43 protein-coding genes and 1 pseudogene (1 of these 44 only partly in view) are annotated in these 57,671 nt (G+C 72.8%); 13 read left to right on the top strand and 31 right to left on the bottom strand.

Annotation, left to right across the window (positions count from 1 at the left end; translation table 11 throughout):
* The 4 genes from Pta02_RS15105 to Pta02_RS15090 form a co-directional block, all read left to right on the top strand.
* Positions 1-717 carry the 3' portion of a dipeptidase gene (locus Pta02_RS15105; RefSeq protein WP_203875432.1) on the top strand. Its footprint begins 633 nt before the window's first position, so 717 of the gene's 1,350 nt are visible here — the last part of the coding sequence; its start codon lies beyond the left edge, outside the window; its stop codon occupies positions 715-717.
* 105 nt (positions 718-822) lie between these two features.
* Positions 823-1,770 carry an ATP-binding cassette domain-containing protein gene (locus tag Pta02_RS15100; protein WP_203875431.1) on the top strand — a complete coding sequence of 316 codons (948 nt, stop codon included), beginning with the start codon at positions 823-825 and terminating at the stop codon, positions 1,768-1,770.
* Positions 1,767-4,091 carry a YhgE/Pip domain-containing protein gene (locus Pta02_RS15095; RefSeq protein WP_203875430.1) on the top strand — a complete coding sequence of 775 codons (2,325 nt, stop codon included), beginning with the start codon at positions 1,767-1,769 and terminating at the stop codon, positions 4,089-4,091. The genes Pta02_RS15100 and Pta02_RS15095 overlap by 4 nt, the downstream gene beginning before the upstream one ends.
* Positions 4,092-4,111: 20 nt before the next feature.
* Complete coding sequence (locus Pta02_RS15090; RefSeq protein ID WP_373872377.1) at positions 4,112-4,687, top strand: TetR/AcrR family transcriptional regulator; 576 nt, start codon at positions 4,112-4,114, stop codon at positions 4,685-4,687.
* A 16-nt stretch (positions 4,688-4,703) separates the two neighbouring features.
* On the opposite strand, the gene Pta02_RS15085 is transcribed toward Pta02_RS15090, so the two are convergent.
* Complete coding sequence (locus tag Pta02_RS15085) at positions 4,704-5,228, bottom strand: cysteine dioxygenase family protein (protein ID WP_239130593.1); 525 nt, start codon at positions 5,226-5,228, stop codon at positions 4,704-4,706.
* A 74-nt stretch (positions 5,229-5,302) separates the two neighbouring features.
* Between Pta02_RS15085 and Pta02_RS15080 the strand changes: the two genes are divergently transcribed.
* From Pta02_RS15080 to Pta02_RS15070, 3 genes are all read left to right on the top strand, one after another.
* The gene (locus Pta02_RS15080; RefSeq protein WP_239130584.1) at positions 5,303-6,328 is read left to right on the top strand and encodes a LysR family transcriptional regulator; all 1,026 of its coding nucleotides are present in this window, start codon (positions 5,303-5,305) and stop codon (positions 6,326-6,328) included.
* Between the two features lie 35 nt (positions 6,329-6,363).
* Positions 6,364-7,008, top strand: a complete 645-nt coding sequence (locus tag Pta02_RS15075) for a LysE family translocator (protein WP_203875428.1) — start codon at positions 6,364-6,366, stop codon at positions 7,006-7,008.
* Between the two features lie 72 nt (positions 7,009-7,080).
* Complete coding sequence (locus Pta02_RS15070; protein WP_203875427.1) at positions 7,081-7,659, top strand: GNAT family N-acetyltransferase; 579 nt, start codon at positions 7,081-7,083, stop codon at positions 7,657-7,659.
* Between the two features lie 177 nt (positions 7,660-7,836).
* Here Pta02_RS15070 and Pta02_RS15065 read toward each other — a convergent pair whose 3' ends face one another.
* From Pta02_RS15065 to Pta02_RS15020, 10 genes are all read right to left on the bottom strand, one after another.
* Positions 7,837-8,139, bottom strand: coding sequence for a hypothetical protein (locus Pta02_RS15065; RefSeq protein WP_203875426.1), 303 nt, complete (start codon positions 8,137-8,139; stop codon positions 7,837-7,839).
* A 156-nt stretch (positions 8,140-8,295) separates the two neighbouring features.
* Positions 8,296-9,249 (bottom strand): aldose epimerase family protein, encoded by a 954-nt coding sequence (locus Pta02_RS15060; protein WP_203875425.1) that lies wholly within the window; start codon positions 9,247-9,249, stop codon positions 8,296-8,298.
* A 79-nt stretch (positions 9,250-9,328) separates the two neighbouring features.
* Positions 9,329-10,300, bottom strand: coding sequence for a LacI family DNA-binding transcriptional regulator (locus Pta02_RS15055; protein WP_203875424.1), 972 nt, complete (start codon positions 10,298-10,300; stop codon positions 9,329-9,331).
* Positions 10,301-10,641: 341 nt separating this feature from the next.
* The gene (locus tag Pta02_RS15050) at positions 10,642-12,819 is read right to left on the bottom strand and encodes a transglycosylase domain-containing protein (RefSeq protein WP_307837470.1); all 2,178 of its coding nucleotides are present in this window, start codon (positions 12,817-12,819) and stop codon (positions 10,642-10,644) included.
* A 274-nt stretch (positions 12,820-13,093) separates the two neighbouring features.
* The gene (locus Pta02_RS15045; protein ID WP_203875423.1) at positions 13,094-14,599 is read right to left on the bottom strand and encodes an aldehyde dehydrogenase (NADP(+)); all 1,506 of its coding nucleotides are present in this window, start codon (positions 14,597-14,599) and stop codon (positions 13,094-13,096) included.
* Between the two features lie 524 nt (positions 14,600-15,123).
* On the bottom strand, positions 15,124-16,710 hold the full coding sequence (locus Pta02_RS15040) for an acyl-CoA synthetase (RefSeq protein ID WP_203875422.1): 1,587 nt from the start codon (positions 16,708-16,710) through the stop codon (positions 15,124-15,126).
* Positions 16,711-16,734: 24 nt separating this feature from the next.
* The gene (locus Pta02_RS15035) at positions 16,735-17,883 is read right to left on the bottom strand and encodes a thiolase family protein (protein ID WP_203875421.1); all 1,149 of its coding nucleotides are present in this window, start codon (positions 17,881-17,883) and stop codon (positions 16,735-16,737) included.
* Between the two features lie 97 nt (positions 17,884-17,980).
* Complete coding sequence (locus Pta02_RS15030) at positions 17,981-19,000, bottom strand: thiolase family protein (protein ID WP_203875420.1); 1,020 nt, start codon at positions 18,998-19,000, stop codon at positions 17,981-17,983.
* Complete coding sequence (locus Pta02_RS15025) at positions 19,001-19,930, bottom strand: Zn-ribbon domain-containing OB-fold protein (RefSeq protein ID WP_203875419.1); 930 nt, start codon at positions 19,928-19,930, stop codon at positions 19,001-19,003.
* On the bottom strand, positions 19,914-21,464 hold the full coding sequence (locus Pta02_RS15020; protein ID WP_203875418.1) for an acyl-CoA synthetase: 1,551 nt from the start codon (positions 21,462-21,464) through the stop codon (positions 19,914-19,916). The genes Pta02_RS15025 and Pta02_RS15020 overlap by 17 nt, the downstream gene beginning before the upstream one ends.
* A 379-nt stretch (positions 21,465-21,843) precedes the next feature.
* Between Pta02_RS15020 and Pta02_RS15015 the strand changes: the two genes are divergently transcribed.
* From Pta02_RS15015 to Pta02_RS15000, 4 genes are all read left to right on the top strand, one after another.
* Entirely contained in the window at positions 21,844-23,310 is a 1,467-nt protein-coding gene (locus Pta02_RS15015) for a hypothetical protein (RefSeq protein ID WP_203875417.1), read from the top strand.
* A gap of 286 nt (positions 23,311-23,596) precedes the next feature.
* Positions 23,597-24,241: a class F sortase gene (locus Pta02_RS15010; protein ID WP_203875416.1), complete on the top strand. Its 645-nt coding sequence runs from the start codon at positions 23,597-23,599 to the stop codon at positions 24,239-24,241.
* Between the two features lie 68 nt (positions 24,242-24,309).
* A complete protein-coding gene (locus Pta02_RS15005; RefSeq protein ID WP_239130581.1) occupies positions 24,310-25,125 on the top strand; it encodes a crotonase/enoyl-CoA hydratase family protein in 816 nt (271 codons plus the stop codon).
* Positions 25,126-25,449: 324 nt separating this feature from the next.
* A complete protein-coding gene (locus tag Pta02_RS15000; protein WP_203875414.1) occupies positions 25,450-29,004 on the top strand; it encodes an NIDO-like domain-containing protein in 3,555 nt (1,184 codons plus the stop codon).
* Positions 29,005-29,160: 156 nt separating this feature from the next.
* Here the strand turns inward: Pta02_RS15000 and Pta02_RS14995 are convergent, their stop codons facing one another.
* The 12 genes from Pta02_RS14995 to Pta02_RS14940 form a co-directional block, all read right to left on the bottom strand.
* Positions 29,161-30,276, bottom strand: coding sequence for an NAD(P)H-dependent flavin oxidoreductase (locus Pta02_RS14995; RefSeq protein WP_203875413.1), 1,116 nt, complete (start codon positions 30,274-30,276; stop codon positions 29,161-29,163).
* A 114-nt stretch (positions 30,277-30,390) separates the two neighbouring features.
* A complete protein-coding gene (dprE2, locus tag Pta02_RS14990; protein ID WP_203875412.1) occupies positions 30,391-31,137 on the bottom strand; it encodes a decaprenylphospho-beta-D-erythro-pentofuranosid-2-ulose 2-reductase in 747 nt (248 codons plus the stop codon).
* Positions 31,138-31,233: 96 nt separating this feature from the next.
* Positions 31,234-32,565, bottom strand: coding sequence for an FAD-binding oxidoreductase (dprE1, locus tag Pta02_RS14985; RefSeq protein WP_203875411.1), 1,332 nt, complete (start codon positions 32,563-32,565; stop codon positions 31,234-31,236).
* Between the two features lie 22 nt (positions 32,566-32,587).
* Positions 32,588-33,499 carry a decaprenyl-phosphate phosphoribosyltransferase gene (locus Pta02_RS14980; protein ID WP_203875479.1) on the bottom strand — a complete coding sequence of 304 codons (912 nt, stop codon included), beginning with the start codon at positions 33,497-33,499 and terminating at the stop codon, positions 32,588-32,590.
* 14 nt (positions 33,500-33,513) lie between these two features.
* Positions 33,514-34,452 carry a cell envelope lipid trafficking protein PgfA gene (gene pgfA / locus Pta02_RS14975; protein WP_203875410.1) on the bottom strand — a complete coding sequence of 313 codons (939 nt, stop codon included), beginning with the start codon at positions 34,450-34,452 and terminating at the stop codon, positions 33,514-33,516.
* Positions 34,453-34,689: 237 nt separating this feature from the next.
* On the bottom strand, positions 34,690-36,045 hold the full coding sequence (gene egtE / locus Pta02_RS14970; protein WP_239130571.1) for an ergothioneine biosynthesis PLP-dependent enzyme EgtE: 1,356 nt from the start codon (positions 36,043-36,045) through the stop codon (positions 34,690-34,692).
* Positions 36,046-36,071: 26 nt separating this feature from the next.
* The gene (gene egtD / locus Pta02_RS14965; RefSeq protein WP_203875408.1) at positions 36,072-37,052 is read right to left on the bottom strand and encodes an L-histidine N(alpha)-methyltransferase; all 981 of its coding nucleotides are present in this window, start codon (positions 37,050-37,052) and stop codon (positions 36,072-36,074) included.
* Positions 37,053-37,149: 97 nt separating this feature from the next.
* Entirely contained in the window at positions 37,150-37,929 is a 780-nt protein-coding gene (gene egtC / locus Pta02_RS14960; protein ID WP_203875407.1) for an ergothioneine biosynthesis protein EgtC, read from the bottom strand.
* Entirely contained in the window at positions 37,929-39,230 is a 1,302-nt protein-coding gene (gene egtB, locus Pta02_RS14955; protein WP_203875406.1) for an ergothioneine biosynthesis protein EgtB, read from the bottom strand. Before egtB ends, egtC begins: the two co-directional genes overlap by 1 nt.
* Positions 39,227-40,450 (bottom strand): ergothioneine biosynthesis glutamate--cysteine ligase EgtA, encoded by a 1,224-nt coding sequence (gene egtA / locus Pta02_RS14950; protein WP_203875405.1) that lies wholly within the window; start codon positions 40,448-40,450, stop codon positions 39,227-39,229. The genes egtB and egtA overlap by 4 nt, the downstream gene beginning before the upstream one ends.
* Positions 40,451-40,691: 241 nt before the next feature.
* Positions 40,692-40,940, bottom strand: a complete 249-nt coding sequence (locus Pta02_RS14945; protein ID WP_203875404.1) for an anti-sigma factor family protein — start codon at positions 40,938-40,940, stop codon at positions 40,692-40,694.
* 41 nt (positions 40,941-40,981) lie between these two features.
* On the bottom strand, positions 40,982-41,635 hold the full coding sequence (locus Pta02_RS14940; protein ID WP_203875403.1) for an RNA polymerase sigma factor: 654 nt from the start codon (positions 41,633-41,635) through the stop codon (positions 40,982-40,984).
* Between the two features lie 223 nt (positions 41,636-41,858).
* On the opposite strand from Pta02_RS14940, the gene Pta02_RS14935 reads away from it, so the two are divergent.
* Both Pta02_RS14935 and Pta02_RS14930 read left to right on the top strand, forming a co-directional pair.
* Entirely contained in the window at positions 41,859-43,085 is a 1,227-nt protein-coding gene (locus tag Pta02_RS14935; RefSeq protein ID WP_203875402.1) for an acyltransferase family protein, read from the top strand.
* Between the two features lie 71 nt (positions 43,086-43,156).
* Complete coding sequence (locus tag Pta02_RS14930; protein ID WP_373872376.1) at positions 43,157-43,924, top strand: class I SAM-dependent methyltransferase; 768 nt, start codon at positions 43,157-43,159, stop codon at positions 43,922-43,924.
* A gap of 33 nt (positions 43,925-43,957) precedes the next feature.
* Here the strand turns inward: Pta02_RS14930 and pgfA (Pta02_RS41200) are convergent.
* From pgfA (Pta02_RS41200) to Pta02_RS14900, 8 genes and pseudogenes are all read right to left on the bottom strand, one after another.
* Positions 43,958-44,842 (bottom strand): annotated as a pseudogene (gene pgfA, locus Pta02_RS41200) (cell envelope lipid trafficking protein PgfA); the annotation flags it as partial.
* Positions 44,842-46,635, bottom strand: a complete 1,794-nt coding sequence (locus Pta02_RS14925) for a hypothetical protein (protein ID WP_203875401.1) — start codon at positions 46,633-46,635, stop codon at positions 44,842-44,844. The pseudogene pgfA (Pta02_RS41200) and the gene Pta02_RS14925, both read right to left, overlap by 1 nt.
* On the bottom strand, positions 46,626-50,747 hold the full coding sequence (locus tag Pta02_RS14920) for an alpha-(1->3)-arabinofuranosyltransferase (RefSeq protein WP_203875400.1): 4,122 nt from the start codon (positions 50,745-50,747) through the stop codon (positions 46,626-46,628). Before Pta02_RS14920 ends, Pta02_RS14925 begins: the two co-directional genes overlap by 10 nt.
* On the bottom strand, positions 50,744-52,054 hold the full coding sequence (locus Pta02_RS14915) for a glycosyltransferase family 4 protein (RefSeq protein ID WP_373872375.1): 1,311 nt from the start codon (positions 52,052-52,054) through the stop codon (positions 50,744-50,746). Before Pta02_RS14915 ends, Pta02_RS14920 begins: the two co-directional genes overlap by 4 nt.
* A gap of 135 nt (positions 52,055-52,189) precedes the next feature.
* Complete coding sequence (locus Pta02_RS41905; RefSeq protein ID WP_275423582.1) at positions 52,190-52,321, bottom strand: hypothetical protein; 132 nt, start codon at positions 52,319-52,321, stop codon at positions 52,190-52,192.
* A gap of 133 nt (positions 52,322-52,454) precedes the next feature.
* Positions 52,455-54,083 (bottom strand): MmpA family trehalose lipid delivery protein, encoded by a 1,629-nt coding sequence (locus tag Pta02_RS14910; RefSeq protein WP_203875399.1) that lies wholly within the window; start codon positions 54,081-54,083, stop codon positions 52,455-52,457.
* 132 nt (positions 54,084-54,215) lie between these two features.
* Positions 54,216-56,438, bottom strand: a complete 2,223-nt coding sequence (locus tag Pta02_RS14905; protein ID WP_203875398.1) for an acyl-CoA dehydrogenase family protein — start codon at positions 56,436-56,438, stop codon at positions 54,216-54,218.
* 54 nt (positions 56,439-56,492) lie between these two features.
* Complete coding sequence (locus tag Pta02_RS14900; RefSeq protein WP_203875397.1) at positions 56,493-57,587, bottom strand: hypothetical protein; 1,095 nt, start codon at positions 57,585-57,587, stop codon at positions 56,493-56,495.
* Between the last annotated feature and the right edge of the window lie 84 nt (positions 57,588-57,671).

The raw sequence follows: 57,671 nt of genomic DNA, 5'->3' as shown, positions 1-57,671 counted from the left end.
CTGCACAGCGGCTCGTTCGGCGGCGCCGCCCCGGACGCCCTGGCCGCGCTGATCCGCATGCTGGGCGCCCTGCACGACGACAACGGCGACATCCGCGTCCCGGGCCTGCCGCGCGGCACCTTCCTGGGCGTCGGGCCGTCGGAGGAGGAGTTCCGCGAGACGGCGGGCGTGCTGGACGGGGTCTCGCTGGTCGGCTCGGGCTCGCTGGCCGACCGTCTGTGGGCCTCCTACGCCATCACGGTCACCGGCCTGGACGTGCCGACCGTCTCCGGCGCGATCAACGCGGTCCAGGCGGTGGCCAGGGCCCGCGTCACGGTCCGGGTCCCTCCGGCGGGCGACCCGAAGACGACCGTGGAGGCCATCGTCGACTTCCTGCAGCAGGTCACCCCGTGGGGCGCCCAGGTGGGCTTCTCCGACTACACGCTCGGCTCGGGCTTCCTGTCCGACACCGGCGGCGCCGCCCGCTCCGCCCTCAACCGGGCCATGGAGCGCGCCTTCGGCCGCCCGCCGCGCGACGTCGGCGCCGGCGGCTCGATCCCGCTGGTCTCCACGTTCGTCAGGCAGTTCCCCGCGGCCGAGATCCTGCTCTTCGGCGCCGAGGACGACGGGGCCTCGATCCACGCGCCCAACGAGCGGGTCGTCATCGAGGAGCTGCGCCGTACGGCCGTCGCCGAGGCGATCTTCCTGCAGGAGTACGCCTCCGCGTTCGCCGGCTGACCGGAGCGGCCGGCCGGCCGGCCGTGAGGACGCCCCACCCCTTCGCGGGGTGGGGCTTTTTCTGTGCTAGTTTTTGTACTGACTGGTCAGTTCTAAGGAGGTCCGATGTCCGGAGGGGTCGCGGTGCACGCCGAGGGGTTGTCCCTGAGGGGCGGGCACGGCTGGGTCTACCGCGACGTCGGCCTCGACGCCGGGCCGGGGACCCTGACCGCCGTCGCCGGTCAGGCGGGCAGCGGCCGTACCGGCCTGCTGCTCACGCTGGCCGGGCGGATGCGGCCCACCGCGGGCGTCCTCACCGTCGCCGGGCACGCCAGGCCCGGGGCCGTCCGGCGGGTCGCCGCACTCGGCCCGGTCGAGGGGGTCAACGACCTGGACAGGGCGCTGACGGTCCGCGAGCACGTGCGGGAGCGGGCGCGGGGACTGTTCTGGAACACCGCCGCCTCCCGGCGGGCCGCGGCGGCGCTGGAGCGGGCGGGCCTCGACCTGTCCCCCGACGACCGCACGCTGATCCGCGACCTCGACCACGAGCGGCGGATGCGCCTGGGGATCGCGCTGGCCCTGCTCGACGGCCCCGGGCTGCTGGTCGTCGACAACCTCGACGCGGGACTGACGGCCGACCGGCGGGCGGCGCTGTGGACGACGCTGGAGGAGCTGGCCGGACAGGGGCTGACGGTGATCGCCTCCTGCACCGAGAGCCCGCTGGCCCGGACGCTGCAGCTGACCCCGCGGGAACCCGGCGATCCCGGTTGTCCCGCGGATCCGGACGGGTCGCAGGACCTCGGAGGGCTCGCGACCCTGGGGCTCCTCGAACCGGAAGATTCGCAGGAGCCGGAGAAGCGGGGAGAACCGGAGGACTCCCCGGATCCGAGGCAGGCGGGGGCCGCCTCGGATCCGGGGGACGACGACGAGGCCCGGGGTGACGAGCGGGCCGAACCGGGCGAGCCGACGGGCGACGGCGGCGGGCAGGCCGTACCGGGCGAGCCGGAGGACGACAGCGAAGAGGACGCCGCCTCCACCGGGCGGGCGGACGAGAGCCTGGAGGAAGACCGATGAGGCCGTTGCGGGCGGGGCGGCTGGAGCTGCGGCGGTTCACCCGGTCGCGGCTGACCCGGGCGGCGCTGGCGGGCGTGGTGATGCTGCCGCTGCTCTACGCGGGGCTGTACCTGTGGTCGTTCTGGGACCCGCAGGGGAACCTGGAGAACATCCCGGTGGCGCTCGTCGTGGAGGACCGCCCCGCCAGGGCGGACGACAAGACGATCGACGCGGGCCGTGACCTGGCCGAGGAGCTCCAGGACCGCGAGGTCTTCGCCTGGCACCGGGTCGACGCCCGCCAGGCCGCCGACGGCGTCCGGGACGGGAGCTTCTATCTCTCCCTGACCATCCCCGCCGACTTCAGCGCTCGCCTCGCCTCGCCCTCGGGCGAGGGCACGCCCACCCCAGCCGAGCTCGGCGTCACGGTGGACACCGGCCGCAGCTACATCATGGGCACGATCTCCGACGCGGTGTTCGCCGAGGTCAAGGAGGCCGCCGGCCGTACGGCGATCAAGGACTACTGGGACAGCGTCTTCGTCTCCTTCGGGGAGCTGCACGACGCCACCGCCAAGGCCGCCGACGGCGCGGACACGCTCTACGACGGCAACCGGAAGGCCCTCGACAGCACCGGCCGGCTGGGGGAGGGCGCGACGGCCCTGACCACCGGCCTCGGCCAGGCCAAGAGCGGCACCCACCGGCTCACCGCGGGGCTCGACAGCGCCACCGCCGCCACCGGCACGTTGTCCTCCGGTGCGGACAAGCTGGCCGAGGGCCTGGTGACCGCCGCGGACGGGTCCCGGAAGCTGGGCGAGGGGCTCGGCACCCTCTCCACGGGCGCCGAGAAGATCGCCGACGGCAACGCCCAGGCCTATGAGCAGGTCCACGCCCAGGTGCCGAAGATCAATCAGGCCGCCGACAAGTACGTCCCGCTCCTGCAGGAGAACGGCGGGCGGATCCAGGCGCTCGCGCGGGCCGTCGAGAGGGGCGCCGACCTGGTCGCCGAGGGCGCGGGCGCGCTGCCCGCCTCGCTCGGCCAGGAGGCCGGGCAGGCTCGGGGGCAGGCGGAGCGGCTGCTGGCCGTGCTGGACGCCGACCCCGAGGCCGATCCGGAGCTGCGCGCCGCCGCCGAGCGGCTCGTCCAGTCCACCACGCGGGTGTCCCACGGGCTGGAGAGCGCCTCCGCGGGAGGCGACGGCTCGGTCGTCGCCCGGCTCCAGCGGGACGCCCGGCGGATCTCGGAGGTCGCCGGCCGTACGGCGGAGCTCGCACCGGCCGCCGGCCGCCGGCTCGACGAGGCCAGAGACAAGATCAACCAGCTCGACACGGGACTCGCCGCCCTGGCCCAGGGCTCGGCGAAGCTGCAGGCGGGTCTCGGCGACGCCGTGACCGCCAACGACAAGATCACCTCAGGTGTCGTGAAGCTCGGCCAGGGCTCGGCCCGGCTCGCCGAGGGCATCACCAGGCTCGACGGCGGCATCACCAAGCTCAGCGACGGAGCCGCGCGGGTGGACAGCGGGGTCGGCAGGCTGCACGACGGGGCCGGAAGGCTCGACGACGGCCTCGACCGGCTCGGGGAGGGTCTCGGCAGGCTGGCCGACGGATCCCACGAGCTGAGCGAGAAGCTCGCCGACGGTGCCAAGGAGATCCCCGACTACGGCGAGGACGAGCGCGCGAGCCGTACCGGCATGATGAGCGAGCCGGTCACCCTGGCCAACCACGTCGTCAACGAGGTGCCCAACTACGGCACCGGGTTCGCGCCGTTCTTCGTGCCGCTGGCGCTCTGGGTCGGCGCGATGGTGACCTACATGGTCCTGCGCCCCCTCAACCCCCGGCTCCTGGCCGGTACGGCTCCCGCCTGGCGGATCGCCGTGGCCGGGTGGCTGCCCGGTCTCGCCCTGGGGTCGGCGCAGGTCGGCGTGCTGCTGGCGGTGCTGCGGTTCGGGCTCGGGCTGGAGGCCGCGCACTGGGCGGGGGTGGTCGGGGTCCTGTTGCTGACCGCGGCAGCCTTCCTGGCGATCGTGCAGGCGGTCAACGCCCTGCTCGGCGCGCCCGGCCGCGTCGCGGTGCTGGCGCTGCTGATGCTCCAGCTCACCTCGGCCGCCGGGACCTACCCGATCGAGACCTCGCCGGGGTTCTTCCAGACCATCTCGCCGTGGCTGCCGATGAGCTGGGTGGTCAGCGCGCTGCGACGGCTGATCAGCGGCGGCGACCTGACCGTGGCCTGGCAGACGTGCGGGGTGCTGGCCCTGTTCACCGTCCTGGGGCTGGCGCTGAGCGTCCACGCCGTCGACAAGGGACGGACCTGGTCGATGCGCCGCCTGCACCCCGAGCTCTCCCTGTGACTACCGTTTGCCATATGAAAGTGAGCGGCCGTCGGGCCGAGACGAGGCTCAGGCTGTTCACCGCGGCGGTGGAGCTGATCGCGGAGCAGGGCTACACCGCCACCACCGTGGACGCGATCGCCGAGCGGGCCGGGGTGGCCAAGGGCACCGTGTTCTACAACTTCGGCACCAAGGAGGCGCTCTTCACCGGCCTGCTCGAACACGGGGTCGGCCTGCTGTCCGGCGCCATGTCCGGGGCCGCGGCCGGGGAGACGGCGCTTGACGCCCTCGACTCGGTGGTCCTGGCGCAGCTGCGGTTCTTCGAGGAGTACGGCGCGTTCGCCCGGGTGCTGCTCGCCGAGATGTGGCACACCGCCTGGCAGGACGCGGTGGCCCGGCTCCGCCGCGAGGTGCTCGGCGTCTACGCGGACGTGCTGCGCCGGGCGGTGGCCGAGGGCGCGGTCCGCCGGGACCTGGACGTGGAGACCGCGGCGACCGCCGTGTTCGGCATGGTGCTGACCGTGGCGATCGAGCGCAAGGCGCTGCACCCCGGCCGCCCGATCGAACGGGTCCACGCCACCCTGGTCGACCTCCTGCACGGCCGGGTCGCCGGATGACGCTCGCGGGCGGCGGTCAGCGGATGGGCAGGTCGTAGGTACGGCGGACGCTGGAGGGCTCGACGCCGAGGTCGGCGCCGTAGACGTGCAGGGAGATCGCGGTGGTGTCGCCGATGTTGTGGACCTTGTGGATGTCCCCGGGCGGGGCGAACCCGCTGACGTCGCCCACGCGGTTGGCGACGTGGCCGATCTCGGTCAGGTGGTCGCCCTCGTCGCGGTAGAGCGTCTCGTACTCGACGCCCTGCAGCACGCCGAAGGCGCACCAGGCGATGTGGTCGTGGGGCCTGGTCCGCTGGCCGGGCCGCCAGACGACGGCGACGATCGAGAAGCCGGGCTCGGTGTGGAGGGTGTGCCTGACGTAGGTCTCCGGATCGCCGGCGCGCTCCCCGGCGGTGAGGATCTCGGGCGCGGGCAGCCGTTCACGCAGCAGGTCCGCGACCGCGAAGACCGTGGCCCGCGGCTCGCCTGACCGGCTCGTGAGCTCCCTGAGCCCTTCGACCAGTTCGGCCAGGCCGGGACGGGTGAGCGTCATGCTTGCCATGCTCCAAGCCTGCGCCGCCCGATACATGACGTCCAATGCCTATGATTCCGCTGAATCATAGATACCGTTGATGAATGCTGGACATCGTGCGTCTTCGCGTGCTGGCCGCCGTCGCCCGGCACGGCTCGGTCACCAAGGCCGCCAGGGAGCTGCACTACTCCCAGCCCTCGGTCAGCCACCACCTCGCCAAGCTCGAAGCCGAGACCGGGGCCAAACTGGTCCAGCGGGCGGGCCGGGGCATCCGGCTGACCGAGGCCGGGCGGATGCTCGCCGAGCGGGCCACCGAGATCGTCGGCCGCGTCGACTCGGCCACCGCCGAGCTCTCCGCCCACGTGGGCCTGCGCGCGGGCCGGGTCAGGCTGACCGCCTTCCCCTCGGCGGTCGGCACCTTCGTGCCCGCGGCCGCCGCCCTGCTCGCCCGCGAGCATCCCGGCCTGGAACTCGGCCTGACCGAGACCGAACCCCCGGAGGCCCTGCGCATGCTCCGCGCGGGCTACGTGGACGTGGCGGTCATCTTCCGCTACGACGACACCGCCCCGGAGGACAACGGCATCCGTCTCCTGCACCTCCTGGACGACCCCAGCTATCTGGTCACCCCGGGCCACCCCGATCGGGCCGGTCCATCCGGCGCGGCGCTCTCCCCGGAGGAGACCCTCCCGACCGGCGCGGCGCTCTCCCCGGTTGATCCCCGCCCGGCACCGGCCGGTGTGCTCCTCTCCCACCGCGACGACCGGTGGATCGCGGGCTGCGACCGCTGCCGCAGCCACCTGCTCGACCTGTGCGCCAAGGACGGCTTCGAGCCGGGCATCTCCTTCACCAGCGACGACATCGTGGCCGTCCAGGCCCTGGTCGCCGCCGGGATGGGGGTGACCGCCCTGCCCGGTCTGGCGCTGCAGGCCCACCGCCACGCCGGGGTCGACGTCGCCGAGATCCCCGGTTCGACCCGCCACATCTACGCCGCCACCTACGGCGAACCCCCCGACCCGCCCGCCACCACCGCCCTGCTGGCGGCCCTGACCTGCGTGGCGGCCGAGATGACCGCCTCCCGCCCGCCGCGCCGTACCGGAGAGCCGGCCGGGGCGAGGTGCCGGAAAATCTGAGGCGATCGAGGCGGGGGCGTGCCTACGATCCTGTCATGCCCGACCTCGCCACGCTCGCCGTCTTCTCCGCCGCGACCCTCGCCCTGATGATCGTTCCGGGGCCCGCCGTCGTCTACATCGTCACGCGCAGCGTCGCCCAGGGCAGGAGCGCCGGGCTGGTCTCCGTCCTCGGCATCCACCTCGGATCCATGGTCCACGTGGCCGCCGCCGCGCTCGGCGTCGGCGCCCTGCTCGCCGCCTCGGCGACCGCGTTCACGATCGTCAAGTATCTCGGCGCGGCCTACCTCATCTGGCTGGGCATACGGAAGCTGATGAGCCACCGCGACGGCGGGGAGGCCGTCGACCCGCCGGTCGCCACCAGGTCGCGCATGTTCTGGGAGGGGTTCGTCGTCAACGTGCTCAACCCCAAGACGGCGATCTTCTTCCTCGCGTTCCTCCCCCAGTTCACCGACCCGGCCGCGGGACCGATCGCCCCCCAGATCGTGCTGCTCGGCGTGATCTGGATCGCGCTCGGCCTGGTCAGCGACGGCGCCTACGCCCTGCTGTCCTCGGCCGTGGCCGGTCGCCTGCGCCGGTCCGTGCGCGCCCGCCGCCGGCTCGACCTCACCAGCGGCCTGGTCTATCTGGGCCTGGGCGCCGCCGCCGCGTTCACCGGTGAGAGCGCCGCCGCCAAGGCCTGAGCGCCCGCGCTACGGCGCCCGCCGTACGAGAGCCCGTCACAGAGAGCCCGTCCCGGGAGAAGGAGCCGAAGCGTGCACGTCTTCCTGGAGACCGAGCGCCTGGTGCTGCGCCGGTTCACCGAGGCCGACGAGGACCACCTGGTCGAGCTCGACGGCGACCCGGAGGTCATGCGCTTCATCAACGGCGGCAGGCCCACCCCGCGCGAGGAGATCCGCGAGGACTTCCTGCCGGCGTTCCTGGGCTACTACGAGCGCTTCGAGGGGTACGGCTTCTGGGCGGCCGTGGACAGGTCCACCGGGGAGTTCCTGGGCTGGTTCCACTTCCGTCCCCGGAAGGGCGACCCGCCCGACCAGCCCGAGCTGGGATACCGGCTGCGCCGCTCGGCCTGGGGACGGGGGTACGCCACCGAGGGGTCGCGGGCGCTGATCCGCAAGGGGTTCACCGAGCTGGGCGCGCGGCGGGTGGTCGCCTCGACCATGACCGTCAACGCCGGATCCCGGCGCGTGATGGAGAAGTCGGGTCTGCGCCTGGTCCGGACCTTCCACCAGGAATGGCCGGAGATCATCGAGGGCTCCGAGCACGGGGACGTCGAGTACGCCCTGGACAGGGAGTCCTGGGAGGCCCGGCAGGCCGGGGAGCGACCGGCCTGACCGTCCCGATCCTCCGGCGAGCCCGGAGTCGTCGGGCCCACCTCGATCCCCGGCGCCCTTCGCCGCGTGTGCCACGGCGGCGGGGGCAGGCGCAGCCGCCGTACGGCGCAGCGTGGGTGGGCGGCACCCGGCCCGTCCCGGACGTGCAACCACGGGCGGGCTCACCAGCCCCGCGGGTCAGGGGCGGGGGGAGGTCCTGGTCCAGCCCCTGCTCCAGCCGCGGCTGGAACGGCCGGTCGCGCCCTGGCACCTACGGCACACCTGGCGCACCTCCTCGGCCGCGCCGCCCGACTCGGGGAAGGTCTCCGGCCAGGACACGTGGTGGAACCTGCGCAGCTGCGACCGGCTCAGCGCCAGCCCGCACAGTGTCTGGTTCGTCCCCGGCCACCAGGCGTGCACCTCGCCGGCGGGCATCCGTACGCCCGTGTCGTCCACCCACTCGCCCGAGGCCGCGACCGAGGGCTCACCACGCGCGGGCATCCGTCCGTCCCCTCCTCCTGCGTCACGGCGTCCCGGATGCGGGACGCGCCGTCACCGGCTGTCTTCCCGCACCGCCGGGGTTCATTCGGCCGCCCCGGGTGCGGCCGGCCGGATCGGCCGGTCCGCGACCGGACCCGGGGACGCTCCCCGTGCCGCTCAGGCGAAGCGGTAGGCCGTGGTGGAGGTGTACTCCTCGCCGGGGCGCAGGACGGTGCCGGGGAAGTGGGGGTGGTTCGGGGAGTCGGGGAAGTGCTGGGTCTCCAGGCAGAAGCCGGAGTACTTGCCGTAGTCCGTGGCCACGCCGTCCAGCATGTGGCCGGTGTAGAACTGCACGCCCGGTTCGGTGGTGGTGACCCGCATGGTCAGGTCCCCGGCCGGGGAGGTGACCTCGATGTCGCCGCGCAGCACGTAGCAGTGGTCGTAGCCGCCGCCCAGCAGCGGGTCGTCGATCCGGTCCCCGATCCGCTGCGGCGCGTTGAGGTCGAACGGGGTGCCCGCCACGGGGGCCAGCTCACCGGTGGGGATCTTGGTGGAGTCGACGGGCAGATAGCTGTCGGCGTCGATCCGGATCACGTGGTCGAGGACGTCGCCGCCCCCGGCCAGGTTGAAGTACGAGTGGTTGGTGGGGTTCAGCACGGTCGGGGCGTCGGTGACCGCGCGGTAGTCGAGGGTCAGGGCGTCCTCGGTCAGCGTGTAGGTGAGCGTGGTGGTCAGCGTGCCCGGGTAGCCCTCCTCCCCGTCCGCGCTGACGTACTCGAGCGTCACGGCCGTGCCGGAGGCCTCGACGACCCGCCAGACCCGCGAGGAGAAGCCGCCCGGCCCGCCGTGCAGGCTGTTGGGCCCGTCGTTCACCGGCAACCGGTGCTCCACCCCGTCCAGGGTGAAGCGGCCGCGCGCGATGCGGTTGCCGTACCGCCCGACGACGGCGCCGAAGTAACGGCTGCGCGTCCGATAGTCCTCCAGCGTGGTGCAGCCGAGCACCACGTCGACCCCGGAGACCTCCAGTGACTGCAGGACCGCTCCGTAGCTCAGCACCGCGGCCCGCATCCGTCCCTTCTCCAGGACGTGCCTCTCGACGGGCTCTCCCGAGGGCATGGTTCCGAAGTTCACGCGTCCACCTCTTCCGCTGACGACGTCCGACCGATGATTCCCACCGCGTCCCCGCCGCCCGGCGGGGCGCCCGTGACGCTCACGCGCGCGCCTGTCCGGTGGACTCTCGCACGACCAGGCTGGTGGCCAGGGTGGCCAGGGTGGCGGCGCCGCCGTCGTCGACCGACTGCAGCAGCAGGTCCACGGCCATCCGCCCGGCGGCGGCCGTGGGCATCGCCACGGTGGTCAGTTTGGGCCGGTTCAGCCGTCCGGCCACGATGTCGTCGACTCCGACGACGCTGATGTCGGCGGGGACCTGGACGCCGCGCTCGTAGAGCCCCTCGATCAGCCCGATGGCGACCAGGTCGTTGTAGGCCAGGACGCCGGTCGCGCCGGAGGCGATCACCTCGGCGGCGACGGCGAGCCCGCCCTCCTCGGTGGGGGCGTTGGGGCCGATGATGACCAGGTCCACCCCGCCCGCCGCGGCGGCGGTCTCGTACATCTCCTTGCTCGTCCACGAGCCGCTCGGGCCGGACAGGAGGGCGATCCGGCGGTGGCCGAGCCCGGTCAGGTGGTCGATCGCGAGGCGGGCGCCGTACCGGACGTCCATCAGGACGGTGGGCATGCCCTTGACCCTGCGGTTGACGACGACGAACGGCACGTCGGCGTGCAGGCGCTCTATGGCGCGGTTGGACAACCGCGGGCTGCACAGCAGCACCCCGTCGACCTGCTTGGTGAGGGTCTGGATGAGCTCCTCCTCCACCAGCGGGTCCTCGTCGGTGTCGGCCACGAACACGTGGTAGTCGCGGGTCCTGGCGTGCGCCTGGGCCGCCTTGATCAGCGGGGGGAAGAACGGGTTGGAGATGTCGGCCACGATCAGCCCGAGGTTGTGCGTCCGGCCGGTGGTGAGCGCCCTGGCGGCCCGGTTGGGCCGGTAGCCGAGGTCCTCGGCCACGGCGAGCACCCGGGTTCGCGTCTCGGCGTTGACGAGGTGGGGCGCCGAGAAGGTCCGGGACACCGTGGAGACGTGCACCCCCGACGCCTGCGCCACGTCTCTGATCGTCGCTGCCACTGTGCTCCTTGTCCGCGTACTGCTGCACATTAGTGCAAGCGGTTGCATCATTGTCAACGCCGGATGCCCGGCTCCCCCGGGAGCTCATCCGATCCGCCGCTGTCGTCGCCACCTCGATATCCGCCCCGGAGGGCGGGCGAGGAGGCGGTGGACGGCGTCTTGCGTGGTGCGTCGGGGCGGCCGCGAGGTTTCGAGCAATCGGTTGCAGTGACGGTCCGGCGGTCCCTGCCCGGTGGCAGGGACCGCGGTACAGGGGATCCGCGGCTCGCCTTCGGCCCGATCCTAACCCCGGGCCTCTTCGGGAGTCCCGCCGCGGAGCGCCGTCCCGCCCGGCGCCGGCCTCACTCCCCGGACTCGTCGCCCCCGGACTCGTCGCCCCCGGCTCCGTCGTCCTCAGGCCCGTCGCCCTCGGTGTCCCCCGTCCCGGTCTCGTCCGGGACGGAGGGCGGCGCAGGCCGGCAGCCCTCGCCGCAGCCGCCGAACCTGGCCTGGTTGATCGGGGTGAAGGGCGTCGGCTCGACGTTCCTCAGGGCCGCGATCATGGTGTCCTTCCAGATCGGGCCAGGGATGCTCGCGCCGAAGACCGAGCCGTAGTACTGCCCGCCGATCGTGACGCCGACCAGCTTGTGGTTCTGCGAGCCGCGCGGGTCGCCGACGCTGACCGCGCCGGCCAGGTCGGGGGTGAACCCGGCGAACCAGGCGCTGGCGTAGCCGTCGGTGGTGCCGGTCTTGCCCGCCGCGTCACGGTCGATCCCGCCCACGGCCCGCATCGTGCCCTGGGTGAACACACCCGACAGCACGTCGGCCGCGGCGTCGGCCACCTCGGGGTCGATCACCTGGCGGCACTCGGGCTCGTAGTCGGTGCTCTTGCCGTTCCTGTCGGTGATCCTGGTGATCGCCAGCGGCTCGCAGAACTTCCCGCGGGCGCCGATCGCGGCGTAGGCGTTGGCCACGGTCACCGGGTCCATCTCGTTGATGCCGAGCGTGAACGTCTCGTACTCCTGGAGCTTGAGCCCGTCGGAGCGGTGGATGCCGAGCAACTTGGCCGTCTTGACCGTGTCGCAGAGCCCGACGCGTTCCTGGAGCACCATGAAGAAGGTGTTCACCGACTGCCAGGTACCGGTCCGCAGGCTCTTCCAGCCCGGGCTGCCCTCGTCGTTGGTGACGGTGTGGCTCGGATCGCCGATGTTCTCACCCTTGCAGTTCTTGAACGTCGAATAGCCCGGCGCGCGGTACCCGGCCCCCGCGGTCAGGCCGTCGTCGGTCTTCATCCCCTCGGCCAGGGCGGTGAGCAGCGTGAAGGTCTTGAAGGTGGAGCCGGCCTGGAAGCCGGTGCCGCCGCCGTGGGCGGCGTCGGCGACCACGTTGTAGGAGATCTCGTTCTTGTCGGCGTCCGCGCCGTACTTCCGGCTGGCCGCCATCGCCTTGATCGCCCCGGTGCCCGGCTGGACCAGCGCCTGGGCCGCGACCGGGTGGTCGGAGGCGTGCACCCGCTTCCTGATGGCCCGGTCCGCCGCCGCCTGCATGATCGGGTCGATGGTGGTCCTGATCGTCAGGCCGCCGCGGTCGAGGAACCTCTTGCGCGCCCCGGCGGTCTTGCCGAAGGCGCGGTTGCTCAGGATCTCGTTGCGCACGTAGAGGCAGAAATAGGGATACCTGCCGGTCTCGCAGCCGCCGGGCAGCCGCGTGCCCTTGTAGCCGAGCTTGGCGGCCTTCGCCTCCGCGGCCTCCGCCTCGGTGATCTTCCCGAGCTCCGCCATCCGGTCCAGCACGACGTTGCGCCGCTTCAGCAGCCGATCGCGGTGCTTGCGGCCGAGGTTGGGGTCGGTGGCGTTGGGGTCCTGTACGGCTCCCGCCAGCGTCGCCGCCTGCGCGAGGGTGAGCTCGGAGGCGGAGACGCCGAAGAACCTGTCGGCCGCGGCCTCCACGCCGTAGGCGCTCGCGCCGAAGTAGACGATGTTGAGGTACTTCTCCAGGATCGCGTCCTTGGAGTACTTCTCCTCCACCGCCATCGCGTAGCGCAGCTCGTTGAGCTTGCGCGCGTAGCTGGCCTCCAGCGCCTTGCCCCGCTCCTCGTCGTTGCCGGCGGAGTTGAGCAGCACCTGCTTGACGTACTGCTGGGTGATGCTGGAGCCGCCCTGGCTGACCTGGCCCGAGTGCAGGTTCTTGGCGAACGCGCGGATCGTGCCCTCGATGTCGATCGCGCCGTGCTCGTAGAACCGGTAGTCCTCGATCGAGATGATCGCCGTCTTCATGACCTCGGCCACCTCGCCGAGCGGGACCGCCTGGCGGTACTGCTCGTAGAACCGTGCGATCTCGCCGCCCCGGGCGTCCTGCACGACCGTGACCTCCGCCGGCGGCGGCTCGACGAGCTCCGCCGGCTTGAGGTCGATCTCCTCGGTCGCCGCCAGGAACCCGGCGCCCGCACCCCCCACGGCCGGCAACGCGATCCCCGCGACCAGCACGCCCGCGGCCGTCCCCATGGCGATCAGGCGTCCGATCTTCGACGCGGTCCCCACTGCTCCGTCACTCCGTTCGTCGACGAATCCCCGTACCGTCGGCCCCGGCCCCCGTCCGGCCCGGCCCGGCCCCGCTCTCGTCCGACGGACAGGCAGGAGCAAACCAGACCGGAGTGATTCGTGTCTAATACCGATATCGGGAACACAACGATATCGATTTCCGAATGACCCCAGTTCCGGATAGTTTTCGATCTTCCCCTCGGACGGGCGGAACCGCGGGGACGCGGGCCGGGGACGCGGGTTCAGGCGAGGATGTCGTCGACGCGCCGCGGATTCAGGCCAGGACGCCGTCGACGCGCCGCGGGATGCCCAGCGGGTTGTCCTCGCGCAGCTCGGCCGGGAGCAGCTCGGCGGGCCAGTCCTGGTAGGCGGTGGGCACCAGCCAGCGGCGGATCGCGGCCGCGCCGACGGAGGTGTGGGCCGGGGCGGTGCCGGCGGGCCAGGGGCCGCCGTGGTGCATGGCCCAGCGTACGGCCACGCCGGTCGGCCAGCCGTTCCAGATCAGCCGTCCCGCCTTCCTGCGCAGCACCTCGCTCACCTCCCCGGCCTCGGCCGGGTCCGTGGCGTGGATCGTGGCGGTGAGCGATCCCTCCAGCCGCTCCAGTACGGCGGGCAGCTCCGCCGGGTCGCGGTAGGTCACCACGATCGCGGCGGGGCCGAAGCACTCCTGCGCGATCTCCGGCAGCCCCTCGGCGAAGGCCGCCAGGCCCGTGGTGAACACCCGCGGCGCCACGGACAGGGGGCTCTCCCCCGGCCCGCCCTCGGCCAGCGGGGCGAGCGCGCCGGCCAGCCGGTCCAGGCCCCGGACGTAGCCGTCCCTGATCCTCCCGGTCAGCATCGGGCCCCCGGCGGTCGCGGCGACCGCCTCGGTCAGCGCGTCCAGCAGCCCGGCGTCGTCGGGCACGAACACCAGGCCCGGGTTGGTGCAGAACTGGCCGACGCCCAGGGTGAGCGAGGCGGCGAAGCCCCGCGCGAGGCCGTCGCGGCCGGCGGAGGGGAGCACGACCACCGGGTTGACGCTGCCCAGCTCGCCGTAGAACGGGATGGGATCGGGGCGCTCGCCGATGAGCGCCTGGATCGCCTTGCCGCCGGGGATCGACCCGGTGAAGCCGACGGCCGCCACGTCCGGGTGCCGGACGAGGTGCCCGCCCGCCTCCAGGCCCCGGACCAGGCCCAGCAGCCCGGGCTGCGGCAGGGCGCCCCGGATGACCTCCGCCGACAGCTCCGAGGTGCGCGGATGCCCGTCATGGACCTTGACGACCACGGCGCAGCCGGCGGCCAGGGCCGAGGCGACGTCGCCGCCCGCGACCGAGAAGGCGAAGGGGAAGTTGCTCGCCGCGAAGACGCCGGCCACACCGGGGAGCGGGTGGTTCATCCGGCGCAGGTCGGGGACCGGGGGTTCGGCGGTGGCGTGGTCGATCACCGCCTCGACGTGGCCGCCGTCGCGCAGCACCCGGGCGAAGAGCCGGAACTGCCCGGACGCGCGGGCGACCTCACCGCGCAGCCGTACCTCCCCCAGCGCCGTCTCGGCGTCGGCGGCCCGCCAGAGCTCCTCGACGTGCTTGTCCAGTGCGTCGGCCACCGCCTCCAGAACCTCGGCCCGCGACGGCCCGGCCGGTGCGCCGGAGACCTCGCGGGCGCGCTCGGTGGCCGGCGTCGCCCGCCAGACCCGCCCCGCGGCGTGGGCGGCCCGGACGGCGGCGTCCACATCGGCCGGGGAGCTGAGGGGGAAAGGATCGCCGACGGGCTCGCCGGTCCGCGGGTCGTATGAGTGGAGCATCGCTTGCCTCTCGTCTCCAGGGGCGTTCACCCCCACGGTAAGCGCTTTCTCTGCCTGCCCTGCCCCGGAATCCCGTCAGCCCGACAACCGGGTACGGCAGTTTGCACAGCCTCCGGCTCAGAGGGCAAGCCGCCAGAGCGCGCCGACCGGCAGCGCTTTGAGCCGGGGACCGGAACTCAGGCATCCGTCCCCGTGTAGAAGACCACTCCCGCAGAGAACGCGTCACCCGCCTGGCGTTCGAGAGATCGTGTCCAACCAGCCGAACCTGACGTATCCGACCATCCGCTTGATCCGCGTCCACCTGGACGAGCGAGTCCGGCCAGGTGGAGATCCCGGAGCGGCGCGAGAGGGGACCGGCGCCTGTCACGGGGCGCAGCTTGGGCGGGCGACGCCCGCCCCACCACGGACGCGCCTCACGGGTGGGCTCACCAGCCGATACGCGCCGCCGTACCCGCCTCTTCCAGGACTCACCCGTCCGATCGAACCTGTCGTGCTCAGCCGACAGCCCGGGAACCGCCGGCCGGTCAGGACTGGGCGGCCTGGACCGTCTCCCTGGCCCAGCGGTAGTCGGCCTTGCCCGCCGGGGAGCGGACCATCTCATCGACGAAGGCGAAGGCCCGGGGGACCTTGTAGCCGGACAGCTGGGTACGGCAGTGCGCGTCCAGTTCCTCCGGCGACGGGGACGTGCCGGGGCGGGGCTCGATCACGGCGGCGACCTTGTTGCCCCAGCGCTCGTCGGGCACCCCGGTGACGACCGCGTCGAAGACCGCGGGATGCCCCTTGAGCACCGCCTCGACCTCCTCCGGGTAGACCTTCTCCCCGCCGGTGTTGATGCAGACCGAGCCCCGGCCGAAGATCCCGATCGTGCCGTCCTCCTCCACCGTGGCCATGTCCCCGGTGAGCAGCCACCGGATCCCGGCCGCGTCGGTCACGAACGTGCGCCGGGTCTTCTCCTCGTCCTTGTAGTAGCCGAGCGGGATCCGGCCGCTCTTGGCGACCGTGCCGATCTCGCCGGAACCGGGTTTGACCTGCTCCAGCACCTCGTTGAGCACCACCAGCCCGGAGGCGGCGTTGGGCTGGTAGCGCAGCCCCGCCTCCGGCGAGGAGCCGGGCACGGCCGAGGCGGTGTAGCCGGACTCGGTGGAGCCGAAGTTGTCCAGGATCATCGTGTTCGGCAGCAGCTCCTGGAGGCGGTCGCGGACCGCACCGGTCAGGATCGCCCCGGTGGAGCTGAGGATCGTCAGCGACGACACGTCGTGGGAACCGGTGGCCAGCTCCTCGGCGAGCGGGCGGGCCATCGCGTCGCCGGTGATGTTGATCGTGAAGACCTTCTCCCGCCGGATCGTCCGGAGCACCTCGGCGGCGTCGAACTTGCGGACGTAGACCATGGTCCCCCCCATCCACCAGGTGATGAAGGTGGCCATCTGGGCCGCGCCGTGCATCAGCGGGGGCGCCGCCATCATGATCAGCGGCCCGGAGTTGCGGGCCTGCTCGATCACGGCCTCGGGGGTGGGCAGCGGGTCGCCGTAGGGGTTGCCGCCGCCGAAGGCGAAGAACAGGTCCTCGGTCCGCCACATCACGCCCTTGGGCATGCCGGTCGTGCCGCCGGTGTAGATGATGTAGACGTCGTCGCCCGAGCGCTCGGGGAACCCGCGCGTCTCCGGCTGCCCGGCCAGCGCCTCCTCGTACGGCACCGCCCCGGGCACCTTCGACGCCCCGCCCACCGCGATCAACCGCCGCAGCCCGGAGGCCTGCGGCGCGACCGCCGCCACGCGGTCGTCGAACTCCACGTCGAACAGCAGGGCCACGATGTCGGAGTCCCGGTAGAGATAGAGCAGCTCGGCCTCGACGTAGCGGTAGTTGACGTTGACCGGCACGGCCCGCAGCTTCAGTGCCGCCAGCATCGCGGCGATGTACTCGACGCCGTTGTAGAGCTGGATCCCGACGTGGTCGCCCGGCCCGACCCCGTCGGCCGCCAGGTGGTGGGCGAGCCGGTTGGCGTGCGCGTCCAGTTCGGCGTACGTCATGCGGTCCCGGCCGCACACGACGGCGACGCGGTCCCCGATCGCGTCCGCGAGCCCTTCGAACAGATCTGCGTGGTTGAACTCCATCGGGGGGACTCCCGTCCTCGGAACCTATGGTTTGTCGCTGCCGACCATCCACATCGCGAAGAACTGCGCGCCTCCCCCGTAGGCGTGCCCCAGGGCCCGGCGGGCCCCGTCCACCTGGTGCTCCCCCGCCATCCCGCGGACCTGGAGCGCCGCCTCGGCGAACCGGATCAGCCCGGACGCGCCGATCGGGTTGCTGGAGAGCACGCCGCCGGAGGCGTTCCACGGGATGTCGCCGTCCAAGGCGGTGGCCCCGCCCTCGGTGAGCTTCCAGCCCTCCCCCTCGGCGGCGAAGCCGAGGTTCTCCAGCCACATCGGCTCGTACCAGGAGAAGGGCACGTACACCTCGGCCACGTCGATGTCCCGGCGCGGATCGGCGATCCCGGCCTGCCGGTAGACGTCGGCGGCGCAGTCCTTGCCGCCTTGCGGGTTCACCGTGTCGCGCCCGGCCCGGAAGATCGGTTCGGAGCGCATCGCCGTACCGAGCACCCAGGCCGGAGTGCCGGTGACCGCCTTCTCCGACGACAGCACCATCGCGCAGGCGCCGTCGCTCGACGGGCAGGTCTCCAGGTAGCGGATCGGCTCCCAGAGCATCGGCGTCGACTCGACCATCTCCCGGCTGATCTGCGGGATCTTCAGGTGGGCGTAGGGGTTCTTCAGCGCGTTCTGCCGGTCCTTGACGGCGACCAGCGTGCCGATGTGGTCGGGCGCCCCCGACCGGCGCATGTACTCGCGGATGTGCGGGGCGAAGTAGCCGCCCGCGCCGACCACCAGCGAGGCGCTGAAGGGCAGGTGCGTGGACAGGGCCCAGGTGGCGTTGGACTCCGACTGCTTCTCGAAGGCGACCACCAGCACCCGGTCGTGCACGCCGCCCTGGATCAGCGAGGCGCCGACCAGCGCGGTGGACCCGCCGACCGAGCCGGCGGTGTGCACCCGCATCATCGGCTTGCCCGCCGCGCCGAGCGCGTCGGCCAGGTAGGCCTCCGGCATCATCACGCCCTCGAACAGGTCGGGGGCCTTGCCGACGACGACGGCGTCGATGTCCTTCCAGGTCAGCCCGGCGTCCTCCAGTGCCCTGACGGCGGCCTCGCGGACCAGCCCGGCGATGGAGACGTCCCTGCGCTTGGTCGTGTAGTAGGTCTGGCCGACCCCGATGACCGCGCAACGGTTACCCATGGTCGCTCACCACTCCTCGTTCGCTCCGCGGGCTGCTTGCTTCGCCGCGCAGACCGCTGCGCTCACTCGATCGGGCTCGCTCCGGGTCACCCATGGCTCAGCCCTCCATCACGGTGACGAGGTTGTGCTGCAGGCAGGGGCCGCCGGTGGCGTGGGCGACCGTACGGCCCGCGGTGCCGTCCGTGATCCGCCGGGCCGCCTCGCCGATCCGGATGAGGCCGGTGGCCATGACGGGGTTGGCGGCCAGCGGGCCGCCGCTGGGGTTGACCACGGTGGAGTCGGGCAGCTCCAGCGCCCGGCGCAGGATGGGTTCCTCGTGGCTGAACTGGACGTGGAGCTCGGCCACGTCGACGTGACCCTTGCCGACCCCCGCCGCACGTGCGGCTTCGGCGGCGGAGGCCGACCGGGCCAGATCTCTCATGCCCAGGTAATGGGGATCTATGCGATGGGCGATGCCCCTGATCCAGGCGGGACGCTCGCACAGCTCCCTGGCCAGGTCCCCGGCGGCCAGCACCACCGCGGCGGCGCCGTCGGTGACGGGGGCGATGTCGTACGGCCTCAGCGGCTCGACCTCGAAGGCGTCCCCCTCGGGATCGGGCAGGTCGAGGGCGTAGGGGTTGTCCCGCCCGGCGGCGCGGCTGCGCCGTACGATCTCATCCAGCTCGGCGCGCTCCGCCCCGCTCGCCGTGGCCTGGAGCGCGGCGAAGGACACCTGGTCCAGGCCGAGCGGGGCCAGATAGTAGGGGTCCAGCTGGAGGGTCATGATCTCCCGCAGGTCCCCCTGGGACGACTTGCCGAAGCCGTAGACCAGCGCCGAGTCGACGTCGCCGTGCTGGAGCCGCACCCACGCCTCGTACAGCGCCCAGGCCGCGTCCATCTCCACGTGGCTCTCGGAGATCGGCGGCCAGGCGCCGAGCGCGTCGAGCGCGGAGACGAACGAGAACGGCGCCCCGGCCAGGTAGTCGCAGCTCCCCGAGCAGGTGAAGCCGAACGTGCGCAGGCCCGACCGCTCCCTGACCTCGTCCAGCACAGGAAGGATCAGCTCCGGCTCGGTGAGTCCCTCGTCGGTCGCGCTGTGCTTCGTCTGGGCGAACGCGATGACCGCTATCTCCCGCATCTACAGCTCCGCGTCCGGCTCGCCGGTGGGGGCGAACCACTTGATGTTGGACATGGACGCCGTCCGCTCCTCCTCCGGCACCCAGACGGCCCGCACCCGCATGCCCTGCCGCACCTCGTGCGCCGGGACGTCGCCGACCAGGGCGATCATCGGGATGTCCGAGCCGTCGAGCAGGATGTAGGCCGAGACGAACGGCACCTGGGGGGCGCGCGGGTCAGGGAGGTTGTTGATCGCGAAGGTGGTGATCGTGCCGGTGTCCGGCAGCTCGACCTCCTCGCTGATCGCGACGCCGCACTCGGGGCACGACAACCGGTAGGGCACGTAGACCTTGTGGCAGGAGCCGCACCGGCAGCCGAGGAAGACGCCCCGCGCGACGCCCTCCAGGAAGCGGGCCAGCGCCCTGCCCGGCCGGACGCGATACTCCATCCGGACCGGAGAGACGATCTTCGTGACCTCGGGGACGAAGCTCTCGATGTCGGTGATGTGCCCGGAGCGGGAGCTCTTCCAGCGGGGGCGGACCCGCAGCCCCCGGCGCATGGCCCGGGCGTCGCCGGGGTCCACCGCGTGCACCAGCGAGGTGTCGGCGCCGTCCAGCCGGATCAGCGCCCAGGCGAAGGGCCGGTCCAGCGGGTGGCCGGCGCGGGGCTCGCCCACCCACGACCAGCTCTCGACGGTCCCGGCCGGGCCGACCTCGGTGAACTCGCCGGTGACCGCCTCGCCGGTCTGCGGGTCGTACTCCAGCGGGGGGACCAGCGTCCTGCCGTCGGCCGTGCGGACCCCGACGATCCGCCCGTCCCGCAGCTCGGTGAGGAAGCGCCCGATCACCGGCCCGGTGGTGCGGGTGTACCCGCCGGGGAACTCCAGGACGTGGTCGGCGACCAGGTCCTCGGGCGATCCCGGTGACGTGGTCGCGTCAGATGGCACGGTCATGCCCCTCCCAGTACGGCGCGCGCAGTTTGCGTTTGAGGAGCTTGCCGTTGGGCTCGCGCGGCATCTCCTCGATGAAGTCGATGGACTTGGGCCACTTCATCTTCGACAGGCGGCCCTTGAGCGAGTCGAGGATCTCCGCGGCCAGCTCGGGCGAGGGGGGCACCCCGGGCGCGGGCTCGATCACGGCCTTGATCTGCTCGCCCCACTCCTCGTCCGGGATGCCGAACACGGCCACGTCGCCGACCTTCGGATGGACCATCAGCTCGTTCTCGATCTCGGCCGGGTAGATGTTGGCGCCACCCGAGATGATCATGTCGGCCTTGCGGTCGCAGAGGTACAGGAAGCCCTCTTCGTCCAGGTAGCCGATGTCGCCGACGGTGAAGTGGTCCTTGAGCCGGTTGGCCTCGGTCTTGGCCCTGTCGCCCTTGTACTCGAAGCTGACGCCGGCCATCTTCATGTAGATCGTGCCCGGGGTGCCGGTCGGGACCGGTTCCAGGTCGTCGTCCACGATGAGCAGCTCACTGATCGGCCAGGCGGTCCCCACGGTGCCGGGGTGCTTCTTCCAGGCCTCGGGGGTGGCGATGGTGCCGCCGCCCTCGGTCGCCGCGTAGTACTCGTAGACGCAGTCGCCCCACCATTGGAGCATCGCCCACTTGACCGGGACCGGGCAGGGGGCGGCGGCGTGGATCATCCACTTGAGCGAGGACAGGTCGTACCTGTTCCTGACCTCCTCCGGGAGCGCGAGCAGGCGCTTGAAGTGGGTGGGGACCATGTGGGAGTTGGTGACCCGGTAGCGCTCGCAGAGCCGGAGCAGCTCCTCGGCGTCCCACTTGTCCATGTAGACGAGCGTGTGGCCCATGTGCAGCGCCGTACCGCCGAACTGGGTGACGGCGGTGTGGTAGCTGGGCGAGGTGACCAGGTGCGCGTTCTCCTTGCCGGGGGTGATCCCGAACATCGCCAGCAGGAACGTCATCAGCTCGGCCGCGTCGTCGGGGTCCAGGCCGTTGAGCGGGCGGCGCACGCCCTTGGGCCGGCCCGTGGTGCCGGAGGTGTAGTGCATGGTGGCGCCCGCCGTACGGCCGGCGGGGGCGTCGTCCGGCTGCCCGTCGGTCAGCTCCGCCACCGGCCGGGCGCCCTCCACCCGGCCGAAGGCGAAGACGCGGTCGGCGGATATGCCGGACTCCGCCGCGCCGCGCATGCCCTCCTCCGCGTGGCGCTCGTGGACGAAGAAGGCCTTCGCCTCGCTGTCGTCGACGATGTAGGCGATCTCGGGGCCGGTGAGGTGCCAGTTGATCGGCGTGTAGTACCACCCGGCCTGCAGCGCGGCCAGATAGAGCGCCAGGCCGTCGGCGCCGTTGGGGACCAGGCCGCAGATGCCGTCACCGGGTTCGAGACCGAGTCCGCGCAGGCCGTGCACGATGCGGTTGGCCCTGGCCAGCAGGTCGCCCGCGCGGTGTTCGGTGCCGTCCGGATCCACCGCGGCGATCCAGTCCGGATCCGCCTGCGCCAGTCTCCAGAAGCCGAGCGTCCCCATCCGAAATCCCTTCGACTCGAAAGGCCCCGGACCGCCGGAGCGAGGGAGATCCCCCGAGATCGCGACAGGGCTCTGGCAGCGCGGGCGGTGGCGAACGAGAATCGGTTCTCATACGCACGGGCAGAGTAACCCGCTCGCCGCTCACCGAGCAAGCGCTTGATTTTAGCCGTATCCCTATATCCGGCCTTTACCTTTACGTCACGCAGAGTGATTTCCGGGCCACCGGTAGCACACGAAAAGTAAGAAGAAAGTCAAGTTTCGCCCTAAAAGTGGCCGTATGTCGCAAATAAGGTTTTTGCTAAGGGAGTATGACGGAACGCGGGACGGCGTTTCCGAGCCGGGCTCACCTTGCCCGGGCGCCGCCCCCGATGGGGAGATCATGCGTTTCACCAAGTCCCTGGCAGCCGCCGGTGCCCTCGGCCTCGCCGTACTGACCGCTTCTCCGGCGCTCGCCGACGACACCGACGGCGCCCCCGCCGGTCCCGCCGCCAGTACGACCGGGACGCAGGACGGGGCCACCTTCGACAAGGCCCCCGGCACCGCCCAGGACTCCGCGCCCGAGGCCGGGCGGACCGGACCCGAGGCGCCGGTGAAGCCCCGGCCTGAGACCAAGCCCGAGGCCGGGCCCCGGCCCGAGAGCACGCACGAGGACAAGCCCAGGCCGGAGAGCAAGCCGCGGCCCGAGGACAAGCCGCAGCCCGAACCCAAGCCGGAGAGCAAGCCGCGGCCCGAGGACAAGCCCCGCCCCGAGAGCACGCCCCCGGCCGAGCCCAAGCCCGCGCCGACCGACTCCGAGGAGCCGCAGGAGCCGCGTCACGGCGGCTCGCTCAGCGTGAGCCCGGAGGCCGTCTACGCCGGCGAGAAGATCTCCTACGAGATCACCGCCCGCGAGCACCGCGCCGACCGGGCCCGCCTCAGCTCCCCCGCCCTGCCCGCCGTGCAGACCGTCGGCCTGCACCACGGCCGCGCCACGGGCACCGCCGTCACCGCCGAGCGGCTCAAGCCCGGCCGCTACCCGGTCCAGGTCGAGATCCTCCTGCGCGGCAAGGTCGTCGGCACCGCCTCCGCCCAGCTGATCATCAAGGAGCGGCCCGTCGTCAAGCCGGTCCGCCGCCTGGACCTGCAGGTGGAGCCGCGCGCGGTCCGGCAGGGCCAGGTCTACTACGCCGGCGTCACGACCGAGAACGTGGAGCCGGGAACCCAGGTCTTCCTCAAGGACCCGGGCGGCAGGACGCACGCGGCCAGGCTCGACGACTGGGGCACCGCCCGGTTCCGGCTGGTCGTGCCCCGCGACACCGACCCCGGTTCCTACCGGCTCGCGGCCTTCCTGCGCGGCGGGCCCGGCGACGTCGCCACACTGACCGTCGTCGAGGCCCCCAAGCCGGTCCCGGCGGGCAGGCTGGCCCTCGCCCTGCACCCGCACACGGTCGTGGCCGGTGCGAACTTCACCGCCGTCGTCTCGACGAAGTACGTGGCGCCGGGCACCCGGGTCACCATCTTCGACCCGGCCGGCAAGGCGTTCACGGTCAGGATCGGCCGGGACGGCGTGGGCGCCAGGCGGCTCCACGTCCCCTCCAGCACCTCGCCGGGCTCCTACTGGTTCACCGCCAAGCTGCCCACCGGGCAGAAGGCCGCGGCCCGGCTGACGGTCAAGGCGGCCTACCGCCCCAGCGGCGCCGACTTCACCCCCCGGGGCGGCGCGCAGACCGGCGGCGGCATCGTGGCCACCGCGCAGGCCACCGGTTTCGGTGAGGCCGGCTCCGGCCTCGGGGGCCTGGCCCTCGGCGGCGCCCTGATCGCCGGCGGCTCCGGCGTGCTGCTGGCCGGTCGCGGCCGGAAGAGCTGATCCACCGCCCCCGGGGGCCGGGCTCCGCCGAGCCCGGCCCCCGCTCTTCCCGGCCCTTGTTCTTTCCGGGCCTTGTTCTTTCCGGGCCTTGTTCTTTCCGGGCCCCGCTTCCCCGGGTTCCCGTTTCCCCGGTTCACCGCGTTCCCCGAGCCCCCGCGCTCCGCGGGCCCGGTTTCCCGGGCTCCCCGCGTTTCCTGAATCCCCCGGTTCCCCCCACCTCCGCGTTCCCTTCACACCCGAGGCAGGTAATCCGGTCATGTCCGGCCCCACCCCTTCCCTGAGCCGTATGGCCGTCACCGCGGGAGCGGCGCTGGCCGTCTTCTGCGGCGTGCTCGCCACCGGGTCGGCGCTCTCGGGTGAGTCCGCCTCCGGCGTCATCCCGGCCGCCGCCACCCCGGCCGCGGACGCCTCGCCGTCCTCCGGGGCCGGCGCCCGGGGCGGGCAGCCGTCGTTCGCCGTCGCCGCCGAGCCCATGCGCGCCTCCAAGCCCGTCCGGCTGGACATCCCGGCGGCCGGGGTGAAGGGCGCGCCGATCGAGGCGGTGGGCCTGAACGCCGACCAGAGCATCGAGGTCCCCTCGCTGGAGCGCCCCGAGCTGGTGGGCTGGTACCGGCACCGGCCGACCCCGGGCGAGGCCGGTCCCGCCGTGCTCCTGGGGCACGTGGACGCCTACGGCGAGCCCGCGGTCTTCTCCCGGGTGAACCGGCTCAAGCGAGGCGACACCATCAAGGTCGGGCGGGCCGACGGCAAGGTCGCCACCTTCACCGTGGACGCCCTGGAACGGGTGGACAAGGACGCCTTCCCCACCGCGAAGGTGTACGGCGCGACCGACTCGCCCGAGCTGCGGCTGATCACCTGCGGCGGGGACTTCGACTCCGCGACGGGGCACTATGAGGACAATGTCATCGTCTACGCCCATCTGGCGGCGTGAGCCGTACCCCGCCTAGGATGACCTAGCAAGCGCTTGGCTAATTAATGGCTAACCAGCGGAGGTCGTCCGTGGAACTGCTGCCGATCAGCACGCCGCACTGCCGGATAGAGCGCGACGGTCACGTCGTCGTGGTCACCCTGGACCGGCCCGAGGCCAAGAACGCCCTCTCCACGGACATGCTGGTCGGCCTGGCCGACGCCTGGGCCTACATCTCCGACGAGCCCGGCGTCCGCGTCGCCGTGCTGACCGGTGCGGGCGACACGTTCTGCGCGGGCGCCGACCTCAAGGCCATGGGCACCCCCTCACAGGACGCCCGGGTCCGGCAGCGGGCCTCGGAGATCCCCGACTTCCACTGGAAGGGCCTGCTGCGCGACTCCGGCGCGCTGCCGACCAAGCCGATCGTCTGCGCGGTCGAGGGGTACGCGGTGGCCGGCGGCACCGAACTGCTCGTCGGCACCGACCTGCGAGTGGTCGCCGAGTCCGCCACCCTCGGCCTGTTCGAGGCCCGCCGCGCGCTGTTCCCCATGGGCGGCTCGGCCATCCGGCTCCCGCGCCAGATCCCCTACGCCTTCGCGATGGACATCCTGCTGACCGGCCGGTCCGTCACCGCGCAGGAGGCGCTGAGCATGGGGCTGGTCAACCGCGTCGTGCCCGACGGCCGGGCCCTCGACGCCGCACTGGAGATCGCCGGCCAGATCGCCGAGTGCGGGCCGCTGGCCGTACAGGCGATCCTGCGCACCTACCGCGAGACGCTCGGCCTGCCCGAGGCCGAGGCTCTGAAGGTCTCCGACGCCATCGGCTGGCCGGTGATCGGCTCCCAGGACGCCAAGGAGGGCTCCCTGGCCTTCCGGGAGAAGCGCCCGGCGGTCTACCGCGGCGAGTGAGGGCCTCGCGCCCCGCAAGACGCCGCCCCCCGAAGACACAGACCTCCGAAAACACCGGCCTCGCGAAGACGCCGGCCTCCCGGAGACGCCGGCCTCGCGGAGACGCCGGCCTCGCGAAGATCCCGGCTCTCCTACGACTTCGATCGGTGGCCGCCCGCGCAGGCGGCCACCGATCTTTTTCATGACCTATGACATTTCAGGCTGTCAATGCCTTGAAAAGTTGACATCGGAGATTCACGATCCTCCACATGGGCGGTGAAGATCACGTCCACCCCACGTCACTCCCCCGGCGGCGCGCCGCCGCCCCGACGTGAAGGAGATCATGTGTCCCCCACCCTCCGGCGCCGGAGGACGACCCTGATCTGGGCCGCCGTCCTCGCCCTCGTGATCCCGCCGGGCGTGGCCCACGCCGCGCCCGGCCCCGACCCCGGCAAGATCGACGAAGCCGTCCTGACGGATCTGGCCGCCGACGGCAAGGCCACCTTCTGGGTGCGCATGAAGAGCCGCGCCGACCTCACCGCGGCCCGCAAGGCGACGACCAAGGACGAGAAGGCCGCGCAGGTCTACCGCGCCAAGACCGAGACCGCCGCGTCGTCCCAGGCCGGCCTGCTCAAGCTCCTCACCGCCGAGAGCGCGGGCTTCACCCCGTTCTGGATCTCCAACGCCGTCCGGGTGACCGGAGACGCCAAGCTCGCCGCGGAGATCGCCAAGCTGCCCGAGGTGGAGCGGGTCGAGCCCACCCGCGTCGCCGCGTTGCCCGAACCGCAGCCGGGCAAGGAGACGGCGAAGGTCGAGGCGGCCGAGTGGAACATCGACCGGGTCAACGCCCCCCGGGTCTGGGACGAGCTCGGCAGCCGCGGCGAGGGCATCGTGGTGGCCAACATCGACAGCGGCGTACGGTTCGACCACCCCGCGCTGGCCGGCCGCTACCGCGGCAGGAACGCCGACGGCACCCTCGGCCACGACTACAACTGGTTCGACCCGGCGGGCGTGTGCCCCGCCGCCGAGCCCTGCGACAACAACGACCACGGCACCCACACCATGGGCACCATGGTCGGCGGCGAGGGCGCCAACGTCATCGGCGTCGCCCCCGGCGCGCGGTGGATCGCCGCCAAGGGCTGCGAGACCAGCACCTGCACCGACGCCTCGCTGCTGGCCGCCGGGCAGTGGATCCTCGCGCCCACCGACCTCTCCGGCCGCAACCCGCGCCCCGACCTGGCCCCGCACATCGTCAACAACTCCTGGGGCGGCGCGGGCTTCGACCCCTGGTACAAGGAGGTCGTCGAGGCGTGGGTCGCGGCGGGCATCTTCCCGGCCTTCGCCAACGGCAACCTGGCGGGCGCGGGCTGCAACTCCAGCGCCTCCCCGGGGCAGTACGTCTCCAGCTACAGCGCCGGGGCGTTCGACTCCGGCAACGCGATCTGGAGCTCCTCCACCCGCGGCGCCGGTGAGAACGGCGAGATCAAGCCCAACCTCGCCGCGCCCGGCGTCAACGTGCGCTCGGCCGTGGCCGGCGGCGGCTACGGCTCCTTCTCCGGCACCTCGATGGCCTCCCCGCACGTGGCGGCCACCGTGGCGCTGATGTGGTCGGCCTCCCCCAGCCTGCAGGGCGACGTCGCCGCCACCCGGGCGCTGCTCGACGGCTCCGCGATCGACGTCGAGGACACCCGCTGCGGCGGCACCGCCGCCGACAACAACGTCTGGGGCGAGGGCCGGCTCGACGCGTTCGCGGCGGTCCGGGCCGCGCCCGACGACCCGCTCGGCACGCTGGCGGGCACCGTCACCTCCGGCGGCTCGCCGGTGGCCGGGGCCACGGTCGCCGTCACCGGGCCGCTGAGCCGTACGGTCGCCACCGGACAGGACGGGACCTACACGCTGCCCCGCCTCCTGGCGGGAGAGTACCGGCTGACCGTCACGAAGTTCGGGTACGGCGAGGCCACTCAGACCGTCGCCGTCGTGGCCGACCAGACGGTGACCGGGGACGTGACGCTGACGGCGCTGCCCTCGGCCACGGTGTCGGGGACGGTCACCGTCGCGGGCGCGCCCGAGGCGGGCGCCACCGTGGCCGCGGCGGGCACCCCGGTCGGCGGGGTCACCGACGCCGCCGGGCGGTACCGGCTCACGCTGCCGCACGGCGACCACCGGCTGAAGGTCACCCCGGCCTCCCGGTGCGCGGACACCCTGACCGTGCCGATCACCGTGACCGCCGACCTGAGCAGGGACGTCGAGCTGCCACGCCGCACCGACGCCTTCGGGCACGTCTGCGCGAGCGCCGCGCTGCCGTACGCGGCGGGGACCGTGAGACACCCGCTCACCGGCGACGACGCGGCCCAGCCGGTCGCGCTGCCGTTCGCCTTCCCCTTCTACGGGAGCACCTACACCGGCGGCTGGATCAGCAGCAACGGGTTCGTGGGCTTCGCCGCCTCCAGCACCGCGGCGGGCAACGGGGCGCTGCCCTCCACCGGCGCGCCCAACGCGGCGGTCTACCCCTACTGGGACGACCTGGTCCTGGACGACCAGGCCGGGGTCTACACCGCCGTCGTCGGGACCGCGCCCGAGCGCGCCTTCGTCATCGAATGGCGCAACGCCCGGTTCTACTCCGACGCCGCCCAGCGGATCTCGTTCTCGGTGCTGCTCGGCGAGGACGGCTCGATCGGCTACCGCTACCGCGGCGTCGACAGCGAGCGCGACTCCGGGACGAGCGCGACGATCGGCATCGAGGGCCCCGGCGGCACCGACGCGCTGCAGTACTCCCTCGACAGCGCCGCGATCAGTGAGGGGCAGGGCCTGACCTTCACTGCGAGCCGGCACGGGCTGCTGACCGGCACCGTCACCGACGCCAACGACCGCGAGCCGCTGGCGGGCGCGACGGTGACGGTGCGCAGTGCGGCCACCGCCCTGCTCACCCGGCGGGCCGCCGACGTGGCGACCTTCACCACCGGGGCGGACGGCACGTTCATCGGGCAGATCCCGGTGGGCGACTATCAGGTCGAGGTCGCCAAGGAGCACTACGGGACCTTCACCAGGGACGTCACCGTCACCGCCGGCGTCAGGACCCGGGTCGACGTCGCGCTGGCCACCGGCCGGGTGACGGCCTCGGCCGGTGAGCTGGCCCTGGTGATGCCCGCCGAGGCGACCAGGACCGGCACGGTCGGGCTGAGCAACCCGGGCGCGGCCACGGCCTACACCGTCGTGACCGACCCCGCCCAGTCCTGGCTGAGCGTGACGCCCGCCTCCGGCGAGCTGGGCCCCGGCGCGTCGGCGACGCTGAGGGTCACCGCCTCCGGCGCGGGCGTCCAGCCGGGCACCGTCCGCACCGGCAGGCTGCTGGTGCGCTCGGCCAGCGGCCGCAACCCGCAGATCGAGATCGTCGTGAAGGTCGTGGTGCCCAGGCACCAGGTCGCCGTCGACGCGGGCGGCACCCGCACGGTCGTCGACGGGGTGGGCGACCAGTGGACCCCCGACCGGCGCCACAGCGCGGGCGGCCACGGTTACGTGGGCAGCGGGACCGGGGTCCACAGCACCACCAGGACGATCGCGGGCACCACCGAGCAGGAGCTGTTCCGGCGGGTGCGCGAGGGCATGCTGGAGTACCGGTTCGACCAGGTGCCCGCCGGCACCTACACCGTCGAGCTGGGCTTCGCCGAGACCCGGACCATGCGTGAGGGGCGGCGCGTCTTCGACGTCGTCGTCGAGGGGCAGCTGGCGATCCCCGCGCTGGACCTGGCCCTGGAGGCGGGCACGTACACCGCGGTGACCCGGCAGTACACGGTGAAGGTCACCGACGGCCAGCTCAACGTGCGCTTCGTCAAGCGGACGGGGGACACCCTCGTCAGCTTCGTCCGCATCTCCGAACGCCCCGACAAGACCGTCCCGTAGCGACCCGGCGGGGCCGCCTCCGTCAGGCCCCTTCTCGCCCGAGGGCGGGGAGGGGCCTGACGGCCGGGCCGTACCCGGCGGAAATCGCCCGCGGCTCAGAGCCCGGCCGGAGTCCGGAGCCCGGCCGCGGCTCCGGGCCCGGCCGGCACCCGGGCCTCAGTCGCCGGTCAGGCGGCCCAGGCGCTCCATGGCCTCGACGTACTCCTCGACCATGCCGAACACCACGTCCCCGGCCGGCTTGACCTGGTTCATGGTCCCGATGATCTGGCCGGCCGGGAAGGTGGCCAGCTCGGCGGCGTCGGAGCGGCCGATCCTGCGCAGCGCGTCCGAGACCAGCATGAACTGCAGCGGCATCGGCAGGGTGCCCGGCGATCCGGCCGACTCCCAGGCGTCGGTCCACTCGTTCTTCAGCAGCCGGGCCGGCTTGCCGGTCCACGAGCGCGAGCGGACCGTGTCGCGCGAGGTGGCCTCCAGGATGCGCCGCCTGGCCATCTCCGGGGTGTCGGCCTCCTCCACGGTCAGCCAGATCGATCCGGTCCACACGCCCTCGGCGCCCAGGGCCATGCCCGCCGCCATCTGCCGGCCGTTGCCGATGCCCCCGGCCGCCAGCACGGGCACGTCCACGGCGTCCACGACCTGCGGGATGAGCACCATCGTGGAGATCTCACCGGTGTGCCCGCCCGCCTCGGTCCCCTGTGCGACGACGACGTCCACGCCGACCTCGACCTGCTTGACCGCGTGCCGGGGGGTGGAGGCCAGCGCCGCCACCTTGACGCCCTTGGCGTGGGCCATCTCGACCACGTCGGCGGGCGGCGGGCCGAGCGCGTTGGCCAGCAGCGCGATCGGGTGCTTGAGCGCGACCTCGACCTGCGGCCGGGCGGTGGCGTCGGTCCAGCCGAGCAGCACCCTGCCCGCGTCGGCCTCGTCCGACAGCGGCGGCACGCCGTGCGAGGCCAGCAGGTCGTCGACGAACTTGCGATGGCCTTCGGGGATCATCCCCTGCAGGCGTCCCACGAGGTCCTCGGCGGAGTCGACGCCGAGGTCGGCTCCCGCGTAGGAGGCGGGCATGACCACGTCGACGCCGTAGGGCCGGCCGTCGACGTGGTCGTCGATCCACTTGAGCTCCATCTCGAGCTCTTCCGGGGTGAAGTACAGGGCGCCGAGCACGCCCATCCCGCCGGCGCGGCTGACCGCAGCGACGACGTCCCGGCAGTGGCTGAACGCGAAGATCGGGAATTCGATTCCGAACATGTCCGTGACACGTGTCCGCATAACGTCACGGTACGGCGGGCACCCGGAAAACTGCAACGCGTTCTAGTCTAGAACATTTCGTCGGTACCAGTGAGTAACATGAGCGAGAACACGTTTCAGCACGGCATCTCCCGTTCAGCGGGGCATCTTCCGCCATATCGCTCTCGGCAGCACGCGCATCACCGCGAACATCACCTTCAGCGATCCGGGCACCCACACGATCTCCGCGTCCGAGCGCAGCCCGGCGATCACCGCGTCGGCGACCTGGCCGGGCGTCGAGGACAGCGGGGCGGGGGTCATGCCCTCGGTCATCCGCCCGATCACGAAGCCGGGCCGTACCACCATCACCCGCGCGCCCGAACCGTGCAGCGCGTCGCCGAGCCCCTGGGCGAAACCGTCCAGGCCCGCCTTGGCCGAGCCGTACACGAAGTTCGCCCTGCGCACCCGCACCCCGGCCACCGAGGAGAGCACCACGACCGTCCCGTGCCCCTGCTCGCGCAGCCGCCGGGCGGCGTGCAGCCCGATCGACACGTGCCCGCCGTAGTTGACCGCGACCGCCTCGGCGGCGGCCACGGGGTCGGCGTCGTAGACCGCCTGGCTGCCCAGGACGCCGAAGGCCGGGATCACCACGTCCAGGTCGCCGACCAGTTTCACCGCGGCGTCGATCACCTCGCCGTGCGTCTCGGGGCGCGAGGCGTCGAAGTCCAGCAGGTGGACCTCCGCCTCTCCGATCACCGGCGGCTCCCCGCCGCCCGCGTCCCGGGAGGCGAGCACGACGCGGCGGGCGCCGTCGCGGACCAATCGCTCCACGATCGCCAGCCCGATCTCGCTGCGCCCGCCGAGCAGCAGCACGGTGTCCACCGCGCCCAGGGCGTTCTTCACCTGCTCACATCCCCTCATCGCATCCGGCGGCACCGGCCCTGTCACCGATTCCGTCACCGGCCCCGCGCCGCGGCCCGCACTCCGCCGGGCCCGGCGTCACAGGCTCAGCCTTCTGGCCAGATCCGTGCGGAAGACGCCGTCCGGGTCCGCCTCGTCGCGGATCTTGCGCCACTCCGCGAGCCGCGGGTACATCTCCGCCATCGTCGCGGCCGCCATCCGCGAGTCCTTGGCCAGGTAGATCCGCCCGCCGGCCTCGGCCACCCAGTCGTCGAAGGTCCGCAGCAGCCCGGCCAGGCCGCGCCGCCCGGCGGGGATGTCCAGCGCCAGCGTCCAGCCGGGCGCCGGGAAGGAGAGCATCCCCGGCGTGCCCGGCCCGAAGCGCTTGAGCACGGTCAGGAAGGAGACCACGTTCTCGGCCGACAACCGGGACACGATCCGCCGCAGCGTCGCCTCCCGGCCGAACGGCACGAGGAACTGGTACTGGACGAAGCCCCGCGAGCCGTAGACGCGGTTCCAGCCCCCGACGAAGTCGAGCGGGTGGAAGAACGGCCCCAGGCCCTGGACGAGGCTGCCGGGCCGGGACTTCAGATACCAGGCCTCGTTGAAGGCCCGCACGGTCACCGGGTTGAGCAGGCCGTTCGGCGCCCACGGCGGTGCCTTTAGCGGGGACCCCGGGGCGAAGGCCAGCGGGTCCCCGCCCCGGGCGCCGCGCGGCAGGTCCTCGCGCGAGGCGTGGTCGCCGCGGGTGAGCACGCTGCGGCCCATCCGGCCGCCCCGGGCCAGCAGGTCGATCCAGGCCACCGTGTAGCGATAGCGGTCGTCGGTGGCGGTCATCGTCTCCAGGGTGTGGTCGAGGTCGCCGGTGCGCTCGACGTCCACCCGGACCCGGGAGGTCTCGATCGGGATGCACCGGAAGACCGCCTCGGTGATCACCCCGGTCAGCCCCATGCCCCCGACCGTGGCCCAGAACAGGTCGTCGGCGGGGGTCAGCACCCGGCTCGCCCCCCCGGCGGTGACCAGGGTCAGCGAGGTCAGGTGGGCGCCGAAGGAGGAGTCCACGTGGTGGTTCTTGCCGTGCACGTCGGCCGCCACGGCCCCGCCCACGGTCACGTGCCGGGTGCCCGGGGTGACCGGCACGAACCAGCCGCGGGGCACCAGCGCGGCCATCAGGTCGTGCAGGCTGAGCCCGGCGGCGGCGGTGACCAGGCCGGTGGACTCCTCCAGCGACCAGGAGGTCAGCGCGGTGCAGTCGACGACCAGTCCCCCGGCGTTCTGCGCGGCGTCGCCGTAGGAGCGGCCGAGCCCGCGGGCGGCGACGCCGCGGCCGGGCGCCCGCCGTACCAGCTCCGCGACCTCCTCGGCCGAGCGCGGCCTGGCCAGGCGCGCGGGCGTCGGGGCGGTCCTGCCCCATCCGGTCAGAAAGGTCATAGCGGTGAGACTACGGCAGAGGTCACGTCAGGTAGATCCCCGTGACGAGCAACGCGAGCAGGACGGCGATGAACACCTGGATGGGCCGGTCGCGCAGGGCCAGCTCCTCGGGCTCCTCCCCGACGCCCCGGTCCACCAGGAGGTTGTGCCGCAGCACGATGAGCACGAAGGGGACGATGCTGAGCCCGTAGAACGGCCCGGGATGGTCGTTGAGCGCCCACAGGCAGTAGGTGACGATCATCGCGCCCGACGACATCGTGCGGACCTGCGCGAGATAGGAGGGGCTGTAGGCCGCCAGGATGGCCCGCGTGGAGTTGCCGCTGGCGTTCTCCCCCGCGGCCCGCAGCTCCGCCTCCCGCTTGCCCGCCACGAGCTGCAGCGAGCCGAGGGAGACCACCACCAGGAACCAGCTCGTCACCGGCACGTCCACCGCGACCGCCCCGGCGTAGGCCCGGATCACGTGGCAGCTCGCGACGGCGACCAGGTCCACCACCGGCTGGTGCTTGAGCCAGAAGGTGTAGGAGAAGGTCAGCGCCAAATAGCCGGCGACCACGGCGGGCAGCCGCCAGTCGCCGGTCAGCGAGGCGACGGCCGGCGACAGCAGGATCAGCAGGGTGCCGACGACGCGCGCGAGCACGACCGGGACCAGTCCCGCCGCGACGGGGCGGAACCGCTTGCGGGGGTGCCGGCGGTCGGCCTCGACGTCGGCGGCGTCGTTGAGCAGGTAGGCACCGCTGGCCGCCAGGCAGAAGGCCGCGAAGGCGATGAGCGATCCCGTGACCCCCTGAGCCGTCCCCAGCACTCCCGCCGCCGCCGGTGCCGCGAACACCAGGGCGTTCTTCAGCCACTGGCGGGGGCGGCAGGCCCGCACCAGCGCGCGGGGGGAGAACCGCCGAACGGCCGCCGGCTGGTCCGCCGGCGGCCGTGCGATCACTTTCTCGTCGTTCGTCACGCCTTGCCGTTGACGCTTCGGCTGCCGCCGGCGCTGCGGAGCACGAAGAAGCCGACGATCAGCAGGGCGAGGCCGACCAGGAGCAGGACCAGCGGGAGCGTCACCTTGATCATGGTGATCTGGTTCTTCGCGCTGGTGGCGTTGGACACCAGGTCGTTGACCGTCTCGGGGGTCATCCTCGCGGTCGCGGAGAAGGCGGTGATGCTGTGCGCGCCGTCCTGGGTCCGCAGGACCTCGTTGCGCTGCTGTTCCTGCTTGACGGGCGAGCCGGTCGTGGGCTCGATCCAGTAGGTGTTCTTGCCCTCGTAGACGCGGTCCACCTGGACGTCGCCGGTCGCGTCGGTCACCCCCATCACCGAGGCGGGGACCGAGCGGGTCTCGGTCTTGGTCGGCGGCACGGTCTGCTCGAACTTGTAGACCGGAACGCCGTTGACCTGGTCCTCACCGGCGAACTTGGCGTCGAAGGCCTGGGCCGCGGTGGAGTTGAACACCTTGTAGGTCTTCTGCTCCACGTCGAAGGGCCACTTGTAGACCTGGCCCTCGATCTTGATCGGCTTCTTGTCGATGTTCACCGCGCAGCAGGTGACGCCCTCGCCGGTGTACTTGTCGAAGGCGCTGCGGCGCTCGGTGATCGAGATGCCGGGATTGTTGTTCGTCACATCGTTGACCGCGGTGAACTCGTCCCAGACGACCGTGTCACCCTGGGCCTGGGACACGTCTCCGCGGGTGGTCACGGTGATGCCGAGATCACCGGTCAGCACCTTGAGGTCCTTGATGCTGAAGTACTGGGCTCCCGACGCCTCCAGCTTGCTGACCCCGTACTGGTCGGCGGGCGCCGCGATGAGATTGCCGCCGATCTGGAACCGCACCAACGGCGCCAGGACGATGAGGAATGCCCCGATGGCTAAGAGAACAACTCCGACTACTCGGCGCATTGATCCTCCTGAGGAGCTTCCCGCAATGCAGGGGTATGGGGGGTGAAAGATACTTAAATCACGTTCTACTCGCCAGTATGTTAGTGACGCCGATCACCCACGTCACTCAGGGATGCGGAAAAGTGACCGAAACAAGTTCTAGGCTGAAACCCGTCGTCGAGCCGGGTTTTCCCGTAGCGGCCGGACGCCCGGACGCCCTCGGCGGGGTGCGCGCGATCATCTCTTTCGCCGTATTCGTCAGGCGCTGACCGGCCGGCCCGCCAGGATCCGCGCGAGGGCGTGCAGACTCTCCTCCTCCGCGCCCGGGGAGGGCGAGACGCGCAGCACGGGTGCGGCCATGTCCAGCGGCGCCCTGGCCACCGGTACGGTGCCCACCAGCAACGACGCCGCGGCCGCCCGGGCTCCCGCCTCCTCGACCGCCGCCACGGGGTCCGCGCCGGGCGGCGGTCGCAGGGTGACGACGGCGGACGGCTCGTCGAGCGGCTCGCCCGCCCGCCAGCCACCGGCCCCGTCCAGCAGCCGTCGGGCCGTGACGCCCAGCTCCGCCAGCCGGGCGCGGAGGGCGGCCGGGCCCAGCGCGTGGTGCTCCAGTACGGCGACGCCCAGCCCGGACCGCGCCGCCATCGACGCCTCGGCGCTCTCGTACCTGGCCGCGCCCGCCAGCGGCGACGGCTGCCCGCCCACCCAGAGGTGCCCCCCGAGCGAGGGTGCCGCGGCGTCCATCACCCGCCCCAGCCCATCCGCGCTTGTCGGCCCGAACCCGTCCGCCTCCCGCCCCAGCCCGTCCGCCTCCCGCCCCAGCCCGTCCGCGCCCGCCGGCCCGAACCCGTCCGCGCTCTCCCGCCCGTTCCGGCCGCCCTCCTGGCTCCCCCCGCCGGGTCCGGCCAGGCCGGGTGCGATCAGGAAGCCGACCCCGCGCGGCCCGGCCAGCCACTTGCGGGAGGTCCCGACGTAGGCGGCGGCGCCGATGCCGCCGGTGTCCACGTGCCCGAGGGACTGGCACACGTCGAGGACCAGGGGCACGCCGGCCTCGCGGCACAGCCGCCCGATCTCCCGGGCCGGCTGTACGACGCCCCGGTGCGAGGCGACGTGCGGGACGGTCAGCAGGTCCAGCCCGCCGGCCAGCACCTCCCGCAGGGCGTCCAGGTCGACGCGGGAGTCGCCGTCCACGGGCACCTCGACCAGCCGTATCCCCCGCTCGGCGGCCAGGCGGCGCAGCAGCATGAGCGTGCTGCCGTACTCGGTGCGGATGTGGCCGACGCGGCTGCCCGGGGCCAGCCGCCACCCGCCGAGCAGCGCCGCCGTCGCCGCCGTCCCGCTCTCCAGGAAGGCGACGTCGCGCGCGTGAGCGCCGACCAGGGCGGCCAGCGCGGACCTGGCCGTACCCAGATCCGCCACCGCGCCGTAACCGCCCACCTCGCGCTCCCGCCGCAGGTGACCGACGACGGCGTCGAGCACCCGGTCGCTGGGGACGTTGCACCCGGCGGCGTCGAGATGGCCGGGCGGCACGCTGGACCGCGCCGTCCGCCAGGCCGCCGCGACCGCCGCCGTACCGCGTGGGTCACCGCCTCCCGGGCCCGGGTGACCGCGCACCGGCCGGGCTCCACCGGCTCCGGCGGTCATGCACCGGCCAGGGTGAGGCTGAAGTCCCCGGTGGGGTCGGTGTACTGGCGCAGGGTCGCGAACCCGGCGGCGGCGAGCTCGTCCCGCAGCCCTTCCAAGCGAAACTTGGCGCTGATCTCGGTGCGCATCTCCTCCCCGGCGGCGAACGACGCCGTCAGGCCGAGGCCGCCGATCGTCACCCGCATGTCCCGGGTCGCGCGCAGCCGCATCTCGATCCAGTCGTGCCGCTCGTCGTACAGCGCGACGTGCTCGAAGGCGTCCGGCTCGAAGTCGGCCGCCAGCTCCCGGTTGATCACGTGCAGGACGTTGCGGTTGAAGGCGGCCGTCACCCCGGCCGCGTCGTCGTAGGCCGCCACCAGCCGGCCGGTGTCCTTGACCAGGTCCGCCCCCAGCAGGAACGTGTCGCCGGGGCGCAGGGTGGCGCGCAGGTCCTTCAGGAACACCTCCCGCGCGGCGGGGTCGAGGTTGCCGATGGTGCCGCCGAGGAAGGCCACCATGCGCCGGCCGGTGCGCGGCAGCAGGCCGAGGTGGCGCTCGAAGTCGGCGCAGACCGCCCGCACGGTGAGCCCGGGGAACCCGGCGGCGATCCGCCGGCCCGCCTCGGCCAGGGTGAGCGCGTCGACGTCCACCGGCGTGTAGGTGCGCAGCGTCCCCGCCGAGGTGAGGGCCTCCAGCAGCAGGACGGTCTTCTCGCTGGTCCCCGAGCCGAGCTCGACCAGCGTGTCCGCCCCGCCGGCCGCGGCGATGTCGCCGGCCCGCGTCTTCAGGATGGCCAGCTCCCTGCGGGTCGGGTAGTACTCGGGCAGCCGGGTGATGCGGGTGAACAGCTCGCTGCCCGCGGCGTCGTAGAACCACTTGGGCGGCAGCTGCTTGGGCGTCGCCGTCAGGCCGGCTCGGACGTCGTGTTCGAGGGCCCGGCGCAGATGGTCGCGGTCGAGGTGGTCGATCATGTGCACGGCTGACTGACGGACGGGCATGAAGTCTCCTGGGTCGGTGGGATGTGACGGATGCCGGTGCGCGGGCGGATCACAGCCGGTGGGACATGACGGATGCCGGTGGATCACGGCCGGTGGATCACAGCGGCCGGAGGCGGACCTCCCCGGCCGAGACGAGCAGCAGGCTCCGCTCCGGTACGGCCCGCCAGCCGGGCCGTCCGTCCAGCGGCTCGCTCGCCACGAGCACGCCGCCGCCGGGATCCTCTGCGCGGTGGAGGAGGTCCTCACGGGCGTCGCCGGGCGGGGAGCCGTGGAGGGAGTCGTGGAAGAAGAGGGTGTCGCCCCAGGCGGTCGCGGCCAGCGACGTCCCGTCGCAGGCGAGCAGGTTCAACCGGGCGCCGGGATCCTTGGCCCCGGCGTGGACGACGACCTCGGCCAGCGCCTCGCCGAGCGGGAGCCCGGCGCGGCGCCGCGCGAACACCCCGGCGGCCAGCCACGCGGAGTCGCAGGGGCTCTCCGCGCCGCCGGGCAGGTCGTCGGCGAGGTCCCTGACCGCGTCCCGGTCGACGCGGCCGTTGTGGCTGAGCAGCCACCGCCCGTCGGCGAAGGGCGCGGTGGCCGTCTCCTCGATCGGCATGCCGACGGTGGCCGAGCGCACGGCCGCCAGCAGGCAGTGCGAGCGGGCGGCGCGCGCCAGTCCGGGCAGGTTGGCGTCACCCCAGACGGGGACCGTACGGCGGTAGCGGACCGGCTCGTCCTGGCCGGGGCCGTACCAGCCCATGCCGTAGCCGTCGGCGTTGACCGTGCCGTAGCGCTGCAGACGGGGCGCGTAGGACTGCGTGAGCAGGCCGTACTCCGGCTCGTGGATCAGCGAGGCGAGGGTGCGCGGGGCGCCCAGCCACGCCGCGTGACGGCACATTACGCCTGCTCCGGGGAGGCCGAGCGGGCGCAGCGGAAGCCGGAGAAGATCTGCCGGCGGATCGGGTAGTCCCAGTTGCGGAACGTCGTGCGGACCACGGCCGGGTCCGCGGCCCACGATCCGCCGCGCAGGACCCGGTAGTCGCCGCCGAAGAAGACCTCGCTGTACTCCCGGTAGGGGAAGCTGCGAAAGCCCGGGTGCGGCAGGAAGCAGGAGTCCGTCCACTCCCACACCTCCCCGATCATCTGCTCCACGCCGTAGGCGCTCGCCCCGGCGGGATAGGCGCCCAGCGGGGCGGGGCGCGCCGCGCGGTGGCCGAGGTTGGCCCGGCCGGGCCCGGGGTCGTCGTCGCCCCAGGGATAGCGCCGCGCCCGCTCCGCCTCGGGGTCCCAGCCGCAGGCCTTCTCCCACTCGGCCTCGGTCGGCAGCCGCTTGCCCGCCCAGCGGGCGTAGGCGTCGGCCTCGTACCAGCACACGTGCTGGACCGGCTCGTCCATGGGCACCGGCTCCATCCGCCCGAAGCGGGTGCGCCACCAGGCGCCGCCCTCCCTGGTCCAGAACAGCGGGGCGAAGGCGCGGCTCTCCTGCCGCCATCGCCGGCCCTCGGCCGACCACCAGCGCGGGTCGTCGTAGCCGCCGTCCTCGATGAAGGCGGCGTAGGCGGCGTTGCCGACGGGGAACCGGTCGATCCAGTAGGCGGGCAGCTCGACCCGGTGGGCCGGGCGCTCGTTGTCGTAGGCCCACGGCAGCGTGTCGGTGCCCATCGTGAAGGGCCCGGCGGGGACGAACACCTCCGCCGGCCCCGCGGCCCGGCCGGGCGGCAGCTCCCCGTCGCGGACCAGGCCCGGCTGTCTCGACAGCTGCAGCGTGGCCAGCATCGTCTCGTCGTGCTGGTGCTCGTGCTGGATCACCAGGCCGAAGACGAAACCGCCGCGGCGCAGCGGGTCGGGGTCCTCCAGGTCGATGGCGTCCAGCACGTCCAGCACCCGGCCCCGCACGCCCGAGATGTACCGGCGTGCCTCCCCCGGTCCCAGGATCGGCAGGGACGGGCGGTCCTTGCGCGGGTGCTTGAAGGCGTCGTAGATGTCGTCGATCTCCGGGCGCAGCGGCGTGATGCCGCCCGCCTCCCGCAGCACCCACAGCTCCTCGTAGTTGCCGACGTGCGCCAGGTCCCACACCAGCGGGGACATCAGCGCCGAGTGCTGGCGCAGCAGCAGGTCGTCCTCGGCGTCGGTATAGGTCAGCGACCGCCCCCGTACGGCGGCCAGCTGCGCGGCGATGCGCTCCTTGACGTCGTTCATGCCCGCCCTTCCTCGATCAGCCAGGCCGGCAGGTGCCGTCCGGGCCGGTTCACCAGGTCCATCAGGTCGCAGGCCGGGGACCGCCCGGTCGTCACGTGGCGGTCGGCGAAGGCGGAGACCTCGCCGACCAGGTGCGCGGGGACCCCAAGCCGGGGCAGCGCCTCGATCGCGGCGCGGAAGCAGGCCTCGGCGGCCCGTCTCAGCGGCGGGTCCGCCAGGCCGCAGCGCGCCGCCCGCACCCAGGCGTCCCGGTGGGCCTCGCACGCGGCCAGCGCCGCGTCGGCCGCGCGGTCGTCCGTCACCAGAGCGTGGGTCACCGCCGCGCACACCGGCCAGTCCGCCGCGTGCTGGGCGTCGAGATAGCGGATCTCCAGCCAGCCCCGGGGCCGGACCGGGGGGAAGACCGTCGTGGCGTGGTAGAGCAGGTCCTCCATGGTCGGCGGGCGTCCCCGCGCGCCCAGCCAGTCGCGGAACGTCGAGCCGTCGCGGACCGGACGGCACCCTCCCCCGTCCTCGCGCACCAGCATGAGCCGGGCGTCGAGGAGATAGCGGGCCCAGTCCTCCACCGGGTCGCCGGTGGAGGGGACCGGAGCCGTCCGCGTGCGGTCCAGCCGCTCCCAGACGGCCTGGCGGCCCGACATCCAGCCCGTCGGCCGGCCCTCGCGCAGCGGCGAGTTGGCGAAGGCCGCGCTCAGCACCGGTCCCAGCGCGTGCGCCCGCTCCCACCGCGCGGCGGGCCGGTCGCCCAGATCCAGGTTGACCTGGATCGACGCGGTGGAGCACATCATCAGCGCGCCGTACGGCCGGCCCAGGAACTCCGCCATCGCCTCGTAGCGGGGCAGGCGCAGCTGGCGCCGCGGCGGCCGTACCGGGTCGAGGCCCACCCCGGCCAGCGCCAGGCCCGCCTCCCGCAGGACCCCGCGCACGAGGCCGACGTCGGCCGCCAGGGCCGCGATCGCCTCCGCCGGCGGGCCGGCCGGGCCGGACAGTTCGAGCTGGCCGCCGGGCTCGAAGGTCACCCGGCTGCCGCCCGGCAGTTCGGGGAGGATCGGCTCGACCTCGGTCAGGGGGACGTGGCGGGCGACGGCCGTACGGTCGTAGACCAGGAACTCCAGCTCGATCCCCACCTGATCGCCGGAGACGCCGAAGCAGGTGCGCGCGAAGCGCTCCACCTGCGAGCCGTCCCGGATCGGTGTCTCCTCGATCACCAGACCGGCCATCCTCTCCCCCTCCGTCCGACGCGCATGGGATCTACAGACCCGCCGGGCGCGCGAACGTTACGGAGATGGGGAAAAGATCTTCAAAAAGATCCGGACGGCCCCGGATCGGGAGCCGGGCGATCCCGGCTCGAAGGCGCGGATGACGCGGATTTCCCCGGCTCAAGGGATGCGGGCGCGGATCCCGCGTCTCGAAGGCACGGGGAACCCTTCCCGCGCAAAGGCGCGGGCGTGGGCCTCCGGCTCAGTGGCCCTTCCGGCCGCGGAAGGCCGACATCAGCCGGTCGCGCACGTCCTCGCGGAGGCCCTCCGGCGGCTCGGGCGGCAGCGCGCCGAGCGCGCCGATGACGGTGCGGAACTGGTCGAGGTCGCGCCCGCACTCACGGCAGCACACCAGGTGCTCCTCCAGCAGCAGCCGCACCGGCTCGTCGAGGCCGTCGTCGAGGTAGGCGGGGGTGAGTTCCACCACCTCGCCGCAGCTGAACCGCTTCACGACGCCGACCGCCTTACCTGTGTCATGTTGAACCGTTTCACTTAGTCCGGCCGCCCCACCGTCTCGAGGTAGGCCTTCATCCGCTCCCGCACCCACGACCGGGCGCGGTGGAGCAGGACCCGCTGGTTGGCCGTGGAGATGTCCAGGATCTCGCAGACCTCCTCGGAAGTGCACCCCTCGACGTCGCGAAGCGTGATCACGACCCGCTGCCTGACCGGCAGCCCGGCCAGCGCCTCCGCGATCTGCTCGCGCACCTCCGAGGCGAGCGCCTCGTCCTCCGGGGTCGGCCGGACGGCGGAGAACCGTTTCCAGAAGGCCGGCGGCGGCTCGGCCCCGTCGGCGGCGCCCGGCAGGCCGGTGGCGGCCCCCTCTCCCCGCTCGAAGACGCTGCTCCACGGGACCGCCCGCTCCTCGCGGGCGCTGCGCTTCTTGGCCGTGTTGATCAGGATCCGGTGGACCCACGTCTTGACCGACGAGCGGCCCTCGAATCCGTCGATCCCCTCGATCACCGCCAGCCAGGCGTCCTGCACGACCTCCTGCGCGGACTCACCGGTGGAGACGTAGGAGCGGGCCAGCCGCAGCATCCCCCTCGACCAGGCGTCGAGCAACGTCGCGAACATCGCCTCGTCTCCGGCGCGGAGAGCCGCGACGACGACGTCGTCCGGGGGCAGTGTGCCACCCGCGAAAGCCACCATCGTTTCCTTCTCGTCGGGGACATCGGAACGTCCACGGCGTGGTGACGCCCCACCCGCCGATCCTGGCACGGACGTACGACATTCCCGATACCACCATCACGGGCCCTCGAAGTCGAGACCGTGCCGCCCGTAGCGGGCGTGATGGGGCAAAAGGTCTTAAATCATGTCCTACTCGCCAGTATGTTAGTGACGCCGATCGCCCACGCCCCCAGGGACACGGATAGTGACCGAAACAAGCTCCAGGTTGGAACCCGCCGTCCGACCGGGCTCTCCGGCCGTCTTCGGCCATCTGGACGCCCTCGACGGCATGCGCGCCGTCGCGGCCCTCACCGTTCTGCTGTACCACGTGGCCATCGAGTCCGGTGAGGCGCTCAGGGACGGCTTCGCCGGGGCGCTGCTCTCCCGCGGCGACATCGGCGTCCCCATCTTCTTCATCCTGTCCGGCCTGCTGCTCTACCGGCCGTTCGCCGCCGCCGCGATCCTCGACGCCCCGTCCCCGGACGTCCGCCTCTACCTGCGCAAGCGCGGGCTGCGCATCCTTCCCGCCTACTGGATCGTCGTCGTGGTCGCGATGCTCATCTGGTCCCGCGACCACGTGGCGGACGTCGGCACGTGGCTCTATCTCCTCCTGCTGGGCCAGAACTACAACCCCGACCCCTGGTGGTTCGGGCTGGGCCCCAAGGGGCTGGCCCAGATGTGGAGCCTCTCCGTGGAGATGAGCTTCTACCTCGTCCTCCCCCTCCTCGCCGCCGCCCTGAGCCGCTACGCACGCCGGGGCGGGCACAGCCCGGCGACGCGGGCCCGGCGGGCGCTCACGGGGCTGGCCGCGATGGCGGCGGTCTCCTACGTCTGGGCCGTGTTCGCGTTCGTCCCGTTCTACCAGCCGCACCTGAACCTCTGGCTGCCCCGCTCGATGACGTACTTCGCCGCCGGCATGGCACTGGCGGTGCTCGCGGTCTGGGCCCGGTCCGAACCGGAGGGACCCGCGGCCCGGCTGTCCCGCGCCGTCGCCGCAGCCTGGGGATCGTGCTGGCTGGTGGCGGCGACGGCGTTCGCCTTCGCGGCGTCGCCGGTCACCGGGGTGCGCTTCCTCGGCGTGGAGAACCTGTGGACCGGCCTGTTCGAGCTGGTGCTCTACAGCATCGTGGCCATGGCCCTGGTCGCCCCGATCGCGCTGCCCACCCCGGAGCGCACACCGCTGACCAGGTTCCTCAGCCACCGGATCATGCGCTATCTGGGCAAGGTCTCCTACGGCGTCTTCCTGTGGCAGTTCGTCGTCCTGTTCCTCTGGTACGAGGTGACCGGCCAGGAACCCTGGACCGGCAACTTCGCGGTCAACCTGGTCGCGGTGACGTTCTTCACACTGGTGCTCGCCGACCTCACCTACCGGTTCGTCGAGGAGCCCGCCCGGCGCCTCGGCTCACGACGACGCGTCCCGAAGGCATCCTGAGACGCGCACCGCCGGCCGGGCACTCGGCCGGACCCATGACAACGACCTTCGGCAGTGAGGACGCCCGACAGATGACCGACACCTCGTCAGTGGAACCGATGCGGGCCGCCGAGCCCTTCCGCGCCGATCTGCGCCGGTCGGTGCGGTTGTTCAGCGCCTTCAGGAAGGAGCAGACCGACCCTGACTTCTTCTACGGGCTGCTGGCCCGGGACACGGTCGCCCAGCTGACCGCCTACACCCCGCTCGCCGGAAAGCTCGTCCTGGACGTGGGCGGCGGCCCGGGTTACTTCGCCGACGCCCTGCGGGAGGCGGGCGCCCGGCCGGTGTGCGTCGACTGCGACGCCGGTGAGATGAGCATGCGGGACGGGTCCCCGCCGGAGGGCGCGATCCTGGGGAGCGCACTGGACCTCCCGCTCCGCGACGGCGCGGTCGACGTCTGCTTCTCCTCGAACGTGCTGGAACACGTTCCGGACCCGTGGCGGATGACCGGCGAGATGGTCCGGGTGACCCGGCCGGGCGGCCTGATCTATCTCTCCTTCACCAACTGGCTCTCGCCGTGGGGCGGTCACGAGACCTCTCCCTGGCATTACCTGGGCGGCCACCGGGCCGCGCGGCGCTACGAACGCGTCCGCGGCAAGCGGCCGAAGAACGTCTACGGTGAGAGCATGTACGCCGTGTCCGTGGGCGCCGCGCTGAGGTGGGCCAGGGCCTGCTCAGAGATCGACGTCGTCGACGCGCTGCCCCGCTATCATCCCCACTGGGCCGGCCCGGTGATTCAGATCCCCGGTCTCCGGGAGTTCGTCACCTGGAACCTCCTGCTGGTCCTGCGCCGCCGCTGACCGCCTGCGCCGCTCGGGCAGCGCGCTCGCGCCCAGCGCGAGCGCGCCGAGACCGGCGAGCACGGCCGGGGCGATCGTCTCGATCAGCCGGACCCGGCCGACGATGCCCGCCGCCGCCTCGGCGAGCATCGCGACGTCCGGCTCCATCGTGCGCAGGGTCGCGTCGAACACCACCAGCCGCTCCTGGTCGTCGGCCGTGCGCAGGGTCTCCCGGACACGCTCCTCGATCTTGATCGGCAGCCCGCTGCGGGGCTCCACCCAGTAGACGCGGGCCGACTCGGCGTACCTGGCGACCCTGACGGCGCGACCGGGGAAGCCGACGAGCGAGCCCGGCAGCGGATCGGCCACGTCCTCGACCTTGACCGGCTGGGTGTCCTGCTCATACCGGTAGACGCGCAGGCCGCGCAGGGTCTCCTCCCCGGTGTAGCGCATCCGGGCGTCGCTGAGCGTGACGGGGTCGAAGAAGGGGTAGGCCACCGGCCGGGCGTTCACGGGCCAGCGGAAGGCCAGGCCCGGCTGCCGCGCGTCGCGCCGGGAGCCGACGTACTGCCCGCAGCAGTTCTCGCTGAGCCCCGTCCTCCGGTCGAAGGCCACCCTGCGCTCCTGGTACGCGATCCGCGCCCCCGACTCGTCGTTGGTCGTGGCCAGCTCGGTCCAGATCGAGGTGTCCTCGTCCCCCTCGAAGGAGTCCGCCTGCAGGATGACGGTCCGGTAGATCGGCTCGCCCTGGTGGAGCCGGAGTCTGGCCCAGTCGAAGTAGACGGCGCCGGTCGCGGCCAGATGGACCGTCGAGGGATACGGTTCGCGCGGATGGACCGCGATCCCCGGATAGACGAAGAAGCGCAGCAGCGCCGCCAGGATCAGCGCGAACGAGCTGGCCGCGAGCAACGCGACCCGGCGGCCGCCCAAGGTCCTCATCATGGCGCGGGGACGGCCGTTCCGGCCTTGACGTCCCCCATGCAGACCGTGCCCCCGGCGGTGACACCGATGATCTCGATCTGCCGTACCCGGTCCGAGATCGGCACATAGACCTGGCTCAGCCCTTCGGGCAGGGTGACCCGGTGCTTGGTGTCGCCCGCCAGCACGACGATCTCAGTCCGCTCCTCGGCCCAGGTGCCCAACCGCGCCAGCTCTCCGGTGCCGGGCAGCGGGATCGTGATCTGGTTGCGCCGCCGTGGCCAGCATCCGCCCGGCGGGTCCTGCTTGGCGCCCTGGACGTCCACCGGCCGCAACCGCCCTTCCCGGTCGAAGACGAGCCCGTCCGTCGAGGCCACGGGGGTGCGCATGCGCTCCCTGAGCGCCTCGCCCGCCAGCGGCGACAGCACCCGTGAGGTCAGGCCGTACTCCCCATAGCCGGACGACAGCAGAAAATCCGGCACCGGCGAGTCGAAGACGACCTGGTGCTTCTGCACTCCGGCCAGCGACGCGCGCGCGGTGGCGAGGTAGGCGAACTTGTCCTGGGCCCCGAGGTGGCCGGCGAAGCCGTTGACGGAGACCAGCGAGGCCACCACGAACCCTCCCACCAGCAGACCGCCTGTCGCGTACACCGCCTCCGTCCTGGGAAGCGGTCGCCGCCAGGGCCGCTCCTCGCCGAGGATCGGCAGTGTCAGGAGCCCGGCCACCAGGGCCAGGACGGGAAGGGCGTCGGCGATGTAGCGGGTGTCCATGCCGAGGAAGCTGCCCGCCAGATAGACCCGCCCGTACAGCGGCGGCGGCACGTCCGCCATGACCACCCAGCCCAGCAGGATCGCCCAGGCCGCGAGCGCGCGTCGGCGGTAGCGCACCGTCGCCCACAGCAGCACCGCGACGACCAGCGCCGAGAGGCCGACCAGTCCCCAGGGGGGTGAGGCCACGGCACGGTCCGGACCGGCGAACCAGTTCCACGGACCGCCCACCGCCGTGGTCAGGAAGGTGCGGCCGAGCAGGTTCCCCACGAAGCCCAGGCCTTCCTCGACCGGAGGGAACCCGCCCATGCCGGGCGGGGTGTCGACGGAACGGACCACGTAGAAGCCGACGAACGCCGCGAGCGTGCCGCCGTAGGCGAGCCACAGCCGTCCCCGGCCGCGCAGCCCGCCGAAGTAGGCCCACGTCAGCGCCACGAGCAGCACGGGGATGACCGCGGCCTTGACGAAGAAGAGCATCCCCAGGACCGTCCAGGCGATCGCGGCCGCCGCGTACCGCTTCCGCCCCGTGCGCAGGTGGCGCACGTGCGCGGCGACGGCCATCGGCAACGCGATCTGCAGCGGGACGGTGTTCAGCGCCGCCGCCCACCAGGTGAGCACGGGAACCGACGCCGGAGCGAGGACGAACAGCGTCAGCGGGACGAGCACCAGCGGACGCGTGCCGAACACGGTGGTCAGCATGTGGTAGACGGCCAGCCCCGCCAGTGTGTGCGCGGCCACGATGAGCGTGGCCGTCACGGCCCAGTCGTACGGCGCCAGCCGCGTCACGACCCAGTCGAGGGCGAAGCCCCCCGGCATGAACTGGCCGAGGTAGACCGTCGCCAGCCGCCCCGGGTCGAACCCGTGCTCCACCGCCCTGGCCGCGTAGGCGAAGTCGTCCTCCTTGAAGTACGCCTGGGAGACGACCAGCGCCTTCATGACGGCCTGTACCAGGAGCAGAAGGAGCGCGCAGGCGAGCGTCACCCGGCCGGAGCGCGTCCCCGTCTCTCCACGGGGCCGGACCGTCTCCAGCTTCTGCATCAGATCCATGAGTACTCCGGTGTCGATCCGGAATCGGGCACGGCCACGGCGCGCGCTGACGCGGGCCTCCCCAGATTGTGTCGCAGCGGGGTGGGACGCAAGCCCGACGCCAGTGTGCTCAGGGCGGCGAGCGCGGCCCACTGCCCCGTCCAGTCCGGAAGTCCCGCGGCCAGCGTGACCCCGGCCAGCGCGAAGAATCCCGCGGGCACGAGGGGGGAGCGGACGACTCCGGCGATCCGGCTGATCCAGCCGTCGGCGAGGTGCTCGGCGCCCGCCACCCGCTGAGCCCAGACGGTGAGGAGACAGCCCAGTGAGGCGACCACGGCTCCGGGCAGGCCGAGGACCCAGAATCCGAGCACCGGCATGACCAGGACGGCCACGCGCGGTGCGGCGGGGCGGGCCGCGGGCCGGCCCGGCCGTCCGCGTACGGGCCAGAGCGCCTGGACCACCACGATCAGGGCGAGCACGGCCCCGGCCAGGAGCGAGGCCCGGTAATGGTCGTCGGGGACGTAGTGCATCGTCACGGTGCCGGAGGCGCGGGCCGGCAACAGCCACGCCTGCCGCCAGCCGTCGAGGCGGACGGCGGTGAGCTCCCGCCCTCCCAGCGTGGCCTTCCAGCCGCTGTTGAAGTTCTCGTTGACCACGAAATAGGAGACAGCGGACGTGGCGACCCGTACCTGCCGGGTGCTCGCGTCCCAGCGCTCGATCTCGACCGGCTGCATGGTGACCACGTCGGATTCCTCGTCCCGGCTGCCGCGGATCACCACCGACCGCACCCGGAACGGGTCCTCGTGCCCGGCGGTGACACGGATCCCTCCCAGTCCCACCGAGACCCGTGTGCAGGCGCGGTAGACGACCTCCCTGCCGTTCAGCACGTCCCCCAGCGTGCCCTCGACGATCTCGGTGGGGACCTCGTTGCCGCCCACCGTGAGCATGGGGCCGTACCCGCAGGGCAGCTGGAGCGGGAAGCTCTCCAGGTCGGGCACGCCGCCGACGCCCGGGATCGAGACGTCGACCAGTTCGAGCGGGCGCGAGGCCGCCGTCTCGAACTCGAGGGTGAGGACCTTCGCCCGCACCGGAGCGAGCTGCAGCCAGCCCCCGGATCCGGGCCAGCCCGAGCGGGCCACGCCGCGTTCGTTGCGGACGGTCACCCGGACCGGCGGCAGGCCGAGGTAGGAGTCGGGGAACCGGAGCTTGAGCTGGGAGACCTGCATCGTGCGTCCCAGATCCACGGTGAGCGTGGGCCGCCGGTCGAGCGGGTCGGCGTACCAGATCGTACGGTTGTCCCCGTCGAACGCGGCCCGGCCCAGGACCGCCGGATGGTCGGCGATCGTGGACGACGCGGTCACCTTGGGATAGGAGTCGGGCAGCGTCACCAGCTGCTGGGCGGTCTTCGGGTCGGTGAGCACGGCCCGGCCGGTGATGTCCCAGTCGCCGATCTCCGGGCTCACCACCCTGCGGTCGAACCCGTAACCGTCCTCACCCTGGATCCCCAGCCGATCGTCGCAGGTCCAGGCGTAGGAACCCCGCATGCACGGGGAGAGGTCGTCGGTCCTGGCCAGCACCATGGTCTCGCCGTGACCTCCGCGGACGTCCGGCACGGAGATGGTCCGGCCGGCCCGCGTCCCCGGAATCGTCACCTCGGACAGTCCCACCCGGCCGCTGCGCGCGCCCTCCACGGCGGTGATGCGGATCCGCAGCCGGGACGTGGTCCCGGCGGGCCCGGTCAGCACCTGCTCGTCGGCCGAGGTGATCGCCGACACCGACCTGCCGGAGTCGGTCTCCACCGCGGCCTCGGTCACCCGAGGCCCGATGGCCGAGCGCTCGAACCTCACGGTGATCCGCGGCACCGCGATCGGCTCGATGAAGCGTATCTCCCACCATTCGCCGACAGGATCGTTCCACCCGTCCGACCGCCAGCTCGTCCGTTCGTCCCCGTCGACCGCCGCGAACGGCTGACGGCCCGGGTCCCGCATGCCGGGCAGCGCGCTCGCGGAGCTCTCCGCGGAGGAGGCCGAGAGCCCGGCGATGCCGGTGTACTCGGCTTCGGAGGTGTAGGGGGTCCAGGCGGGGTCGGTCACATCGGCGGCGGCCGAGCGCACGGGGCGTTCCGACTCGGTCAGGGTCGCCGACGCCGACCTCCTCAGGTCGCTGAAGACGTTCTCCCGGCGTCGAAGCGTGTCGGTGACGACGGTGTGCGCGCCGGACACCGGGTAGGCCGCGGGGTCGTCCCCGATGACCACCGGCCGGTCGTCCCCGAGCAGCCCCTCCTCCGCGAGGGTGAGCACGGCCTCGGAGCCTCCGGTGACCCGCGTCGTGCGCTCGGCGGGCAGGGTCCCGGCCTTCTCCGGGGCTCCCGCGACCTTGTAGACCTCCAGGGCGTCGTAGGGCTGGTCGAACCAGGCCCCCGCGATGTTGCTCTGCTCCTGCCCGACCTGGCGGCCGAAGCCGCGCACCCGGGACAGACCCGGTGACTCATCCAGTGCCTCGTGGACCCGGGCGGGCCAGGCGTCCCCGATCGTGGCCCGGTCGAGGTCGTTGCGGACCAGGAGATAGCCCACTCCCATGCGGCGGAGGGTCGAGCCGAGCCCGAGCGAGCCCTTGCCGGCGCTGAAGCGCTCGTCCAGAGCCTGCAGGAGCCGGGAGATGCCCGGAGACCCCCACGGCACGTTCGTGTGGGCGGCCCAGCGCGCACCGCTCAGGAGCGGCTGGAGCGGCTCGTCGATGGGGCGTCCCCAGTCGTACTCACCCCTGCGGGAACCGGGGACGACCAGGACCATCTGGTCGGAGGCGTTGGTGTTGAGCCATGTCACCGCCTCCCGCCAGTAGGCGGGCACCTCCCAGAACGAGCCGCCGGGGGACACCCCGGACAGCGCGACCGGAGTGAGGCTGAGCCCGCTCAGAGCGACCGCGGTCACGCGGAGCGGCACCCGCATCCGCACGCGCGCGCTCACAAGAGCGGCCAGCCCCACCGCGAGGGGGAGCCGGATCAGCGCGTCGAACTTGTGCAGGTTGCGGAAGGGCGCGAGCGGCCCGTCGAGCAGTTCCCGGACGAACCCGGCCAGCGGGCCGGCATGGCCGGCCGAGACGATGATCACGCCGACCAGCAGGGTGAGCACGAGGAAGAGGCGCTCGGGGGTGCTCCGGCGCGCCAGCCCGGCCAGCCCGAGAGCGGCCACCAGAGAGGTGACCACGATGAGCCAGGGCGTGGTGGCCTGGGCGAAGGACGCCTCGACCCACGGCCTGCCGTCCGTCTGCAGGAAGCTGAGCCAGCTCGACGTCCCCCGGACGACGTTGGTCAGCGAGGTCACGCCGCTCGTCGCCGAGGCCGTCTCGATGAAGGGCAGGAAGGAGAAGATGTGCCGGCCCATGACGAGCAGCGGGGCCAGCCACCAGAAAGCGGCCATCCCGACCAGCGGCAGCCACCAGGCGAGCAACCTGCGTTTGAGCGGGCCCCCCTGCCTGGTGAGCAGATAGAGCAGCGGGACGACCAGTACGGCGAGCTCGGCCGCCGCGTTCACACCGCCGCACAGCAGCAGCGCCGCCGCGGAGAGAGCGGCGGCGCGGCGTGGGGTGGTGCGGCCGCTCGCCCCTCTGATCAGCGGCAGCAGTATCCACGGGAGGATCGCGCTGGGCAGGAACTCCGACGAGTTGACGCCGATCAGCGCCTGGGCGTGCGGGGCGAGCGCGTAGGCGAGCCCGGCCAGGATCCCCGCGCCCGACGAACCGGCGCCCAGTTCCCGGACCACCCGGACCACCCCGAGGAAGGCCACGATCAGGACGACGGACATCCACAGCCGCTGGACGTTCCAGGCAGGCATGTCGAGGGCGAGCCAGAGGCTGTAGAAGGGCCCCATCGGGAACAGGTACCCGTGGGCCTGGTTCTGCAGGTGACCGAAGAACGTCCCGTCCCACAGATGTGTCGCCCGAGACAGGAACCCGAGAGGGTTGATCGCCATGTCGAGCTTGGTCTCGGCGATGATCCTGTCGGGCGCGGTGTTGAACGCGATCGCACCGAGGAGAAGGCATCCGGCGAGCTGCTGGATCCAGCCCCGGAGCCGGGAAGACTCAGACTCCGCAGGGTGAGCCGTCCGAGGACGGTTCCATGCGTCAAAGGTCAACTGGCACTCAGCGGGGTTTCGGGCTCGTTCCGGACGAGACTCGGATCAATGCAGGTCGTGCGATTGTGCTTGGACGCGCCAGAGTACCTGCTTCTGGACATCTCCGCACGAATCGCACCGACTATCGACGCGCCGGTCCGGCCCCACGTGAACTCACTCGCCCACGTCCGGCATGCCTGGTGGATCTCCGCGCGCCGCGCCGGGTCGGACAGCTCACCGATCGCCCGGGCCACCGTGTCGGACAGCAGCTCGCCCTCCTTGACGAGCCAGCCGGTCACCCCGTCCCTGACCGAGTCGCGCAGACCCGCGACGTCGTAGGCCACCGTGGGCACCCCGAAGGCGGCCGCCTCGATCACCGTCAGCCCCCAGCCCTCGAACTCCGAGGCCGTGACGTTCAGCAGCGCCGAGCCGAGCAGCGCGTTCTTCTCCGGCTCGGCCAGGAAGCCGTGCAGCCGGACCCGGTCGGCCACGCCCCGCTCGGCGGCGAAGGCGGCCAGGGCCTCCGACTCGGGCCCGCGGCCCACGACGTGCACGCGCAGGCCGGGGTGGGTCTCCCCCAGGTCGGCGGCGAGCCCGATCACGCGCTCGACGCGCTTGTGGCCGACGAGCCTGCCGAGGTAGACCAGAGCCGGGTCGCCGTCGGCGGCGCGGCGGGCCAGCGGCCGGGCGGCCGGGCTGCCGTTGGGCACGACCTGGATCGGCGCCAGCCACCGCAGGCGCGTGCGCAGGTCGTCCCTGGAGGACTCGGAGACCGTGACGGTCAGGCGGCGGCGGTACAGCAGGCGGGCCACCGGGCCCTCGACGAAGCAGCCGATCCTGGCCAGCCACGCGGGGAAGAACGCGTGGAACTGCCGGTCGTGCACGTGGTGCACCAGGCAGACGACCGCGGTGCGGCGCCGTACGACCAGGGGCGAGAAGAACGGGATGCCGTTCATCGAGTCGATCACGACGTCGAACGAGCGGCGGTGGAACAGCAGCCAGAGCGGGACCAGCAGATAGACGAGATAGCGGTTGCCCATCCGGCGCAGCGCGATGCCGTCGACGTGCTCGGCCGCGGCCTGCCCCGGCTCGCGGCTGGTCAGGAAGTCGACCGTGGCGCCCTGCGCGAGGAGATAGCGGCTGACCTGCCAGGCGTACTCCTCGGCGCCGCCGGCCACCGACTGCCGGGGCTCCCGGAAGTTCAGCACGGCCACCCGGACCCCGCTCAGCGGCGCCTCGGGCGTGGCCGCGGCCTCGACGCTCAGCCGGGGCCAGGACAGCGCCCGCGTACGCGAGGCGCCATCCGTCTTCCCGCCGGATAAGGCCACGATCTCTCCTTCGTCTCCGTGCGGCTCACACCCGGATCAGGGCATGGCGAAGCCGAACTCCGTGCCGATCAATGACGTCCGGCCCTGTGCGCCGGTGAAAAAGATGATCCCGGGGCCGTCAGACGGCCCCCGGGATCACTTGTCGCCGTAGTTGTACAGCGGCCGGTTCGGGGGCTCCGGCGTGGGTGCGGCCACGTTCATGACTGCCGCGGAGGCGCCGACCGCAAGTACCGCTCCGACGGCCAGTGCTGCGAGCACTCGTATCACTGGACACTCCCTCCAAGATTCGGACAGTGTGCCGAGAGTAGAACGTGATCCACCTCATAAGCCATAGAGTTAGTAAAACCGTGACAAAGCAAGTTACCCTCCGGTACTCCGTAGAGCTGGGGGGATGTCCGGGTCAATCGGGGTTACTGAGGCGTACGAGGCGGAGTTCCGACCCTTCGAACACGGTCAGAGCGTCTTGGAACGTGTTATCGCCGGGGCGGGTCAGAACGTAGCGGACGCCGAGCCGGAGGAGGGCCCCGGCCCGGTCGCCGGCCCCCGCCGGTCCCGGCTCCGGGGCGCCCGGCCGCAGGACGGCGCCCACCTTCGCGGCCAGCGGGTCCTCGGCCGCGACGCGGATCCGGCCGCCGTCCGGAAGCCCCACGAGCAACTCGTCGTTCCAGATCACCCGCCGCCCGAAGAGCTTGGTCGCCGGGTCGAGGACCACCCGCCCGCCGTTCCACCGGAACGCCCGGTGCGCGCCCCACGGCAGCGACAGCAGCGCCCCCGGGGCCGGGTCGCCGTTCACGATCTCCTGGACCCGCCGCCACTCCTGCGGGTACGGCACCGCCGTGAGCCTGCCGAACGCCCCGAGGGCGAAGGTCGGCAGCACCAGGACCGGCACCGCCACCGCGACCGCCACCGTGACCGCCACGACGGCACGCGGAGCGGCGGCGGGCCGGGACGCCCACCGGTCCGCGGCCGAGGCCAGCCCGACGGCCTGGAGCAGGGCGAACGGCGCCAGGTGGAGCTGCCCGTCACGGATCGTCCCGAACCCCGGCCACCACCCGACCAGCGCCTTGAGCAGGCCCGGCGCGAACGCCCCCAGGCACGCCACCCCCAGCCCGGCCCCCGCCGCCACGGCCAATCCCGTCCAGTACGGCACACCGCCCGCCCGGGATCCGTCGCGGGTGCCGCGCAGCCGTACGAAACCCCAGATCGCGACCGCGGCCAGAGCCAGGCGCACGCCCGCCGACCACCAGGAGCCCTGGCCGGGCACCGTCGCGTGCGCGTTCCAGACGCCGCCCAGGCCCAGCAGGCTGCCGGCCACGCCGAAGGGCCCGTCGGCGCGGGCCGCGAAGGCGTCCACCCCGGCGGGGTCGGTGGTGGCCCCGCTCAGCAGGGCGGGCACCAGCCAGGGCAGGCTCAGCCCGCCCATGATCAGCGCGGCCTCCCCCGTCCGCCGCACCCGTGCGCCGAGCCCCGGCGCCGGCGCCGGGGCCGGGGCCGTCGCCGCGGTGGCGAGCACCGCCACCGCGGAGACCAGCATGGCCTGGAAGCCGCCCACCGCCGCGGGGATCAGGGCGGCCGCGAGCCGCAGGCGCCCGCCGAGGGCGGCGGCCCGCACCGCCCAGGGCAGCCCGGCCACGCCCAGCAGCAGGGCCCACTGCCCGAGCAGGAGCCGCTGGGCGAGGTAGGCGTTCCAGGCGTAGAAGGCCGCCGCGACCAGACGCGGCCCGAGCCGGCGGGAGGGCACGAGCGCCGCGGCGCCCGACGCGGCCAGCACGAAGATCCCGAGCAGGACCGCCTTCTGCACCGCCTCCGCGGGCACCACCCGGGACAGCAGGGCGACCACGAGGTCGCTGGGCACGGCACGGGGGAAGCCCTGTCCGGGCGGGACGAGCGGCGGGTCCGGCACGAACACCATGTCGTAGCGGAGGACGAACCCGGGCCCCAGCGCGGGCCACAGGGCCAGCACGCCGAGCAGCAGCCCGAGCAGGGCAGGGGCGAACCGCCTCGCCGCTTCGCCCCATTCTGTCCGCATATCGCCAGACCCTACGACAGCCCGCACCCCGCCGAACCGCACGACGACGACCCCGGTCGCCTTCCAGGCCGTACGGCGACGGCCCCGGTGGGAAACCGGGGCCGCCGCGTCCGGACGACCGGCGTCAGAGCACTACTTGCCCGGCTCGGGGTCCCGGGGCAGGCCGAGCATGCGCTCGCCGATGATGTTGAGCTGCACCTCGGTGGTGCCGCCGTAGATCGTCATGGCGCGGGTGGCGAGCACGGCGCGGTTCCAGTAGCCGGGGTCGCCGAGCTTCATGTCGGCGGCGACGACCGCGGAGGTGCCGAGCAGGCCGACCGCGCACTCGGAGACGTGCTGGGCGTGCGAGGTGGACACCAGCTTGCGGACCGAGGCGTCTGCGCCCGGCTCGCCGCCGGTGAGCTGCTTCAGCGTCACCCGCAGGCCCAGGGCGTTGATCGAGTGCCCCTCGCAGACCACGCGGGCCACCTCCTGGCGCTCGGCCGGGGTCAGCTCGCGGCCCAGCCGGCCGACCAGCCCGATCAGGTCGGGCACGGAGGCGCCGGTGCCGCCCGAGCCCGACGAGAGCGAGACGCGCTCGTTGGACAGGGTGTTGCGGGCGACCTTCCAGCCCTGGCCGACCTCGCCGACGACCAGCTCGTCCGGGACGAACACGTCGTCGAGGAAGACCTCGTTGAACAGGTTCTCCCCGGTCATCTCGGTCAGCGGCCGGACGGTGACGCCCGGGGCCTTCATGTCCACCAGGAAGTAGGTGATGCCGTCGTGCTTGGAGCCCTCGGAGGAGTTGCGGGCGATGCAGATGCCCCACTCGGCGAAGTGCGCCACCGAGGTCCAGATCTTCTGGCCGTTGAGCTTCCAGCCGCCCTCCACCTGCTCGGCCTTCATCTGCAGCGAGGCGAGGTCGGAGCCGGCGCCCGGCTCGGAGAACAGCTGGCACCAGATCATCTCGCCGCTGAGCGTCTTGGGCAGGAAGCGCTCCTGCTGCTCGGGCGTGCCGTACATGGCGAGCGACGGCACCACCCAGGCACCGATGATCATCTGCGGGAGCTTCACCCGGGCGGCCTTGAGCTCCTGGAGGATGAGCACCTGCTCCAGCGGCTTGGCGTCGCGGCCCCACGGCCCGGGCAGGTGGGACATGACGAACCCGCCCTTGGCCAGCGCCCGCTTCTGCTCCTGGCCCTCCAGCTTCGCGATCTCGGCGATCTCCGCGCGGATCGACTCGCGCAGCGCGGCGGCGTCCTCCGGCAGCTCGATCTCCATCTCGCGGGAGACGCCGCGCAGCGCGAGCGAGGCCACCGACTCGGCCCACTCGGCGCCGGGGCCGAGCAGGGCGCGCAGGGTCAGGGCGCGGCGGTAGTAGAGGTGGGCGTCGTGCTCGTAGGTGTAGCCGATGCCGCCGAAGATCTGGACGGCGTCCTTGGCGCACTGCACGGCGGCGTCGGGGGCCACCACGCCGGCGATCGAGACGGCGTAGGCCAGCTCGTCCTCCGAGACGCCCTCGCCCGCCTGCCCGGCGGCCCTGGCGGCGTCCCACACCGTGGCGCGGGCCTGCTCCAAGGCGACGAGCATCCTGGCGGCCTTGTGCTTGACCCCCTGGAACTGGCCGATCGGACGGCCGAACTGCACGCGCACCTTGGCGTACTCCGCCGCGGCGGTCACGCACCACGACGCGACGCCCGCGGCCTCGGCGCCCAGCAGGATCGCGGCCAGGTTCAGTACGGCGGAGCCCTCCAGCCCGTCGAGGACCCGCCCGGCCGGCACGGTCACCCCGTCGAGCTCGACCTTCGCCACGCCGCGGGTGACGTCCAGCGACTTGATCGGCGTCACGGTCGCCGCGGAGGCGTCCACCGCGACCCACTCCTCGCCCCGGTCGGTGCTCACCGGGAGCACCAGGACGTCGGCGACCGCGCCGCCGAGCACGGTCTCGGCGGAGCCGCCGACGGTCAGCGTGCCGTCCTCGCCCCGGGTGCCGGAGATGGAGCCGGACAGCGCGACCGCGCCGGTCAGCGTGCCGTCGGCGAGACCGGGCAGCAGCTCGGCGTGGGCCTTGCCGTCGGAGGCGAGGATCGCGGCGCTGGCCAGGACCGTGGGGACGTAGGGACCGGGGGCGACCCGCTCGCCGAGGGCCTCGACGGCCACCGCGGTCTCCAGCAGGCCGTACCCGCTGCCGCCGTGCTCCTCCGGGATGTGCAGCCCGAGCAGGCCCTGGTCGGCCAGGCCGGACCAGAAGCCGGGGCGCTGCTCCCCGTCGGCCGCGACGGCGGCCCGTACGACCTCGGACGGAATGTTGCGCTCGGCCCAGCCGCTCACCGACTCGCGGAGCGCCTCGTGCTCCTCGCTCAACCCGATCGCCATGACAGCCTCCAGAAACGGTTCAGTGGCAGAACCATATTCTAGAAGCTACTTCCGTCACAACGCTCGCGCGCTGGCCACCAGGGGTGCGATGTCCGCCCAGAGCTTCTTGCGGGTGTCCGGGACGGTGACGAACAGCATGGCGGGCTTGCGCTGACCGATGTCGATCAGCGCCAGCGCGGCCTGCGAGCTGCGCTTCTTGCCGTCGATCTCATAGGTGACGCGATAGCCGAGCACCCATCCCTTGCCGTTGACCACCCGCTGCGAGGCGGTCCAGGTGACCTTGCTGCCCGTGGGGTGATAGTTGCGAACCGACCACCGCACGGCGCCCACCGCCGCCTTGCGGAAGTCGGCGTCGGTCTCCAGCTCGGCCCTGGGCTTCTCCCCCGGCAGCAGCGCCGAGACCGCGAGCGTGCGCGGCAGCCGGGAGCCGCCCACCCGCTGGCCCGCGGAGAACGGCGAGACCGCGGCGACCTTCCACGGCGCGCCGAGCCTGAAGTAGGTGATCGCGGCCTTGGAGTCGGTCACGCTGCCGATCACCACGCTGGGCGTGCCGGGCAGCACCTGGAGCGGCGTCGCCTTCGGGAGCTTGGGCAGCGTGATCGCCGGGGCGCTGGGCGCCGGGGTGGCGGGCGCGGCGGAGGCGTTCTGGGCCTGGCGCTGCGGCACCGGGTCGGCGGGCTCGTCGCCGGAGAAGATCACGAAGATCAGGAACACCGCCAGGGCGGTGGCCAGCGCGGCGCCGAGGCTGTAGACCACCTTGATCGGGATGTCCCCGACGCGCAGCAGCAGCCTGGAGCCGAGCCCCGGACGCCCCGGCTCACGCGGACCTGCCGCGTCGCCGGAACGGAACGGTCCAGCGGACCCCTCGCGCGGCGGCGCGGGCCGCCGTACGGGGGAGGTCGTGTCCTCCACGGCGCGGGCTCCCGCCTCCGGGACCGGCGGCGCGGGCCGTCGCACCGGGGAGGTCGTGTCCTCCACCGCGCGGGTCCCCGCCTCCGGGACGGGCGGCGCGCTCGCGGAGACCGCGGGGGACTCCCCCTCCACGGCGGGGGACTTCCCGGCCGGCGGGGCGGGCGGGATCCGGGGCACCAGGACGGTCTCCTCGCCGTCCCCGATGGGGAACCGGCGGGGCACGCGGGGAGTGATCATCGCTCCATCGTCGGAGGGAATGGCGGGAATGGGCGCCGTGGGCGCATCGTACGAAGGGACATACCTGTCATGAGAGCGCCCGGA

It is taken from the genome of Paraplanobispora takensis (genome assembly GCF_016863195.1).
Lineage (GTDB): Bacteria > Actinomycetota > Actinomycetes > Streptosporangiales > Streptosporangiaceae > Planobispora > Planobispora takensis.
This window is presented reverse-complemented; position numbering and strand designations above follow the sequence as displayed.

Bases quoted from the DNA above. Each gene is read 5' to 3' on its own strand.
- Pta02_RS15100 (WP_203875431.1), top strand. From the start codon at position 823: ATGTCCGGAGGGGTCGCGGTGCACGCCGAGGGGTTGTCCCTGAGGGGC.
- Pta02_RS15095 (WP_203875430.1), top strand. From the start codon at position 1,767: ATGAGGCCGTTGCGGGCGGGGCGGCTGGAGCTGCGGCGGTTCACCCGG.
- Pta02_RS15085 (WP_239130593.1), bottom strand. From the start codon at position 5,228: ATGGCAAGCATGACGCTCACCCGTCCCGGCCTGGCCGAACTGGTCGAA.
- Pta02_RS15080 (WP_239130584.1), top strand. From the start codon at position 5,303: ATGCTGGACATCGTGCGTCTTCGCGTGCTGGCCGCCGTCGCCCGGCAC.
- Pta02_RS15075 (WP_203875428.1), top strand. From the start codon at position 6,364: ATGCCCGACCTCGCCACGCTCGCCGTCTTCTCCGCCGCGACCCTCGCC.
- Pta02_RS15065 (WP_203875426.1), bottom strand. From the start codon at position 8,139: ATGCCCGCGCGTGGTGAGCCCTCGGTCGCGGCCTCGGGCGAGTGGGTG.
- Pta02_RS15045 (WP_203875423.1), bottom strand. From the start codon at position 14,599: ATGCTCCACTCATACGACCCGCGGACCGGCGAGCCCGTCGGCGATCCT.
- Pta02_RS15040 (WP_203875422.1), bottom strand. From the start codon at position 16,710: ATGGAGTTCAACCACGCAGATCTGTTCGAAGGGCTCGCGGACGCGATC.
- Pta02_RS15035 (WP_203875421.1), bottom strand. From the start codon at position 17,883: ATGGGTAACCGTTGCGCGGTCATCGGGGTCGGCCAGACCTACTACACG.
- Pta02_RS15030 (WP_203875420.1), bottom strand. From the start codon at position 19,000: ATGCGGGAGATAGCGGTCATCGCGTTCGCCCAGACGAAGCACAGCGCG.
- Pta02_RS15025 (WP_203875419.1), bottom strand. From the start codon at position 19,930: ATGACCGTGCCATCTGACGCGACCACGTCACCGGGATCGCCCGAGGAC.
- Pta02_RS15020 (WP_203875418.1), bottom strand. From the start codon at position 21,464: ATGGGGACGCTCGGCTTCTGGAGACTGGCGCAGGCGGATCCGGACTGG.
- Pta02_RS15015 (WP_203875417.1), top strand. From the start codon at position 21,844: ATGCGTTTCACCAAGTCCCTGGCAGCCGCCGGTGCCCTCGGCCTCGCC.
- Pta02_RS15010 (WP_203875416.1), top strand. From the start codon at position 23,597: ATGGCCGTCACCGCGGGAGCGGCGCTGGCCGTCTTCTGCGGCGTGCTC.
- Pta02_RS14995 (WP_203875413.1), bottom strand. From the start codon at position 30,276: ATGCGGACACGTGTCACGGACATGTTCGGAATCGAATTCCCGATCTTC.
- dprE1 (WP_203875411.1), bottom strand. From the start codon at position 32,565: ATGACCTTTCTGACCGGATGGGGCAGGACCGCCCCGACGCCCGCGCGC.
- pgfA (WP_203875410.1), bottom strand. From the start codon at position 34,452: ATGCGCCGAGTAGTCGGAGTTGTTCTCTTAGCCATCGGGGCATTCCTC.
- egtD (WP_203875408.1), bottom strand. From the start codon at position 37,052: ATGCCCGTCCGTCAGTCAGCCGTGCACATGATCGACCACCTCGACCGC.
- egtC (WP_203875407.1), bottom strand. From the start codon at position 37,929: ATGTGCCGTCACGCGGCGTGGCTGGGCGCCCCGCGCACCCTCGCCTCG.
- egtB (WP_203875406.1), bottom strand. From the start codon at position 39,230: ATGAACGACGTCAAGGAGCGCATCGCCGCGCAGCTGGCCGCCGTACGG.
- egtA (WP_203875405.1), bottom strand. From the start codon at position 40,450: ATGGCCGGTCTGGTGATCGAGGAGACACCGATCCGGGACGGCTCGCAG.
- Pta02_RS14940 (WP_203875403.1), bottom strand. From the start codon at position 41,635: ATGGTGGCTTTCGCGGGTGGCACACTGCCCCCGGACGACGTCGTCGTC.
- Pta02_RS14930 (WP_373872376.1), top strand. From the start codon at position 43,157: ATGACCGACACCTCGTCAGTGGAACCGATGCGGGCCGCCGAGCCCTTC.
- Pta02_RS14925 (WP_203875401.1), bottom strand. From the start codon at position 46,635: ATGGATCTGATGCAGAAGCTGGAGACGGTCCGGCCCCGTGGAGAGACG.
- Pta02_RS14910 (WP_203875399.1), bottom strand. From the start codon at position 54,083: ATGCGGACAGAATGGGGCGAAGCGGCGAGGCGGTTCGCCCCTGCCCTG.
- Pta02_RS14905 (WP_203875398.1), bottom strand. From the start codon at position 56,438: ATGGCGATCGGGTTGAGCGAGGAGCACGAGGCGCTCCGCGAGTCGGTG.
- Pta02_RS14900 (WP_203875397.1), bottom strand. From the start codon at position 57,587: ATGATCACTCCCCGCGTGCCCCGCCGGTTCCCCATCGGGGACGGCGAG.